The following is a 48,993-nucleotide window of genomic DNA, read 5'->3' on the forward strand; positions in this document are numbered from 1 at the left end:
TGATCGCGGGCGTGGTCGCGCCGTTGAGTTCCCATTGCGCGCCGCCTTCGTAAATCGCGGTGTTGGGGCATTCCGGCTCGCACGCACCGCAGTTAATGCATTCTTCTGTTATTACCGTGGCCATTTTCGAGCTCCAATTCCGGTCATTGTTGAACCAGGTTGCCGCGTCCGGGCGGCGACGAAACGATTACACCGAAGCGCCACAATATCGACGCGCGGCAAACCGAGCAAGCATTTAAGGTTGTTGGTTGTCAACCGCCCGCGGTGTTTGCAATCCGCCGTGCGAGCTCCATGAACGCCCGGCTGGCGGGATGCTCGGGTTTGGCGATCGTTATCGGCACGCCTTCGTCGCCGGCCTGCCGCACGTCGGGATAGATCGGGATTCTTGCGAGCAGTTGGGTGCCTTCCTCCGCCGCCATCCGCTCGCCGCCGCCATGGCCAAAGAGTTCGTCGCGCTCGCCGCAATCGGGACAGACGAAATAGCTCATGTTCTCGACCACGCCGAGAATCGGACAATGCACCTGGCGAAACATCTTGACCGCGCGCGTCGCGTCGAGCAGCGCAACGTCCTGGGGCGTCGTCACGATCACGGCGCCGTCGAGCGAGACTTGCTGCGCGAGCGTCAACTGCGCGTCGCCGGTGCCGGGCGGAAGATCGACCACCAGAAAATCCTGGCTGCCCCACAGCGTGTCCATCAGGAATTGGCGCACCGCTCCCATCACCATTGGTCCGCGCCAGATAACCGGCGCCTTCTCGCCCAGGAAAAACCCGATCGAGATCATCTTCACGCCGTACTTTTCGATCGGGAAGAAATTCTGTCCGCCCGCCGGCTTGGGTCGCTCGTCGCCGGCGTTGAACATCATCGGTATCGACGGCCCGTACATGTCGGCGTCCAGCAGGCCGACGCTCAGCCCCAGTCGCGCCAGCGCCACCGCCAGGTTCGCCGCGACGGTGGATTTGCCGACTCCGCCCTTGCCGCTGCCCACCGCGATTATGTGCTTGGTGCCTTCCAGCCGCACCCGGCCGGTTTTTTCGCCCAGTTCGGCTTCGATTCGATGCACCCTGAGCTCGACGCTGGGCAGCCCAAGCTCGTGCGTGAGCGCATGCTGGATTCTCCCGGCCAGCTCGCGGATCACCTCGTCGCGCTCGGTGACCTGCCGAATCGTGATCGCGTAGCCGCCGCTATCCGCAGGCCGCGCATCCTCGACGATCCCAAGCGCAACGATATCGGCGCCGTAGCCGGGATACTTTACGTGTCCCAGCGCCTCGATAACCGCGTCGTTTTCTATCTGTCGTGCCACTAATGCGATTATCGCAGATGCATTAGCCCGTCGAAAGCATCGCGCGATGCCGCCGCCGTAGCTTGTGCGCTACGGGCGCTCCTGCGCGTAGTCCCACGAGATCGTGCGCGCCGGCTTGAAGCTCACCACCACGACCTTGTTGCCCTTGAGCGACTTCGCATACGCCTTGCCGAGTTTCTTGCCCAGGTACTCGACCGCCATCCGCTCCGTGCGTTTGTCGTCGATCTTTTCCTCGAGCGTCGCGCGCCCCTTCAGCACCACCGTCTTGTACGGCGCCTTCTTGGTATCGACCACCAGCGTCACGCGCGGATCGCGCACCAGGCATTTGTATTTGAACGCCTCTGGGCCGGTGTGAAAGACGATTTGCCCGTCGGCGTACTCGAACCAGGTCGGCACGGCGTGCGGCGCACCGTCAGGCGCCGTGACCGCGACCACCGCGACGATCGGCTTCTTGAGCAGCTTCTCGATATCTTTTTTCTTCATCGGCATGGGGACGGCATCTCCTGTGGCGGCGTCGCCTGGCAGCGGGTGAAAAGTCAAACATTGAAAAAGTAAAAACTCACTTGCCCTTGAAATTCGGCTTGCGCTTTTCGCGAAAGGCGCGGATACCCTCGCGCACGTCCTCGGACGGATTGGTGATCATCACGTTGAGCGCGGCGTCCTCGAGCGCATTCTCCAGCGTCATCTCGCGTTGCTTGTACATCATGCGTTTGGCCAGCCTTATTGCCAAGGGCGGTCCTTCCGCCAGCCGCCGCGCGAAATCGTTCACCCGCGCCTCGAGTTCCGCGTGCGGCACCACTTCGGTAACCAGCCCGAGGTCCAGCGCCGTCCGGGCGTCGTAGACTTCGGACAGCAGCGTCATCTTGAGTGCGCGATCCAATCCCATGAAGCGGGGAAAAAGGTACGCGCCGCCTTCGTCGCACAGCAGCGCGAACTTGAGCGCGGTGTCCCCCAGCCGCGCCTGGTCCGACGCGATTCTGAAATCGCACGAAAGCGCCAGCGTCAGGCCGCCTGCCACCGCCGCGCCGTTGATCGCCGCGATCACCGGTTTGTCGAAGCGATGCAACGACAGCACGAGCTGATGGAACCCCTCGCGCATCTCGAGCATGTGGCCCATCGGATGCCGGTGAAATCGCGAATGGCTCTCGGGCGCGCCGCTGATATCGCCGCCGGCGCAGAACGCGCGTCCGCTGCCCGTGATGATCAACACGCGGACCTCGTCGTCCTGGCGCGCGAGATCGATCGCCGCGCACATTTCCTCGACCATCGTCATGTTGTAGCCGTTCATCCGCTCGGCGCGATTGATCGTGATTTTCGCGACGTGCTCGCGCGCATCGTAGATGATCGTCTTGAAGTCCATCGTTGAGTTTACCTCCGTAATTAGCCTCTCCCTGGCATGGGAGCGGTGCGTAACTCAAGGCGTTGTCGCGGGCACGCTGGCCGCGCGAGATCCTTGGCTTCGCTCAGGATGACACGAGAAAAGCGAGCGGTAGCCCGTGTCATTCTAGAGCGAAAGTTGCTGAAGCGAAGAATCCCGGATCCGGCCCCTTTCGATCCCTATCTGCCCTTGAACGTCGGCGGGCGCTTCTCGAGGAACGCTTTGACGGCCTCGCGATGGTCCTCGGTCAGGCCGGTCATAATTTGCCCCCACGCCTCGCGGTCGAGCAGCTCGTTGAATTCGTGATTGATCGCCGCGTTGAGATTCGCCTTCATATATGAATAGGCAACCGACGGACCGTTGGCGATTCGCGACGCGATCGCATGCACCTCGTCGCGGAACGAGGCCGCCGGCACCACGCGATTTGCCAGTCCGATTCGCAATGCCTCGTCGGCGCCGATCATGTCGGCCAGGAAATATAATTCGCGCGCCTTGGCCGAACCGACCAGACGCGTCAGCGACCAGGTGCCGCCGTAATCACCCGAGAATCCGACCTTGGCGAACGCCGTGCCGAAACGCGCCGCGTCGGACGCGATCCTGATGTCGCACGCCATCGCCAGGCTCAGTCCCGCGCCGGCCGCCGGTCCGTTGACCGCCGCGATCGTCACTTTCGCCATCTCGTGCAGCATCAGCGACGCGTCTTCGCCGCGCCGCAGTCCCGCGACGAGATCCTCGACCGTCTGCGGCGCGCTCGACGCGCCCGCGCCCGCGCCCTCGTTGCGTTCGCGCATCCCGCGGATATCTCCGCCGGAGCAGAATCCGCGCCCCGCACCCGTCAGCACGACGGCGCCTATCTCGCGATTGGTCGCGGCGCGCCTGAGGTGGTCCACCAACCCGCCCATCATCTCGGCGCTCATCGCGTTGAGCTTGTCGGGCCGATTCATCGTGAGATAAAGGACGCGGTCTTTCAGTTCCGTGAGCAGATGGTCTGCCATTTATGGCCTCCAAAAATTCGGGTTCGATTCTGGTACTACTTCACGTCCGCCAATCTGTCGAGTGCCGCCGCTACCGCCTGGGTGCCGTCGAGGTCGTGACCGAGCGCCGCGGCCGCGTTGAACATCGAGGCCATCAGCGAAAGTCCGGGCAGCGCCAGCCCCGATTCACGCGCCGCCTCGGCCACCAGGCGCAGGTCCTTGCGAATCAGCTTGATAAAAAACCCGGGCCGATAATCGCCCGCGATTATTTTGGGACCGAGATTCGACAACTGCCACGACCCGGCCGCGCCCGCGCCTATCGCCTCGACCACCCGCGACGCATCCAGACCGCCGGCCCGCGCGAACTTGATCGCCTCGGCCGCCGCCTCCAGCGCAAGCGCCACCGCGATCTGATTGGCAAGCTTGGTCATCTGGCCCGCGCCCGACGCGCCCATATGCGTTATTCGCCGCCCAAGCCGCTCGAACAGCGGACGCGCTCGCTCGAACGCCGGCGCGCCTCCGCCAACCATTATCGCAAGCGTGCCGTCGCGTGCGCCGACGTCGCCGCCCGATACCGGCGCATCCAGGTAATCGACGCCGGCCGGCTTCAGCCGCGACGCGATCGCGCGCTCCGCCATCGGCGAAATAGTGCTCATATCGACGACCAGCTGCCCTGCGACGAGCGCGGGTTCGATCTTCGCGACCGTCGCCTCTACGTCAGGCGTGTCGGGCACCATGATAAACACCACATCCGCGCCCGCGGCGCAGGCGGCCGCGTCGGCGGCGACCGTCGCGCCGTCAGCGGCGATTGCTCGCGCCTTGTCGGCTGAGCGATTGAAGACGCGGACCCGAATGCCTGCGCCGATCAATCGTCGCGCCATCGGCGCGCCCATTATTCCGGTTCCGATCCATCCGATTTCCATGCGAAATGCCCCGCAAACGAAGAAGTGAGACGTCACCAACTGTGACTGTTCCCCTTCCCAGATGAAAAGGGAATGCGGAACCCGCAGCGGTGACCCCTGCACTCACCGTTAAGGCCGCGCTACGTTGTCACGCGCGCCGCCTGCCGACGGCTTAATACTGCGCTGCCGTCGCCACGGCCAGGAGTCACCCGTGCCCATCGCGTAGTCACGAAAAGATGCGCTGCGCAGATTTTCGCGTCTTCTTAACACTGCGGTGCAGGGCTCAGCCCTGCCCAAGGAGGTGTGAAACCCACGGTGGGTTCCGCATTCAATTAGTCATGGCTGCTCGCTCTACTACGCCGACTGCGCGTGCGAGCGCGGGCGGATCGAGTCGGCCAGCTCGGCGGCGAACCGGCGCGCATCCTCGGGTGTCAGCGTCGATATCGTCACGCGGATTCCAGGCGCGCTTTTGATTCGATAACACTCGCCCGCGCGAATCGCCCATCCTTTCGCCGCCATCGCGTTCACCACCGCCGCTTCTTCCGCGACCGGCACCCACACGTTCAGGCCCGAGCGTCCATGCGCCTCGATTCCGTGATATGCCAGCGCTTCGATCAGCGCGCGCCGTCGATAGGCGTAAGTGTCGGCCGCCGTCTGCAGCCGCGCGGGCGTCTTCGCATCCGCCCACATCATCGCGACGAGATCCTGCAGGATATGACTGACCCAGCGCGGCCCGAGACTCTGGCGGCCCTGGACTCGCGCCACCGTCAGCGCGTCACCCGCCATCACGCTGACCCGCAAATCGGGGCCGAGCGACTTCGACACCGACCGCACCGTCGCCCAGTGCTCGCGGCCTGCCGACAATGTGATCGCGGGCGCGCCGGCCACGGGACCGGCGTGATCGTCCTCGATCAACACGACTTCCGGAAAGCCGGCGAGGACGTGTCTCAACTCGATGGCGCGCTTTCGATCGAGTGCGGCGCCGCTGGGATTTTGCGCGCGCGGTGTCAGCACGAATGCCTTCGCGCCAAGCTTGAGCGCGCGGTTCAAATCCGCGGCGAGCGGCCCCGAGTCATCTATCGCGACCGGCTCCGCCACCAGCGCCAACGCGGCAACCAGGTCCAGCACGCCGGTGTAGCTCGGATCTTCGACCGCGACGACGTCGCCCGGCCGCAGATGGGCCTGCAACACGCGTTCGACGGCGTCCAGCGCGCCGCTGACGACCGCGATCGACTCCGCAGCGATCGCGTCGCGCTTGAATTGCCGCGCGGCAAGTTTTACCAGCGCGGCGCGATTCTCCGCGTCTCCGTATTTGCCCGGGGTTCCGTCCAGCCGCGCGAGATACGGTTTCAACGACGGGAGCATCGCCGGGTCCGGACCGCCGTCGGCCAGATTGCGCATCCCTGGCGCCGGCGGCGGGAAGACCGCGCGCGTCAACAGCGGCGGGCGGCGGTTGACGACGGTTCCGCGGCGCCCCGAACCGTGCACCAGCCCGCGCCCGCGCAGCGCGTTGTAGGCGGCCGCAACCGTGGTCGGACTGACCCGCAGCCGAGCCGCCAGCGCCCGCACGGTCGGCAGCCGCTCTCCGGCATGAAGCCGGCCGCTTCGAACTGCGTTTTCGATACTCGCGGCGATCTGGTTGCCTGAATGTCCGCGGATTTGATATTGTACCGATACGTTCATAGTTACGTACTGTAACAAAGAGGCGACGGACATGGAAGAGATAGTAGGGCGTTTTTCGCACGCGCAGCCCGCCCACCAAACCGGCGCGATCGCGCCCACCGCCCGCACCCGCGTCAAGCGTATCCCCAAGCGCGCCTGCTACGACCGCGACGCCATCTACTCCATCCTGGATACCGCGCTGGTATGCCACGTTGGTTTTGCGATAGGCCCGCAACCCTACGTGATTCCCACGCTTCACGTCCGTATCGCCGACCGGCTCTATGTTCACGGCTCGGCGGCGAGCCGGATGCTGGGCGCCGCCGCCGAAGGAACACCGCTCGCGGTCACGGTGACGCATATCGACGGCCTGGTGCTCGCGCGTTCCGCGTTCCATCATTCGGTCAACTACCGATCGGTCGTGATTCTGGGTGCTGCAACTTTGATCGGCGACCCGGCTGACAAGCTTGTCGTGATGAAGGGACTGATCGATCACGTGGCGCCGGGCCGTTGGGAGCATATCCGCCATCCCAATGAGAAAGAACTCGCGGCCACGTCGGTTCTGTCGATTCCGATCGTCGAGGCGTCGGCGAAACTCAGGAGCGGCGACCCGCTCGACGACGAAGCCGACTACGCGCTGCCGATTTGGGCGGGCCAGATTCCGATTGCGACGAATACGTTGACGCCGATCTTCGATGCGCGGGTCGATCCTTCGACTCCGGTTCCGGCGCACGTGAGGGAGTACCGGTTGCCTGCGAATCGAGGAGCAAGAATCACATGACGGCGATGGTGGTGATGGAGATGGGCAGATTTCTGATCAGCACGGATCGGTCCAAGCTCGACGTGGATGTAATTCACAAGTTTCTCGCGCGTTCGTACTGGGCGGCGGGAATCCCGCGCGAGACGGTGGCGCGTTCGATCGAAAATTCGCTGTGCTTCGGCGTTTACGACAACGCCAATCAAATTGGTTTCGCGCGCGTAATCTCCGACTTCGCGACGTACGCGTATATCGCCGACGTTTTCATCCTGGAGCCGTTCCGCGAACGCGGGCTTGCCAAGGAGTTGATGGCGTCGATCATGGCGCATCCGGATTTGCAGGGCCTGCGGCGATGGGGTCTCGGCACGCGCGACGCGCATGGGCTGTACGCGCAGTTCGGCTTCAGGACGGTCGACAATCCGTCGCCGATCATGATGGAAATCGTGAACTCGGAGATCTATTCGCGTGCTTGAATGGCCGGTACCGGCTGTTCTATAGAACAACTGTTAGGGATCGCAGCCGCCGGCTGACGCTCGTCGAGGGCGCGGCCAGGTGCGCATCACGCGGTCCCCGCCGGAGGCACTAGTGGATTTCAATTTCAGCGCCGAAGACGAGGCGTTTCGCGAGGAGTTCCGCAGCTGGCTCCATGCCAACCTGCCAAAGGGGAAGGCCGAAGACGCCGGCGACTCGATGCGCGAAGACGTCAGCGAAGCCAGCCCGGACGAATGGAAGCGACGAGTCGAGTGGCACAAGAAGATGCACGCGGGCGGATGGGTCGGAATCAGCTGGCCCAAGGAATACGGCGGACGCGGCGCGACGCTCACGCAGCAAATCATCTACAACCAGGAGCTCGCGAAAGTTGACTCGCCGGTGCTGGTCAACGGACTGGGCATCATGCTGGCCGGTCCGACGATCATTCATTGGGGCACCGAAGAGCAGAAAAAACGCCACGTTCCGAAAATTCTTTCGGCGGAAGAACTCTGGTGCCAGGGATATTCCGAGCCGGACGCAGGCTCCGACGTGGCCAGCCTCAAGACGCGCGCCATCGAGGAAGGCGACTACTTTATCGTCAACGGCCAGAAGGTCTGGACCTCCGACGCGCATCACGCGGACATGTGTCTGCTGCTGGTCCGCACCGATCCCGAGGCGCCCAAGCATAAGGGGATCAGCTACATCCTGGTCGATATGCACAGTCCCGGTGTGACCGTGCGCCCGCTGGTGCAGATCACGGGCGACGCGAATTTCAACGAGGTCTTCTTCGAGGACGTGAAGGTGCCGAAGAAGAACCTGATCGGCGAAAAAAATCAGGGATGGCAGGTCGCGATCACCACGCTGATGTTCGAGCGGTCGGGAATCGGCGGCGGGCGCGACCTGATGGCCCAGGTCAAGGAACTGGTCGAGCTGGCCAAGACGATCCGCGGCAACGGACACACGGCGTGGGAAGATACCAGCGTGCGCCAGAAGCTGGGCGGCTTCGCGTGCGAGGCGGCTGCGCTGCGCTACACGGGCTTTCGGCAACTGACGCGCCGGCTCAAGGGCCTGCCGCCGGGGCCCGAGGGCTCGGTGCTCAAGCTGTGCAACAGCGAACTCAACGTGCGCATGAACAAGTTCGCGATGGAGATGCTGGGGCCGTACAGCCAGATGGAATTCAAGGCGCCGTATGCGCTGGACAAAGGCAAGTGGTCGTATCGGATGCTCGCATCGCGGGCGCTGACGATCGCCGGCGGCACCAGCGAAATCCAGCACAACATCATCGGCGAGCGCGTGCTCGGATTGCCCAAGGGCTAGTCGCTTTCCAACTGAGCGTTAATCGGCGAAGGGTGGCCCGGCTGCGGGTCGCCCTTCTTTTTTCGGCAATGGAAAGCGGGGAGTTTTTCGAACAAGGAGTCCAAGCATGGAAGGCCGCCTGGGGATTGTCGAAAGCGACTCCCGCGCCATCCCCCGGCGCGGCTAATCCCCGGTTCCTGACAGGCTCACAGTTCGCGGCCCGCTCGAACCGTTGTTGTTGACCGTGAGGAGGCCGGTGCGCAGTCCCGTTGCGGTCGGAGTGAAGACCACGCCATAGGCGCATTTCTTTTTTGGTTTCAGCGCCCCGCCGCAGAGCTTCGAGAGCGCGAAGTCGCCAGTCACTTGCGCACCGATCAGCGTTATCGACACTGTGCCCTTGTTGGCCGCGGTTACTTTCTTTGCTTTGCTCTGCTTGCCTAACTTCGCGGCAAAAGTCGCGGAGCTTGGTGAGACATCCAGCGCCGCTGCGACGGTCGGCATCGGCGTCGGCGTGAAGGTCGCTGTTACAGTTGGCGTCGCGGTCGCAGTCGGAGTGGAAGTGGATGTCGGCGTGGCCGTCGCGGTCGGCGATGCGGTCGCGGTGGGCGTCGCGGTGCGCGTCGAAGTTGCCGTCGCGGTGGGCGACGCGGTCGCGGTGGGCGACGGGGTGCCGGTGGCAGTCGCGGTGATTGACGGAGTTGGTGTGGGAGCCGGGGTTGCGGAACCGGTGGCGGCAGGCGTTGAGGTGGGCGTCGTGCCGGGCGATCCCTCGCCGCTCAGCTCAAATATTCCGCGCCCGTGGGTTGCGGCGAAGACTACACCGCTCAGATTCTGCTCGATATCGAAAACTGCGACGGCAGGAATCACCCCGAGATTGAAGGCCGCCCAGGTCGATCCGCCGTCGGTCGTCCTGAAAATGCCAATGTCGGTTGCGGCCAGCACAGTGTTCGCCGTGGAGTCGTTGCGATCGACCAGCAATCGCAACACTGGAACGTCGGGCAGCGCGTCTGCGGGCGGCGGAATCTGGAGGGTGGGATTGCCGTCGGCCTGCGTCCATGTGCCGCCGAAGTCCGTGGTCACGAAAATGTGACCCATACCGGTAGCAGCCGTGAAACCGGAAAGGCTCAGGTAGGCAGTGCTGTAATCGAAGGGGTCAACGGCAATTCCGGTCGCCTGCGTGGCATTGGGAAACACGATTGGCGGCAGTTGCGAGGTCTTGTTGGTCCACTCGGCGCCATTGGGCTGGCTGGGGCTGACCTGGAGGTCGGCCTGGTCGGTGGTGAAGATTTGGAAAGGCGTGGGACTAAAGGTCGTGCTGGTCTCCATCGAGAGCGCGTACGCCTTGGTATCGTCGGAAGGCGCGATCTCGAGATCCTCGAGCGCGCAAGCGCCGCTGTTGCATCCGCCGGTCAAATTTTGAGTCGTTTGCGGCGCCCAGGTCGCCATCCCGTCATTCGACACGTAAACCGAATGCGCGCCAAACAAGACGCGCTCGGCGACGGCCGGATCGCTCGCGAGCGGCGGATAGTAGGCCGCGCCGTCGTCGCCCACCGTCGCCATCGCAGTCTGCAGTGCCGCACTCGAAGCGGCGGAGTTGAAAGTGACTCCGCCGTCGGTCGAGCGCGAAACCCATGCTCCGACTGAGGTGGTCGCGAACGTATGATAGGCGAACAGCGGATTCACCGTGTCGAAGAGCGCGGATCCGCCGTCGAGGTTATCCACTTCTGTCCAGCTCGACGCCGGCGGCTGCGTAGCGTCGAAGAGGGCGGTGCCGTTGTCCTGAAATCCCGCCAAAGCCACGGCGCTGTTAGTTGGATGAGGACCGACCGAATCCGCCTGGGCAACGCCGATGCTCGCGTTGAGGGCGGCCCAGGTGAGAGTGTGGGCGTCGAAGCGATAAAGCCCGCCGTCGTTGCCGAGGAAGAAGCTGTGCGCGCTTGCGGGATCGAACGCGATCGCGTGTTGATCCGAATGGGTTCCACCGCTCGGCGCGAGCGAGGTCCAACTGGTCCCGGAGTTGATCGAGCGGTAGATTCCGATGCCGCCGAACACGATGGTTGCGCCGGTTGTGTCGGCGGGATCGATCGCCAGCGTCTGGTCGAAGAATGACTCGGAAAAGTTGCTCGAGTTGGCTCCGTCGATAGTCGTGTCGCCGACCGTCGCGCTCGGCACCGACGCCTGAGTCCAGGTGACTCCGTCGTTGGCGGACTTGTAGAATCCCGCGAATTCGATACCGTCAGCCGCGCCGATCATCGCATACGCAACGCCGTCGGCGGCAGCTACGCTCGCGCGGCCGACGCCGCCGCTCAAGTTGGGCAGGCTGGCGGGCGTCCAGCTGAATCCGGAATTCGACGAGCGGAACACGCCGGCTCCGAGAATCGAGACCAGAACCGTGGTCGGTGACGCGGGGTCGATCACCACTGACTCCGCCGGACATGGATCGCTGGTGAAGTACGGGCATGCGCCGAAGGTTCCCGCGGGATATGGAATCCAGGACTCGCCGCCGTCGGCTGAACGCCATAGCCCGTCTTGACTGAAATCGCCCTCGACCCACGACGCGTCCGCCCGGTTCGCGCTCGAGCCGTAAGTTACTGCCGCGTAAATTGTTCGCGGCGTCTGCGTGGTATCGACCGCGATTGAGGCGATCGACGCGTGCGCGAAATTGCTTGCGCCCAGTTGCGTCCAGGTAGTGCCGAGATCGCTCGAGACGAACACTCCTTCGCCATAGTATGAATCGGCCGAGCCGTTGCCTTCTCCACTGCCGACGTAGAGCGTTGGATTTGGACTGGTGGTGGTGTCAAGCGCGAGCGCGCCGATCGACAGCGTGGGCTCGAGATCGAATATCGGCACGAATGCCGCGGTTGCATTGGCGCGCATCCACACTCCCCCGTCGCCGGTGCCGGCGAACATCCGTCCGCTCACGGTCGGGTCTGCGATTAGGGCGGTAACCCGTCCCGTCGCGCCGGCGAGTGCGATCCCCAGTGAAACTCCGCCGAAGGCGGGAATCTCATCAATCAATGGCAGGGGACCAAGCGCGCTCCACGCCAGAGAAGCAGCCGCTTGCGGCGAGTCCGTCGCATCCAGCCTGGCGCTTCCGACTGCTTTGAGTTCCTGCAGGCGCATCTGGGCGATCGCCGCGCCATACGCACCGGGCGGCACTCCAAAGTTCAGTCCGCGCCGGCTGAGCAGGAATGCCTCGCGCGCCACCCGGTCGCGCGCGTGCAGAGATCCGGGCGCGTTGCGGTTAGCGCGCGCCGATCGCGACGTTGCGCTCTGCGGTAGAGACAGCACTACCCCGAGACCCGCTGCGAGCAGCAAGCCGCCCGCGGCGGCGAGAGGCCATGGCGAAAAACGTCTGGACAAAGCGAAGACCCCCCTTAGACCTGCGTCCAGTGGTCACTTTACTCCCACAACATATACGACCCAAATATATAATGAGTATATCGTCGATTACCTATTTAGTATTGCCCCCGTCTATCTGAGTATTCCTTCGCCCATGATAGGCAGCGCTTGGCCCTGCACGTCACACCTCGATCACGCAGGGAACGAAATTGCGCTGAATCTGAGCGACGGGCTTGACCCGAAACTCCATGATGCGCCCGTTGGCCGGGTGCTTGACCGGTGCTCGAAGGAATGCGCCTTGTATTTGCGGCGCTTCTGGTTGTAGAGAGACTAAGTCAACGTTCGTCAGGCTCATGGGGACAGACGGCATGAACAGTTTTGTGGCGAGTCGAACGCTCGCTGAATATCCGCGCGGCGCCCATCGATGGTCTCTGCTGCTGCTGACGGTGCTCGCTTCGATTCTGGGCGCGTACGACTTCCAGCTGGCTCCCCTGTTGCCAATCCTGCTTCCGTACCTGCACCTGAGCCACGTCGCGTACGGCGCATTCATAACTTTTGCCGTGCTGATTTCTGGAATCTCCGCGTTTTTCGGCGGTCCGCTGGCAGACCGCTACGGCCGCGTCCTGATAATCGATATATGTCTCGGCTGTGTCACGGGCCTGTTGTTCCTGAACGTGTTGATCAACGGCATCGTCTCGTTCGTGATTTTGCGCACCTTGATGGGAATCGTGGCGGGTCTGACGGCGGGCGCGCTGGCGGCGCTGGTGCGCGATATGTCGCCGCGGCTCAGCCGGGCGCTGGCCTTCGGACTGCTGACGATCGGTCCGGTCGGCGCGGCCTTCCTCGCCAACTACGTAGCGGGAGCGACGCTGCCGATTTATCACACGTGGCAATCGCAGATTTGGATAATGGGATTCTTCGCGGTCGTGATGTACATCCCGATTGTGCTCTGGCTGTGCGATCTAAGTCCGGAACTGCGCATGAAGATTATGAAGACTGAGATCCAGGCGCTCGCCGCCGAGGGACGCCTGCCGTCGGCCTCCGAACTTCCTTCCAGCACCAGCGACGCTTTCAGGCGCCTGCTCGGTCATTTCGAGGTCTGGCTGCTCGTCATCGGGATAAGCGCGAACCTGACGCTGTATTTTGCGATCCAGGGTTTCGGGCCGTTGATGTTCACCGAGGCGTTTCATTACACGCCTGCCGAAGCGGCGAAGATGAATGGATACTTCTGGCTGGCGAACCTCGGCGCCCTGGTGCTGACGGGGCTGGTCTCCGATCGCCTGCAAACGCGCAAACCGATCGCAATCTTCGGCGCAACGCTCGCCTCGATCCTGATGGCGTGGTGGATTCCAACCTTCGGTCACGGGCTTCCACACGCCACGATGGCGATGGTCGCGTCGCTGATGGGATGCTTCCTGGCAATCGGCTACGTGCCGTGGGCTGCGCAGTTCTCCGAGACGCTCGAGGACGTCTCCCCCGCTCTGCAAGCGACCGGGTGGGCTTTCTTCGGGCTGGTCGCGCGCGGATGGGTCGCAATCTCAGCGCCACTGTCGCTCTACGTCGCGGTTCATTACGGATGGGGTCAGTGGGTGAAGGTCGCCCTGGGCGGAATGATACTCTACATCGTCGCGATGGCGTTCACTCGCGGCCATGCGGCGGCTGAAGAGCACGCTCGAACCGCCCCAGCAACCGATCACGCGGCCTCCGGCGGCTGAGGCCCGCAAAAGGGGGTTCGGTCGGGATGACACGAAAAATGAACGCGCGGGCGGGCAGCGGGAGCTCGTGCACCTAGACGCCGAGGCGCGCGGGGCGCGGCTGTTTCTCGGGCGCCCTTGTTCCTGTTAGTTTCAATGCATACTTGCAGTCCGTCTGCGAAGGCGGCCGCGCACGACAATGACCGAACGAAGCGAATCCAGCGCGACGGCGAATCCGCGCCATGCATTACTCACCGGATGGGGCCGCTATCCGCTCTCAGAGAGCGACATCTACCGCCCCGAGAAAATCGCCGAACTGCAAGCGGTCGTGACCGCCGACGCAACCTCGCTAATCGCGCGCGGCGCCGGCCGTGCCTACGGTGACGCGGCGCTGAACGATCAAAATCGCGTCGTCGATCTGACGCGGCTCAATCGGATGCTCTCCTTCGATCCCGCCACCGGAATCCTGCGATGCGAGGCCGGCGTCACGATCGACGAGTTGATCGACGTCTTTCTCCCGCGCGGTTTCTTTCCGCCGGTGACGCCGGGCACCCGCTTCGTCACGCTTGGCGGATCGATCGCGGCCGACGTGCACGGCAAGAATCACCATCGCGACTCCTCATTGGCCTCGCACGTGATCAGCTTCGACCTGATGATCGCGTCGGGCGAGGTGCTTCGATGCTCGCGCGAGGAAAACGCCGAGCTGTTCCGGGCGACGGTGGGCGGGATGGGTCTGACCGGCGTCATCCTCGAACTGGAACTGAGGATGCGGCGCGTCGAGAGCGCTTATCTCGATGGCGAGTTGATCCGCGCGGGCAATATCGACGCCGCGATCGAGGCTTTCGAGCGCGCCGACGCCGAGTGGGGCTATTCGGTCGCGTGGATCGATTGCGCCAGCCAGATGGGCGCGCTGGGGCGCTCGGTGCTCAACGTCGGCAACTTTGCGACGCTCGACCGGCTGCCGCGAAATCTGGCGCAAAATCCGCTGGGCACGATACCGCGGCTCAGCCCAATGGTTCCGTTCGACCTGCCGGGATTTGCGCTGAATCGGTTTACCGTCAAGGCGTTCAACGCGGTCTATTACGCCCTTCATCGCGAAACCGCGGCCCACACCATCTTCGACTACGAGAGTTTTTTCTACCCGCTCGACTCGATCCGGAACTGGAATCGAATCTATGGAAAACGGGGCTTCATCCAGTATCAATGCGTGTGGCCGCCCGACGAGAGCCGCGCGGGACTGGTCGAAGTGCTCGAGGCCATCAGCCGCAGCCGGCGCGGATCGTTTCTCGCCGTACTCAAGAAGTTCGGCGCGCAAGACGGCCTGCTTTCCTTCCCGATGCCCGGCTACACGCTCGCACTCGACTTCCCGATGACGGAAGGACTGCTGGAATTTCTTGACTCGATCGACGCGATGGTGCTGAAGCGCGGCGGGCGCGTGTACCTGGCCAAGGATGCGCGCCTTTCTGCGGAGACGTTTCGCGCGATGTATCCGAATCTCGCCAATTGGCAGGCGGCGAAGGCCGTCGCCGATCCCGACAACCGCTTCTCGTCGAGCCTGTCGCGCAGGCTTGGGATGTGTCCCGCCTGAAAAACGGCGCAAGCTCTATCGCACGATGACAAAAGTTCTGATTCTTGGCGCCACCAGCCCGATCGCGCGCGCACTCGCGCTGCGCTTCGCATCCGACGGAGCGCGATTATACCTCGCCGCCCGCGACGGCGATGAGGTTCGGCGCGTTGCGGAAGATGTAAGCGTTCGCGCGGGAGCGACCGCTCTTTCCGGGACCTTCGACGCGTCGGATTTCGCCTCGCACGATGAGTTCATCCGTCACGCCGCAGGCCAGCTGGGCGGACTCGACGGCGTCGTCGTATGCTTCGGCACGCTCGGCGACGAAGACGCCGCCCAAACCGACCCCGGCGCGGCGCTTGCCACGATTAATCAGAACTTCACCGGCGCCGTGTCTTTGATTACGCTGGCGGCCCGTCATCTCGAACAGCAACTCTCCGGCTTCATCATCGTGATCGGATCGGTCGCCGGCGAGCGCGGCCGCGCACGCAATTATGTGTACGGCTCGGCCAAGGGCGCGCTCGCCCTCTTTACGCAAGGACTGCGCGGGCGGCTGGCCGCCAGCGGAGTGCACGTGATGACGGTGAAGCTCGGCACCGTGGATACTCGAATGACCTGGGGACGCGAGGGCGCGCTGCTCACGATTGCACCCGCCAAAGCCGCCGATCTGATATACGCGGCGTATCGCAGGCGCGCCGAAGTCGTGTACACCCCATGGTTCTGGCGCTTCATCATGGGCGCGATCCGGCTCATCCCCGAAAGCCGGTTCAAACGCCTCAGCTTCTGAAAATCTTCGATTAGCGGCTGCGCAAGCCCGGGACTTGAAAAAAAGGCCCGCGAGATGCGCTCGCGGGCCTTCGTGCATTCGCTAGAAATGCTCGCGGATCAGTTCACCGTCCAGGTATCGCCCTTGCCCAGCAGCGCCCTCAAGTCGCCCGCGCCCTGCTTGGCCTTGGCGTCCGCGAGCTGCTGGTTCACAGCTCCGTCGTAAGTCGGCTGCGACACCGCGTAGAACACCCCCACCGGCGTCGGCAGAGGAGGCTCGAAATGTCCAAGCATGAACGCCAGCGACAGATTGGTCTCGTCGTGCACGATGAGGTCCTTCTCTGTGACGGTTGCGCTGAGCTGCACTGCCTCGGGGCGCATCCCGTTCATCCTGATTCCCTTGTCGCGATTCTTGCCGAAGATGAGCGGTTTGCCGTGCTCGAGAACCAGCTGATGGTCCGCCTTGAGCGCCTTGTCGGTGACATCGTTAAAAGCGCCGTCGTTGAAGATACTGCAGTTCTGCAGAATCTCTATGAACGACGTGCCGCGATGCTCATGTGCGCGCTTGAGCATCTCGCCGAGATGCTTCTGCTCGATGTCGATCGAGCGCGCAACGAAGGTCCCGTGCGTGCCGAGCGCCACCGTGATCGGATTGAACGGAAAATCAAGCGAACCGGCCGGCGTGGACTTGGTAATTTTGCCCACTTCCGAGGTCGGCGAGTATTGGCCCTTGGTGAGTCCGTAGATTCGATTGTTGAAGAGCAAAATCTTTATATCGACATTGCGCCTGAGCACGTGGATCAGATGATTGCCCCCGATCGACAGCCCGTCGCCGTCGCCGGTCACCACCCACACGTCGAGATCGGGCCGTGAAAGCTTAAGCCCCGTGGCGATCGCCGGCGCGCGGCCGTGAATGGTGTGGAAGCCGTAGGTGTTCATGTAGTACGGAAACCGGCTCGAGCATCCGATCCCCGAGATGAAGACCGTGTTCTCGGGAGCGATGCCGAACTCGGGCATCGTCTTTTGCACCGCGGCCAGAATCGCGTAATCGCCGCATCCGGGGCACCAGCGCACTTCCTGGTTGGAGACGAAATCCTTGCGGTTAAGAACGGTTGCCATTTTCGATCAGCCCTCCAGTACCCGGTTGATGCGGTTTTCGATCTCGCTGACTTTGAACGGACGGCCCTGGATTTTGTTGAACCCGAAGGCGTCGATCAAGTACTCGGCGCGCACCAGCTTGAGCAGTTGTCCCATGTTCATTTCCGCGACCATCACCTGCTTGAAACGCTTGAGCGTCTCGCCCAAGTCGCCGGGCATGGGATTGAGGTAGCGCAGATGCACGTGCGAGACTTTCTTGCCCTTGGCGCGCACCCGCTTGACGGCTTCGCGAATCGGACCGAAGGTCGAGCCCCATCCGAGCACGACCAGGTCGCCGCCGCTGGCATCGCCGAACACTTCGATCGGCGGAATCTCGCGTGCGATACCCGCAACCTTGCGCGCCCGCGTCCGCACCATCAGCTCGTTGTTGGCTGGCGAATGGCTCACGTTGCCGGTCAGGTTTTCGCCCGACAGTCCTCCGATGCGATGCTCGAGACCCTTGGTCCCCGGCACCGCCCACGGACGCGACAGCGTTTCCGCGTCGCGGGCGTAGGGCAGGAAGCCCTCCGGGTTGGTCGCGAATTCAACTTTGATCGGCGCCAGCTTGTCCGGGTCGGGCAGCAGCCACGGCTCGGCGCCGTTGGCCAACTGGCCGTCGGTGAGCAGGATCACCGGGGTCATATACTTGACCGCGATTCGCACCGCCTCGTACGCACAATCGAAGCAGTCAGCCGGCGTCGACGCCGCGATAATCGGAACTGGCGACTCGCCATGGCGTCCATACATCGCCTGCATCAAATCGGCCTGCTCGGGCTTGGTCGGCATTCCGGTGGACGGTCCCGCGCGCTGGACGTCGGTAATCACGATCGGCAGCTCAACCTTCATTGCCAACCCGATCGCCTCGCCCTTCAAGTTCATGCCCGGGCCCGAAGTCGTGGTGATTGCGATCGCGCCGCCGAATGCCGCGCCAATCGCCGAGCACACGCCGGCGATCTCGTCCTCGGCCTGGAAAGTATAGACGGGGAAATTCTTGTAGCCTGAGAGGTCGTGCAGGATATCGCTGGCGGGCGTGATCGGATACGAGCCCAAAAACAGCGGACGACCTGCCTTTACCGCAGCCGCCACGAAACCCAGCGCGGTCGCGCTATTGCCCGTGATATTGCGATAGAGGCCGGGGGCGATATGCGCGGCCGGCACCTCGTAGGAGCTCGCGAACATCTCGGTCGTCTCGCCGTAGTTGTACCCGGCCGTCAGCACGCGAATATTGGCCTCGAGCAGTTCGGGCACCTTCTTGAACCGGCTCTTGAGGGACTCGATCGTGGCGTTGATCGGCCGCTGAAACAGCCACGACAGCATCCCGAGCACGAACATGTTGCGGCATCGGAACGCCGCGCGATTATTGAGCCCCAGCCCGTGCACCGCCAGCGCCGTGAGCTTGGTCACATCGACTTGGATCAGTTGAAATTTGTCGAGTGAATGATCCGTCAGGGGATTGCTGGTGTAGCCGGCGCGCTTGATGTTGGATTCGTTGAACGCCTCGGAGTCCACGATGATCACGGCGTTGGGCTGAAGATCCTCGAGGTTGGTCCTCAGTGCCGCGGGATTCATCGCGACCAGCACGTTGGGTTCGTCGCCGGGGGTGAAGACCTCGTTGCTTGAAAAATTCAACTGAAAGCCGCTGACCCCGGCCAGCGTTCCCTGCGGCGCGCGGATTTCAGCGGGATAGTCGGGCAGCGTGGCGATATCGTTACCGGCCAGCGCCGATTCGGACGTGAATTGCATCCCAGTCAACTGCATTCCATCGCCCGAGTCGCCCGCAAACCGGATAACGATCTGGTCGCGCTTCAGATGCGGCTTGGGTGCGGCGGATTCATGCGACTCGGCAGCTTGCTCAGCCGCCTCAGGTGGTACAGCCATCTCAGTCCAATCTCCTTGTGGTTAGAGCTTGATTGAAAATCACTCCGATGTCTCGAAGCATTGCAAATATTCGAACACGCGGATTTAAAGCATAGCTAATCTAACCGATCGATAAAAGCCCTCATTTTTTGCTCGCCCGCTCAGCGGATCCGAAACTCGGTGAACTCACCGGTAAAATCCAGCCAGTCTTCGCGTACCTCAGTTACGTGCGCTGACGACGTGCCCAGGTGTGCCCACGCCACCAGCATCTGCAAACTCTCCCTGCTGCCTTCCGCGACGATTTCGACCTCGCCGCTTGGGATATTGCGCACCCATCCGGCAAGCGCGAGATCCTTCGCCTCGTCGCAAGCCGAGAATCGAAAGCCGACACCCTGTACCCGCCCGCTGACTATCAGATGCAGCCTCGCGCGCCCCGCCTGGTTTTGCGTCGTCATGAAAGCCGAGGCTCCAAGTCGTCATCTATCGCCCGCAAGAATCGACACGAGCCCCTTCTCGTCGAGCACCCTGACTCCCAAATCATTTGCCTTCTTCAGCTTCGAGCCCGGCTCCGCGCCCGCGACCACGAAGTCCGTCTTGCGGCTGACCGACGACGTGACTCGCCCCCCTGCCGCCATGATTTTACGCTCGGCCTCATCCCGCGTCATCGATTCAAGCGCCCCGGTCAGCACGAAGGTCTTGTCGCGGACTGCGCCGCGCCCCTCAATCTGGGTTGGCGGTTCGACCTCCAGGATTTTGATCAAGCGCTTGACGGTCTTCAGATTTCGCGGCTCGTCGAAGTACTCGCCGATGCTGTGCGCTACTTCTTTCCCGATATCGCGCACGCCGAGCAAATCGTCCTCCGAGGCGGCCGCCAGCGCGTCCATCGTCTTGAACTTCAACGCCAGTTGACGCGCAGTATGCTCGCCGACGTGTCGTATCCCAAGCCCGTTGATAAACCTGTCGAGCGAAGTTTTGCGCGCCGCGGCGATCGCCTCCAGGACGTTGTGCGCGCTCTTGTCGGCCATTCGATCGAGCCCCGCGAGCTGCTCTCTGGACAGCCCGAATAGATCGTCGAGCTCCTTCACCAAGCCCTTCTCGACGAGTTGCGCGACCAGCTTGTCGCCCAGCCCTTCGATATCCAGGCAGCCCTTCGACGCGAAATGGCGAATCGATTCGCGCATCCGCGCCGGGCAATTCGCGTTGACGCAGAAGTAACCGACCTCGCCCTCCTCGTGGACAATCGCGGCGCCGCACTCCGGGCAATGGGTGGGCATCTCAAACCGCTTCGCGCGCGGATGCGCTTCCCTGGTGACCCGAATCACGTACGGAATGACGTCGCCGGCGCGCTCGATCAGCACGGTGTCGCGCTCGCGGATGTCCTTGCGCCTGATCTCGTCGAGGTTGTGCAGCGAAGTATTCGAAATCGTCACGCCGGCCAGCTGCACGGGACGAAGCTTGCCGACCGGGGTGAGCGAACCGATTCTGCCGACCTGCACGTCGATCTTTTCGAGCACCGTCTCCGCCTGCTGCGCCTTGAACTTGTAGGCAATCGCCCAGCGCGGCGAACGCGATACCTCGCCGAGCTGCTCCTGGAGCGCGTACGAGTTCACCTTGGCCACCACGCCATCGGCCTCGTAGTCCAGCGCGCGGCGTTTTTCGGTGATTTCGTTCCAGTATTCGAGGATCGCGTCGATACCCTTGCATACGCGCGACAGCGGATTCACGCGCAACCCCAGCGCTTTGATCCCTTGCAGAAATTCCCACTGCGATTTGAACGTGACGCCCTCGATCACGCCCGGCGCGTACAGGAAAACGTCGAGCGGCCGCGACGCCGTGATCTTCGGATCGAGCTGGCGAAGCGATCCCGCCGCTGCGTTGCGCGGATTGGCGAACACCGGCTCGCCGGCCTCGTCGCGCTCCTGGTTCAACCTTGCAAACCCCGTCCGCGGAATGATCACTTCGCCGCGCACTTCGAGCAGCCGCGGGATCTTGCCCTGCTCGGGATGGTGCAATCTGAGCGGCACGCTCTTGATCGTGCGGATATTCCGGGTGACGTCCTCGCCGTTGATTCCGTCGCCGCGGGTCGAGCCGACGCTCAACCGCCCGTCTTCGTAAACCAGCTCGATACCCAGTCCGTCGAGCTTGATCTCGGCGACGTACTCGACGTCGGCGTCGGATTTCAGCAGCCGCTTGACGCGCTTGTCGAACTCACGCATCTCCTCGGCGTCCATCGCGTTGCCGAGCGACATCATCGGCCGCCGATGCACCACGACGCCGAATTTTTCGCTCGGCGCCGCACCCACCCGCTGGGTGGGAGAATCGGCCGTGGCAAGCTCGGGATGCTCCCGCTCGAGCGCCTCGAGCCGGCGCATCAGCCGGTCGTATTCGGCGTCGGAAATTTCCGGTTCGTCGAGGACGTGGTAGCAATAGTTGGCGCGATCGATCTCGTCGCGCAGTTTTTCGGCTTGCGCGGCGAGCTTGTGCGAATCCTCACGCATGGCTGGAGCTCACCACCGTCGCGCGAATTCCCCGGCTAGCGGCGCGGGTAGCCCATCGCGTCGAGAAAATCGTCGAGCGTCGGAAATCGCATGTACATGTTGTGGCGCTTCTGATCGCCGATCGTCGTGCTCGATTCCGGCGAGTACGCGTGCCCCGGATAGACCACCGTCGAGTCGTCGAGATTGCGCAGCGTATCGTTCAGGCTGTGATACATCGCCTCCGGATCCGAGCCCGGCAAGTCCACCCGTCCACACGAATTCACGAACAGCGTGTCGCCGGAGATCAGGTTGCCCTCGACCAGGAAACACTGCGAGCCCGGCGTATGCCCGGGAGTATGCAGGAACTTCACCTCGAGCTCGCCCACTTTGACCGTGTCGCCCGCATCGACCTTCACCAGGTCGGAGTCCGACAATCCGGCGACCTGCTTCACCCCGTCGGCCTCGTGCTTGTTCACATAGACCTTGACCTTCACGTGTTCGAGCAGCTTGGCGGCGCCTTCGATATTCTGGCCCATCATGTGCCCGCCCAGATGATCGGGGTGATAGTGCGTCAGCAGGAGTTTGTCGATCTCGTAACCTTCCCGCTCCACGTATGTGCGTATCGCCTCGACGTCCCACGCGGGATCGACGACCGCGAGCTTGCGCGTGGCCGGATCGCCGATCAGGTACACGAAATTCGCCATCGGGCCGATCTGCGCCTGTCGAAGATAGATTTTCGTTTCGCTGGATTCAGCCATCGCCAGATTTCCCCTCACTCAGGAGTTCGCGCTGCCGCGGCTGCGGCCCGGCTTGCTCTTCGCCGCGCGCGCCGTCCTCTTATTCTCTTCGATCCGCAGCGCCCGGTCCCACAGAAATTCGCGCTCCCCGAGCCGCTTCGCAACCCATCGCGACTGCACGAACAGATGATCGCTCAGCCGGTTCACATAGATGATGAGGTTGTCGTTGATGTCCTCTTCGCGCTTCAGCCGCCAGCATTGGCGCTCCGCACGCCTGCACACCGTGCGCGCCTGATGGATGAACGCGTTGAGCACGCCGCCGCCGGGAAGCGTGAAAGATTTAAGCGGCTCGAGCTCCTTCTCCATCGCGTCCATCTCTGCTTCGAGCAGCTTGATCTCGCCGGCGCCCATCTTGTGCATCTGCGGATATTCGCCGTCGGGCGGCGTAGCGAGTTCGCTGCCCACGTCGAACAATTCGTTTTGTATCCGCCGCAGGCTCTCCGAATACCGCTCGAAGTCGGCGCCCAACCCGTCGCTATATTGCGGAAGGTAGCTGCGGACGATTCCGATGATCGAATTCAGCTCGTCGGTCGTTCCGTAGGCCTCCAGCCGCGCGCTCTCCTTGGGCACGCGCTTGCCTCCCACCAGCGCCGTAGTCCCCTTGTCGCCCGTGCGCGTGTAAATCCGGCCCAGACGTATCGCCATTACACGCCCGCCTTGGCCCGCTGCGCCGCGTAGGCGGCGTCGCCCAGCTCGGTCGTCACTGGCAGTCCCGCGTCCTTCCATCCCGCGACGACGACCTTGCCCGACGCGTCGCGCTGGCCGCCAAAGCCGCCGACCACGTTGGTCAGATCGGTGAATCCCGCCTCTTCGAGCATCTCGCACGCGCGCTGCGAACGTCCGCCCGCCATGCATCCGACGACGAGTTTCTTGGCCCTGGGAATTACCTTCTCGGCGACCTCGACAAAGTCGAGATTCATCTGCATCTGCCCCGGACCCTTGGCAACCATGACCGGGATATTGATCGCGCCGGCCGCGTGTCCGGCCGCAAATTCTCCTTCGGTGCGAACGTCGAGATACAGCGCGTCGGGATTAGCCTGGAGCGTTGCGTACGCTTCGGGTGGAACTTGCTGTTTTATCGCCATCGCGAACCTTCCTCTTTTCAGTGTTAAGAATTTCCCACGCGCTCATAATGCACTATCTCACAGCGCGGTTTGAGCGGCTTGGCCTGCGGCGGATTCTTCGGGTCGGCGTAGCCGAACGGCAGAATCGTGAAAATTGCCCATCCGTCCTTGACCCCGAGGATCGCGCCAATCTTCGCCCCGTCGAAGTTGCCGACCCAGCACGTGCCCAGGCCGAGCGCCCATCCCGCATTCGCCATGTTCTGCACCGCCTGCGCGCAATCCACGTCGGCCCATCGCGCGTTGGCGACGTCCTTGAGCACCACGATCGCCGATGGCGACAGCGCAACGAAGCGGCCGGTCGAGCATAGCGCACCAATCTCTTTAAGCCGATCGGGATTTTGAATCACGACAAAATTCCACGGCTGCAGGTTCCGCGCACTCATCGCATGGCGGCCGGCCTCGACGATCTTCGAGAGTTTTTCGCGCTCCACCGGCTTGTCCGAGAACGCGCGCTGCACGCGGCGGGAGAGAATCGCTTCAAGAGCGTCCATGGATGGCGCCTCCATCTGAAATTTCGAATCGGGGCGGATACCAGTCGAAGCGGCGGCCGCCGACGCCGCCGAACTGACGGCGCTAAAAGCCCAACTGCACCAATCGCCTTGAGGACGCGGCCTCAGCCGCGCTTGTACACCGAAAATTCCTGCTCGAGTTTCGCCACCCGCTCCTGGATCGACGGCAGGCCCTGAAGCCCAAGAAAAAATCGCACCAATTCATCGTGACCGGCCTGCCCGCCCGGGCTCATCACTTCGACCAGCTCTTCGATGAGGCTCGGGAACTTCTCGCTCGGGACGTAGTAGTTCGCCCATCCGAAATTGCAATGGCGATGCAGAATCTTCGCGATTGTCTTCTCGAGAAGTTCGCGCCGGTCGCCTGCGTGCCCTTGTTCTTCGCTCAATGAATCCTCTCCTGCTTGCGATGGCCCCGATGTATCCGCCGTCTCAGGCGCCCTTTTTCACCGGCGCGGGTGGCGCGGCGTCGGCCCACAAAATCTTGTGATAGTCGAAACGCATGTTCTCGATGATATTGAATTTGATGATCTCGAAATAGGGCGACAGATCGAAATCGCGCGGTGTGATCAGCGTCGGCGAGACCATCCTGAGCGTGCCGTATTGCAACGCGCCGGTCGTCTTCGAGCCTATCGGCCACAGCTTGCGCTTGGGCGACGCTGGCGGCGGCGGCGGCAACTGCTGATAGTTCGGCACAATCGGGAACTTCACGCGATTAAACGACGACGCGATCACGCTCGAGCAGATGGCGCGCGTCGGCTCGCCGCTTCCGAACTGCAGCGCCCGGCGGCGAAAGCGCGGGGGCACCAGGGTAAACGGCAGAAAGTAGCGCGCCAGATCGATTACGTTGCGCAGATCGTAGGTATCGCCCACGCTGCGAATCGCCTCGTCCATCACGTCGGCCAGATCCGCCGCCGACAGGTTGAACGGCCGGCACACGCGGATGTTGAAGTCGCGATACTTGGCCAGCGGCGCGAGCACCACACCTGCGTCCACGATTGCCTCGACCACCAGGAAGTTCGCTTCCTCGCCGAATTGCGCGACCAGCGGCGCCTTCATCTCGGGATTGCGTCGAATCGGCTCGTCACCGACATACAACGCCGAGTGCGACCACGAGCTTTGCGTCAGGTACTTGATGCATTCGCTGATGCGCTCGTTGCCTTCCACCAATACGACGTCGCCCTTGCGAATGTGACGCTTGAGCGCGGCAATGTCGTTGGGGATGTGGAGGGCGTAACTCTTGATGGGCTTGGTGAGCAGACCGACGGCCCAATCGCTCATCCGGTCCAGCAACCAGGCAATGATCCCCGATTTCTCGCGCCGAGCCATTTCAGCCCAGTTCCCCTGTTCGCGAAACCTCGATCAGGTCTTGAACTGCCCCACGATCGCGTAAAATGGTACTTTCAGCGTCGCCTGATCCGGGTCGTCCGTCTTTATCGTCAAATCCCCACGCAGTTGCCCGTCGGGTGTGCCGCGCTTGAGCATGACCGTGACCTTGTATTCCTTGCCCGGCGTGACCGGCTCCGCAGTCGCGGCAACGGCAGGGCTGCTGCTGGTCACCTCGAGCACCTTTACCGGATGGGGACCCTGATTGCTCAGCTTGAAAATTCTCACGATGTCCTGGCCGCGCGGAACCAGTCCGAACGAAACCTGCGCCGGATCGACGTTCAAGTCTCCCGTCACGGCTCCGAACACGTCAACCTGCAACGGCACCCGATTGGTCATGATCTTGATCGAGTCGTCGAACGGCCCCATCGGCATCGTCTTGAGCAGCGAGACTTTGAGCAGCGCGCCCGGCTTGCCGTCGGGACGCTTTTCCTGCACGACCTTGATCGAAGAATTCGAGTTGCTCACCGGACCAACCTGGAACGGCCCGCGCCCCGGATTGAGATCGTTGACCACCAGCTCCCTGGTGTCTTCGGTCCCCTTCTTCACGTTGCCAAATGAGATTTCGCCCGGTTGCGCCTCGACCTGCCTCTTGACGATCCCCTGCATCGTCATCGTGACCTGCGGATTGTCGGGATCGTTGGTGGACGCGGTGATGGTGCGCACCTGGTGACCCTTCTGAAAGTGGGTGTCGAACGAGACTGCGATTTCGCTGTCGTCGCCGGGCGCGACATGCATCTTCGAGGGATTTCCCGTCGTGCATCCGCATGAAGTCTTCACGCCGCGAATGTCCAGATAACCCTGGCCGATGTTTTTGATCGTGAAGGTGTGGCTGACCATCGTGCCTTCGAGCGCGGTGCCGAAATCGTACAGCGAATTGCCGACCACCGCCTTCGGCGCGCGGCCCGGAGGTGCGCTGTTGCCGCCGGGAATCAGCGGATTCATGCCCTCCTGCGCCGCAGCCGGCACGCTCGCAATCAACCCGATTATCAGTGCAAGGAATACTGGTTTTATTTTTTTCAAGTTCGTCATTTGACTCATGGGCCGAGGCACGGCGCCTCTCCGTTGGACTCTATCAAGCATGGCGCGGAGCGTTGCGGTCAAGAGGCCTTGCTTACCGGCGCGTGGTGCGCGGCTTGCGGCTCGGCCGGTTCATAGCGGCTTAGAAAATCGGTCGAGAATTCGCCGCGATTGAAATCCGGATCGTGCAGAATCTTAAGATGCAGCGGGATGTTGGTCTTGATGCCGTCGATTACATACTCACGCAGCGCCGCCTTGGCCCGCGCGATCACTTCGGGGCGCGTCTCGGCATGCACGATCAGCTTTGCGATCAGCGGATCGTACTGCACCGGCACGCGATAGCCGTCGTACAGCGCCGTCTCGACGCGCACCCCCAGTCCGCCCGGCGGATGGTGATTGGTGACGACGCCCGGCGAGGGAATATGACGCTCCGGATCTTCGGCATAGATGCGAAACTCCATCGACGCGCCATCGAACTTCACCTGCCGCTGCTTGAGCCCAAGCCTCTCGCCCATCGCCATCAGGATGCTCTCCTTCACCAGGTCAACGCCCGTGACCATCTCGGTCACGCCGTGCTCGACCTGGATCCGGGTGTTCATCTCTATAAAATAAAACACGCCGCTGCCCGCCAGCAGAAATTCCACCGTGCCGACGTTCGAATAGCCGACCACCGCGGCCGCGCGCAGCGCCGCCTTGCCCATCTTTTCGCGCAGCCGCGCGGTCAGAATCGGGCACGGCGATTCCTCGATCAGCTTCTGATGACGGCGCTGAATCGAGCAGTCGCGCTCGCCAAGGTGAATCGCGTTGTGGTGCAAGTCGGCAAGAATCTGAAACTCGACGTGACGCACGTCCTTGAGGTATTTCTCCAGGTACATCTTGCGCGAATTGAACGACGCCTCGGATTCCCCCTGCGCCAGCGGAAACAGGCGCGTCAGCTCCGCTCCATCGCGAGCGACTCGCATCCCCTTGCCGCCGCCGCCCGCTGCCGCCTTGATCAGCACCGGGTAGCCCAGCCGCTTCGCGTCCGCTTGAGCCTCGCGCAACTCGGTAACTCCCGCGCCCTCGCTGCCCGGCAGGACCGGCACGCCCGCGCGCTTCATGATTCGCCGTGCACGCGGCTTGTCGCCCATCAACCTGATATGACGCGCCCGCGGACCCACGAAGTTCAGCCCCGAGCGCTGGCACGCCTCCGCGAAGTCGCCGTTCTCGGAAAGAAAGCCGTACCCTGGATGCACCGCGTCGGCGCCGAAGGTCGTGGCCGCGCTGAGAATCGCCGGGATGTTCAAATAGCTGTCTTCAGCCGCCGGCGGCCCGATGCATACCGACTCGTCCGCCATCCGCACGTGCAGCGCGTTCTTGTCCGCCGTCGAGTAAACCGCCACCGTCGAAATTCCCAGCTCGCGGCATGCGCGGATTATCCGGATGGCGATTGTCCCGCGATTTGCGACCAGCAGTTTTTTGAACATCGGCGCGCGCTCCGCCTTCTCAGATCACTTCGATGATCATCAGCGGTTGACCGTACTCGATAGGATTCCCATTCTCGGCGATGATTCTTACCACCCGCCCCGCGGCCGGCGATTCGATCTCGTTCATCATCTTCATCGCCTCGATTATGCACAGCGGCTGCCCCTTGCGCACCGACGACCCTTCCTCGACGAATGGCGCCGCGTCGGGCGAGCCGGACCGGTAAAACGTACCCACCATCGGGCTTTCGATCAGCTTCTGATTCGGCGCCAGTTCGATTCGGCCCGCCGCCTTCGAGCCTTCCTCTTCGGTCGCCTCCACGTGCCTCGTCGCCATCTTGAGCGGCGAGGCCGTGCGCACCGCCAGATGCGGCGGCGAACCCGCCTCGGCCGCGTCCAGCGACGCGCGCTCGCCGCCGCGGACCAGCCGCACCTTGCCCTTCTTGTCCTCTATCTCGAGTTCAACCAGCCCGTAATCCCGCATCAGGACCAGCAAGGTTTTCAGTTCGCGTACTTCCATCTGCTCTCCGTGTCTTCCCGCAACGGCGACTCGCCTGCGCGCCTGATCGTTGCCCGGCATCGCGTTCATCCGCTCCGGCGGCGCGACTCCTCGGCCATCGTGCGCGCGGCTCTGAGAGCCAGGCTATAGCTCTCGGCGCCAAATCCCATGATTCGACCGTGCGCGATATCCGCAATCGTGGAATGATGCCGAAACGGCTCGCGCCGATACACGTTGGACAGATGCACTTCGATTACCGGGATGTTCACGGCTTGTATCGCGTCGCGAATCGCAACGCTGGTGTGCGTGTATGCGCCGGGATTGAGGATCAGCACGTCGCACTTGCCGCGCGCTTTCTGAATTCGATCGACGATTCCACCTTCGCTGTTCGACTGAAACGTCTCAACCTTCATCTCGAGTTCGCGTCCCAGTTGCTTGAGTTCCTTGTCGATATCAGCCAGGCGGGTTCGGCCGTAAATTTCCGGCTCGCGTTCGCCGAGCAGATTCAGGTTGGGTCCATGGATCACCAGCACCGCAATTGGGCCGCTCGCGCCGCCCGCCGCGGCTTCGCCAGCCTTCTGCCGCCCTTTAACCCTCGTCGCCATCCCCGCACCGCTCCTGGCTTTCATTGAACCGCACCCTCGATGCGACTGCAAGCGCGGGGGCCGACAACGGTACGCGCATTATGCCTGAACCGAGAAATAGTTTCTCCTAGCGGTTCAACGTGATTCGCTTATTGCAATGTGTGGGTTTTGGAGCCAAAGACGCAACAACGCGTCGGCACGGGCAACGGTTGGGGGACCCACGAATCCGAACTCCACGTCTTCGGGTAACTCGATCGGCGCGTTGTTAATCGGGCTCGTCGCACTGACCATCCTGACCGGAGGCGCGACACCAACCCGATAGTTGTAGCGCTCAAGATCAGCATGGCTTAAGGAATCCACGTCGCAGGTGCAAAACCAGCCGTTCGGCGGAAAGTGAATCTCCCACCAGCCGTCATCCACAGGGAGCACGAGATTATCCCAAGCCGCGTGGCGATCACATCCATATGCCGCGTAGCGGAGCAGCGGCATCAGGCGCTGCACGCGGCGGCTCTGCTCAAGATTCTTAGCGCCCGTCCACACTGCTAGGTATGTACCGTAAATGACCTCCAGTAATTCAGCGCCGGAGTGAACCTTGTTTTTCCGGTGCGTCTCGACGTTCCAAACAGTCACCTCATCCGCCCACCAAGCAAGCTGCCGCAGCCCGGGCCGGAGTTTTTTCTCGACATCCTCGAAAGCGGTGCCGTTCTCGCAAGCGCGGCACAGTGCGTGCCGCGTCTCATCGAAGAGGTCAAAAGCCACCATAATCTCCTCGTCGAGCTAGCTAAGCCGCGGCTTACCCCCGCGTGCTAGTGTCGGAGGTCTAGCCGTATAAAGATCATAGGCGCGCTTTCTTACCGCGTTTCTTAGCTCCGGCTCAACAAATCTTGTGAAATCGAGGTCACGGCTGGCTGGTTTGAATGCGTTGCCTAGTTCCGTTCCAGCGATGAGCATAGCGCGTTTCTCGGGAAATCCAAATCGCGCAATGAGTTCATCTCGTAAACGCACTGCATCCCACTCCGATTCAATCGCCTCAACCACTGTCGCGCGAACGGCCTCTACAGCGCCGGTAGCTGGTGCGCGTATCTTTTCACCGGCGTGCTCACGGGCAAACTCTACTTCACACGCCTTGAAGTTGGCCCAGGTGCGCTCCGCATGCCGCTTCCGCTGTTCTTCGACGTAACAGTCCGAGCACCGGGTGATTTTAAGGAATAGCAAGTTGAAAAGCCGCGCCGAAATCGACAACCGGTTCCCGCATTGCGCGCAAAAGAGCCGTGCCTGATGGTTTCTATCGCTCAATGGTGAACACGCAGAAAGCCAGAGCAATCCTATGGCTTCGCGCGGCGCAAAATGAGCGGGATTCCTCCTTCTGGCCCTTGCTTCGTCAGCATAATGTCACCGTCCTCATCACTGTGGCAGTAGCTGTGGAAACGGCCAACGATGCTCGCAAATATACGCGAGCACTGCGGGTCCGAGTTCGTCGGCTGATGAGCCGCTCAAAAATCCAAGCGGAAACTTCAGGTCGGCGAAACTCGTAAAAAATATGATGTACTGTGAGAGAATTTCTTGGACGATGCGCCGCTGCTCCGGCGGCATCGCAAAGACCTCCGCTGCGCTAAGTGGCGTGCCTCGCTCCAGCCGGGTGAAGACGGGTTCCGCCGCCGATACGATTAGTCGATCCTTGGTGGCCTGTCGCGCCTCGCGAAAAATCCGTTGCGCGAACAGGAACAAGCATCGGCAGACGGCATCGGCTTTGAGGTGGGGCGGTTCATCCATTTCCAACGACCTCTCCAACGGCGGTGTAGCAACCCGTGAGGTTACGACATCGCAGACCGACTGTCACGCGCGGGCATCGAATGCTGTCCACCGGTCAGTCATCACTGGAGTCATCAGAGCGCGATTTGACGGCATTCTGGTACACTTCGCGACGCCCTATCCCCGTCAGCCGCGCGATCACCGCGCTCGCCTGCTTGAGCCCGAGTCCCGCCTCACGCAGAACTTCGAGCGCTTCACCCACGTTAACTGTGACCGACCCCGCTTCCGCGCCGGCGATGCTCGACGTATCCGGCGCACCTGCGACGATGATCGTGATCTCGCCGAGCGCGGGCGTCGCACGAAAACGTCGCTCCAGCTCGACCAGCGTCCCGCGCGCAGTCTTCTCGTAGGTCTTGGTGATTTCGCTCACCACCGCCGCATCCCGCGACTGTCCGAATGCGGTCGCCATCTCGGCCAGCGTATCGGCCAGCCGGCGCGCCGCCTCGTAGAAAACCATCGTGCGCGGCTCGCGGCGGAGTCCTTCCAGCCGGCTGCGCCGCGCCGCGGCGCGCGCCGGGATAAATCCCTCGAAGGTGAACCTGTCGGTCGGGATTCCGGCAATCGACAGCGCTGCGATTGCCGCCGACGCTCCGGGCACCGCCATCACCCGCACGTTTGCCTCCCACGCCGCCCGCACCAGTCGAAAGCCCGGATCGGAAATCGCCGGCGTGCCCGCGTCGGTGACCAGCGCGATTTTTTCTCCCGCCTTCAGCCTCTCGATCAGCTCCGGCACGCGCCGCTCCTCGTTATGCTCGAAGTGGCTGACGGTGGGCGTGTGAATCTGATGACGCGCGAGCATCTGCCCGGTTCGCCGCGTGTCCTCGCATGCGATCAGACTGACCTCCTCGAGGGTGCGGATTGCGCGCGCGGAAATGTCGCCGGGATTGCCGATCGGCGTCGCGACGACGTACAAAATTCCGCCAGCGTCGGTTTGTTTATTTGCGCGCCCAGACATTAGAATTCAAAATTACTATTCGCCCCCGGAGTAATCAGCGTGGCCGAAGGCAAAGCTACTCTCCTGATCTCATGCATCGACCGCCCCGGCATCATAGCCCGCGTCTCGACCCACCTGTTTACTCTCGGATGCAATATTATCACCTCCGACCAGTACTCCGATGACGAGGATGGCCACTTCTTCTGGCGCATCCACTTCGAAAGCCTGCGACGGCCCGTCATTGAGTTGCTGAAGGACCTCGACGCGTCGATGCCATCGCTGCTGCCGTGGGAGCGCCTCAAGTGGCAGCTCTTCGACGCCGCCAAGCGGGACCGGATCGTCATCATGGTTTCGCGCCTGCCGCACTGCATGATGGATCTCCTGAGCCGCCATCGTTTCGGCGAACTCGACGGCGACGTCGTCGGCGTGGTCAGCAATCATCCCGACCTCGAACCGCTCGCGCGCCCGTTCGAAGTGCCCTTTACGGTGATTGCGGTCGCGAAGGATCGCAAATCGGAGTCCGAAGCCGCACTCCTGAAGCATCTTGGCGAGCTCCGCGCGGACACCGTCGTCCTCGCGCGCTACATGCAGGTGCTGTCGGGTGAATTTCTTCGCGCCTGGAACAAGCCGATCGTCAACATTCACCACAGCTTCCTGCCCGCATTCGCCGGCCAGCGGCCGCACAAGCAGGCGCACGACCGCGGCGTCAAGCTGATCGGCGCGACCGCGCACTACGTGACCGAAGAGCTGGACGCCGGCCCGATAATCGCCCAGGCCACCGCGCCGATGACGCATCGCGACACCGTCGCCGACCTCGCGCGCAAGGGCAAAGACCTCGAAGTGATGGTGTTGGCGAAGGCCGTGCGCGCTCACCTAAAAAAGCAGGTGCTGCTCCACCACAACCGCACGATCGTTTTCGAATGACGGGTGATTCCCGGCCCCTGCTCAGGTGGGGCCGGTGAAGAAACTCAGCGAGCGGTTCGCAAACGAGATGATCGGCGACCAGTACAGCCCAAACACGATCGTCGCGCAGGCCAGCACTCCCATCAGCCCGTAATCCCACGGCTGGAAGCGCACCGTACCTTCGTCGCCTCGCGGCTGTTCGAAGAACATCTTCCGAATGGGCTTCAGGTAGTAATACAGAGACACTACTGAATTGAGTATTCCAACAATAGCCAGTATGTAGAATTGGCCGCGAATCACCGCCGCGAACAGGTAGAACTTTCCGATGAATCCAACCGTCAGCGGAATGCCTGTCAATGAGAACAGGAAGATAGTCAGTGCGAGCGCCGGGACGATTCCGCCGCGCCACGCCAGCCCGCGGTACGCCTCCACATCCTCCCGCCCCGTCGAGTTCGCCACGATCATCACCACCACGAATGCGCCCGCATCCATTACATAGTAGGCAAACAGGTAGAACAGCATCGCCCGAATCCCGTCGTTCGACAGCACGACGAATCCCATCAGCGCGTATCCCGCCTGCGCGATGCTCGAGTACGCCAGCAGCCGCTTCATGTTGGTCTGTTGAAGCGCCGCAAGGTTGCCCAGCGTCATCGTGATGATGCAAACGAAGAGCAGCAGTTGCGGCCAATCGACGCCCGCCAGCGCCGTCCAGCTTCCGCCCGCCGCCAGATGCGAAATCGCCGGGAAGAAAAAGCGCGTCAGCAGCGCAAAGCCCGCCGCCTTCGAGCCGATCGCCAGAAAAGTTGTGATCGGAATCGGCGCACCCGTATAAACATCCGGCGCCCACATATGAAACGGCACCGACGCCACCTTGTAGCCCATCCCGGTCAGGATCAGCACCAGCGCGATGAATACGGCGAGCACCGGCAGATGCCCGGGCGTCGAGAGCGCCTTGTTGATCACGTTGAAGTCGAGCGAGCCGGTGATGCCGAAAATCCAGCTCATGCCGTAAATCATCGTGCCCGACGCGACGCCCCCGTAGATCAAGTACTTAAGCGCGGCTTCGAGCGAGCGCCGGTTATGCCGCAAAAAACCCGTCAGGATGTACGACGTCAGGCTGACGAACTCCAGCGCCAGGTACGCCATCAGCAGGTTCGCCGACTCCGCCATCAGAAACATCGCGAACGTGCTCGCGAGCAATATTGCGTAGTACTCGCCCTGGTCGCAGCTCTTCACTTCCTGCGAGCCAATCGACATCCAGATAGCCACCACCGCGGCCAGCGCGATCAGCGTGCGAAAGTAAATCGCGAACGAATCGAATACCAGCATCCGATGAAACAGCCACGCGCCCGACAGCACCGGCTCCAGGCCAATCGCCAGCAATGACGCCGCGGCCACTATCAGAGCCAATGCGCCGAGACGCGACTTGTCGCGTACCGCAAGGTCGATGATCACGATCGCCAGGATGCCGGCCACCAGGATCATTTCCGGGATGAAATGTTTCAGGCTCGCGAGATTTCCGAGATCCATCTGCTTGCGTCCGACCTGCCTTGAGTCTCAGCGAACCATCGCGACGGCTGCGCCCGAAGTCGACAGCACAACCTGGTTGAGATGAACCAGCGAGGTGTTGAGCAGGCTGAGAATCGCGTGCGGATAGACACCGAGTATGAGCACGATAACCCCGAGCGGCACCAGCGTGAACGCCTCGCGAAACGACAAATCGGGAAAGCCCTTGTATTTTTCGTTCAGCGGCCCGAGGTAGATTCGCTGGAAGGTCCACAGCAGATAGCCCGCCGTCAGCACCGCCGTCGCCGAGCCGAATACCACCATGAACGGATGCGTCTGCCACGCGCCGAGCAGCACCAGCACTTCCGAAATAAATGCCGACATCCCCGGCAGTCCCATGCCGGCGAAAAACGCGAACCCGGTAAACGCCGTATATATCGGCATCTGCTGCGCCAGGCCGCCGAAGCCGTTTATCTCGCGATGATGCGCGCGATCGTAGATCACGCCGACCAGGATAAAGAGCATCGCGGTGATCGTTCCGTGATTGAACATCTGCAGCACGGCGCCGTTGATTCCCGCCGTCGTGAACGCCGCCATCCCCAGCATCACGTAACCCATGTGGCTAATCGACGAATAGGCAATCAGTTTCTTGTAGTCAGTCTGCGCCATCGCGCACATCGCGCCGTACACGATGTTGATAGTGCCAATCACGCCAAGGAACACCCACGCAAGCTGGTAAGTGGCCGCAGGCAGCACCGCGAAATTGACCCGCAGAATGCCGTAGGTGCCCATTTTCAGCAGCACGCCCGCAAGAATCACCGAAATCGCCGTGGGCGCTTCCACGTGCGCGTCGGGCAACCAGGTATGGAACGGGAACGCCGGAATCTTGATTGCGAAACCGATAAACAGCGCGATCCATACTATTCGCTGGAACCCGATTGAGTAATGACTCGAATTCGCCGCCAGCTCGGTCAGGTCAAAGGTCGGCGTCGCGCTGTAGTAATATAGTCCGAGCATCGCCAGCAGAATTAGTACCGAACCCAGCAGAGTGTAGAGAAAGAACTTGATCGCCGCGTACTCGCGCCGCGGACCGCCCCAGATGCCGATTAGGAAATACATCGGCAGCAGCATCACTTCCCAAAAAATATAAAACAGGAAGAAATCGAGCGACACGAACACGCCCATCATCCCCGTGTCGAGCATCAGCAGCATCGCGTAGTAACCCTTCTCCGCGCGATTTATCCCGAAGCTAGCGAACGTCGCGATGAACATGATGAGCGCCGTCAGCAGCACCATCGAGATGCTGATTCCGTCCACGCCCATGAAGTAGCTAATGTGGTACGAGGGCATCCACGCCGCTTTCTCGGCGAACTGAACCGCACTGGTCGTCGTGTCGAAGTTCTCGTACAGGTGAATCGCGATCAGGAGTTGCGGTATCGTCGCCGCGACTGCGATCCACTTGCTTGCGTTCTTCATCGAGTCGGGCAGCGCGAGAATCAGCACCATCCCGGCGATCGGAACAAAGGTTATCAGCGTAAGCGCGTGACTCATTTCAGTTTCGCTCTTCCCGTTTGACTTGAAATCGGCGCCGCCGCCGAATTTGTCATGCCCTTACCACCGCGCGCACCAGCAATATCAGCATCACCGCGGCCAGAATTCCGTATAAGTATCCATTGATCGAGCCGGTTTGCAGCCGTCGCAGCCTGCCGCCCACGTCGAGCGTCAGGTTCGAGGTGAAATTCACCAGCCCGTCGACTACGTAGTGGTCGAATAGCCCGGACAGCCACGACAGGAACACCACGATGCGGGCTGCCAGGTTCACGACTCCATCGATAATGTTGGTATCGAACCAGGCCAGCGCCCGCGTCGCGAACATATACGGCTGTATAATCGCTCGATTGTAGAATTCATCGACGTAGTATTTGTTGTATACCCATTCGTATGGCACTCCGCCGAACATCTGACTAAAGCGCGCGGGATCCAGCTTCTGCTGCCGATACATCAGATCCGCAATTAGCCATCCGATTACTACTATCGTGAATGTGATAACTCCGAACAAACCTTCCGTCGCACGACTATGTATTCCCGCTTCGGTTATCCGGCGCGTCACCTCGGAGCTGAATACGGGATCGAGAAAGTCCTCGAACGGTTTGAATGTCGCGATGAATTCCGGAATCTTTACGAGTCCGCCGACTACCGACAGCGCGCCCAGCACGATCAGCACGTACGCCATCGACGCTGGCGATTCATGCACATGATGCTCCTGCTCGTGCGTGCCGCGAAATTCGCCGAAGAACGTCATGTACACCTGGCGAAACATGTAGAACACCGTGATTCCCGCGCCAGTCAGCAGCATCGCCCACACCACCGGATGCCCGTGCGAGATTGCCTGCCAGATGATCTCGTCCTTCGACATGAATCCCGCGAATGGCGGCACGCCCGAAATAGCCAGCGTCGCCGCCATGAACGTCACGAACGTGATTGGCATCTTGTGCCGCAGCCCGCCCATCTTGCGCATGTCCTGCTCTCCGCCCATCGCGTGGATCACCGACCCCGATCCCAGGAACAGGCACGCCTTGAAGAACGCATGCGTCATCAGATGGAACACGCCCGCCGCGTATGCGCCGACGCCCAGCGCCGCGAACATGTATCCGAGCTGGCTCACCGTCGAGTACGCGAGCACTTTCTTGATGTCGTTTTGCGCCACGCCGATCGTCGCCGCGAACAGCGCCGTCAGTCCGCCCACCACCGCGATCACGCCCATCGTGAACGGCGACATCGAAAACAAAAAGTTCAGCCGCGCCACCATGTACACGCCCGCCGTCACCATCGTCGCCGCGTGGATCAGCGCGCTGACCGGTGTCGGTCCCGCCATCGCGTCCGGCAGCCACACGTACAGTGGAATCTGCGCCGACTTTCCCGTCGCCCCGATGAACATCAACAGCGTCACGAAGCCGACCAGCGGAAACGCCGACTGATAGCCGGCGAAATTCATCGCCATGCCCGCAAGCCCCGGCGCGTACCTCGCGATCTCGCGCGTCACCAGCGTCGCGTGCCCGATCGACTGCAAGCCCGCGAACAAACTGTACAGCGCGATCACGAACGCCAGGTCTCCCACCCGGTTGACGATGAACGCCTTGTTGCCCGCCGTCGTGTTCGCCGTCACCTTGTACCAGAACCCGATCAGCGCGAACGAGCACAGACCCACGCCCTCCCAGCCCACGAACATCAGCCACAGATTGTCGCCCAACACCAGCACCAGCATCGCGAACGTGAACAGGTTGAGCCATCCGAAAAAACGCCAGTAGCCGTCGTCGTCGTGCATGTAGCCGATCGAGTAGATGTGGATCAGGCCGCCCACGCCGGTGACTATCAGCGTCATCACCATCGACAACGGATCGAGCCAGAACGCGATGTCCAGGTTCAGTCCGCCGACGTCGAACCACGTCCACAGGTCGTCGAGCATGAAGCGGTTTTCCGGCGGGATCGCGATCATCACGAAAAACGCGCGCAGCGCAAGGATGAACGCCGCGATGACGACGCCGCATCCGATGAAACTGATCGCGCGCTTGCCGAAGGTCTTCTGCAGCCACGCGCCCGCAATGAAATTGATCGCCGCGCCGGCCAGCGGCAGCGCCACGATCAATCGGATGAAGGTAACCGCAATCGGATGATCCATCGCTCAGCTATCCACGCAGCGTCTCGGCCGCATCGACGTCGATCGTCTTGAAGTTCTGATAGATCGCCAGCACCACCGCCAGTCCGATCACCGCCTCTGCCGCCGCCAGCATGATTACGAAAATCGCAAAAATCTGGCCGTCGTATTTGCCGCCGCCGTAAAACGCGAATGCAAGGTAATTGATGTTGGCGGAGTTGAGTATCAGCTCGACGCCCATCAGGATTCCAATCGCGTTTCGGCGCGTCAGAACCGTGAACAGCCCGAGCGAAAATATTATCAGGCTCAGTACCAGGAAGTGGTTCAGCGTTATTCCCCCGCCCATCCCGACTCTCCCGCTCTCCTATTCCCTGACTTCATGGCGCGAAATGACAATCGCGCCGATTAACGCCGCCAACAGCACCAGCGACGCGACCTCGAACGGCAGCACGTAATCGCCCAGGAACGCGTTTCCGATCGCGTAGGTCGTCGGCGCGGGCGTGTATGCCGTCGCCTGATGCCACTGCGTTCGCATCACCGCATACAGCATCACGATCGCCGCGACTCCTGCCACTACAATCGCCGGTCCGCTTCCCACCGCGCGATTCGATACCTTCACGTCGCCGATTCCCGCCGTCAGCATCACCGCGAAGATAGTCAGTACCAATATTCCGCCGACGTAAACCAGTAGCTGCACCATCGCGACAAAGTCCGCCGCGAGCAGAATGTAGATACCCACTATGCCCATGAATGCGCCCAGCAGCGCGAAGGTCGAATAAACTATGTTGCGCGAGAACGCCACCAGCGCGGCCGAGCCCACCGTCAACGCGGCTAGCGCATAGAATATTACCTGTGCGAGCATCGATTCGCCCTTCCCCGCGTTGCAGACCCGCGCGCGCGCTACGCCGGCTCGTCTCCGGCCGGCTTCTCGCCGCCAGGTTGCGCCCATTGATCGAGGTAGGCCATGCCGCGACTCAGGATTGGCGCGATTTTCGGATCCGTCTCCGGCCCTTTCTTGGCCTTGTACGCCATCACCGGATCCCGGACGAAGCGGCGAATCAGGCTCTCCAGCGAATAGTCGGCACCCTCGAACTCCGTCGTATGATGTATCGATCCGGTTGGACACGCCTCGCTGCACAGCCCGCAGTACATGCACTTGGCGATGTCTATATCGAACTGCGACAGCAGCAATTGGCGCGTTTGCTGATCCTTTTCGGCCACGATGACTATGCAATCGATCGGACAGGCGCGCTCGCACGCCAGGCAGCCCGTGCAGATTTCGAGATCGACATCCAGTATCCCGCGATAACGGAACGGCAGCGTGTCCTGCACCCGCACCGGCATCCGATCCGGATATTGCACCGTGTACGGCTTGCGCATGAAATGCGACGCCGTCACGGCCATGCCCTCGAAGATCGTCGAGACCGTGTCCTTTATATTATGTACGTATTCCAAAACCACGATTATCAATAGCCTCTATATAGTCGGATTGAAGTAAACTTCCATCCGTGAACGCCTGAGATAGTAGATAACCCGCTGAATGAATAGTGCCCCGAGCACGATCGCCCCGGCGAACATGATATAGCCCATCGCCACGTTGCCGTCGGGCCATATAGCTACCCACACCGCGGTGCCGATCATATTCACAAACGCGATCGGCACGAAGTATTTCCAGCATGCTGTCATCAGCTGATCGATTCGGACCCGTGGCAGCGTCGCGCGTATCCACATCGAGACGAACACCAGGAATAGTACTTTGACGTTGAACGTGATCACTTCCAGCACGTTCATCGCGACTACATTGCTCGTCACGTGCGGAAATTGCCATCCGCCGAGGAACAACGTCGTGATTATCGCGCCGACGATATACAGGTTTCCCCATTCCGCCATCGAGAAACACGCGTAGCGCCAGCCGCTATACTCAGTCGCAAAGCCTGCCACCAGCTCGGATTCGGCTTCGGGCAAATCGAACGGCGTCCGGTTAGCCTCTGCCAGCGACGACATATAGAGGATGTTGGCCGCCACGAACGTGAATGGATTGGCGAACAGGAACCAATGCTGCGGCGCCCAGCCCTGCCCGCGGATGATTCCCTGCATCGAAAGCGTGCCCGTCATCAGCACCACCGGGAAGATCGAAAGCCCCGCCGGTATTTCGTAACTGACTATTTGCGCCGCCGAACGGACTCCGCCGATCAGCGACCACTTGTTGTTCGACGCCCATCCCGCCATCAGCACGCCCACCACCGTGAGCGCCGTCACCGCCGTCATGTACAGGATGCCCACGTTCATGTTGGCCAGTATCAGCGACGACGAGAACGGCATCACCGCCCACGGCAGGACGAACGCCAGCATCACCAGGTACGGCGCCATCTTGAACAGGCGCGAGTCGGCTTCGTCGGGGATGATGTCTTCCTTGCAGACGATTTTTATTCCGTCCGCCAGCCACTGCAAAAAGCCCTGCGGGCCGACGCGGTTTGGACCCACCCGCGACTGGATTCGCGCCCACACCCGCCGCTCGACCCAGGTCACGATTCCCCCGAACGGAAGCGCGACGCCCAGGAACACGACCAGGCTCATCACGAACACCACGATCGCGGCGACCAGATCCCGCGGCGGGTTCTTGCCGAACACGCCCGACGCAATCAGATTTTCAATCAGCGTATGCATCGATGCCTATCGATCGATCTCCGGCGCAATCACGTCCAGGCTCGCGATCAGCGTGACCAGGTCCGCGATCATCAATCCCGCGCTCAGCTTCTGGATGATTCCCATCGCCGCGAACGATCCCGTGCGCACGTGAACCCGCCACGGATACCCGCTGCCGTCGCTGACCAGGTACCAGCCCATGTCGCCGCGTGCGCTCTCGACGCGAATCTGGCATTCGCCGGCGGGCGGCTTGAAATTGCGCACCACTTTCGCCAGCACCGCGCCCGGCGGAATCTTCTCCAGCGCCTGGCGCAGGATTTTCGACGACTCCGCCATCTCGCGAATCCGCACCACGTATCGATCCATCGAGTCGCCGAGCTTGCCCCACTGGCCGTTGCCGACCGGCACCTCGAACTCGAACTCGGGATACACTGAATACGGGATGTCCTTGCGGATGTCCCACTTGATTCCCGACGCGCGCAGATTCGGCCCGACCAGGTTGTAGTTGATCGCGTCGGCCGCCGTGATCACTCCGACGTTCGCCAGCCGCTCGACGTAGATTTTGTTCCACGAGATGAGCGCGTTGTATTCCTCGAGGATCGGGTTGAAATGATCCAGATACGCCAGCGCCTTCTCGCGCCATCCGGGCGGCAGGTCCCACGCCACGCCGCCGATTCGCATGTAGTTGAACGTCAGCCGCGCGCCGCACAGTTCCTCGATCAGATCGTTGATCATCTCGCGCTCGCGAATCACGTGCGCGAACGGCGTCATCGCGCCGATATCCATCGCCATCGCGCCCACCGACAGCAGATGCGACGCGATTCGGTTGAACTCGGTCGCGATCACCCGGCAGTACTCGCCGCGCCTGGGCACTTCGATTCCCGCCAGCTTCTCGCACGCCATGCCCCAGCCCTGGTTGGTGAACATCGCGCACACGTAATCGACGCGATCGGTGTATGGCATGAAGCCGCGGTAGCCGACTTTTTCCGCAATCTTTTCGATCGACCGGTGCAGGTAGCCGACGTCCGGAATCGCCTCGCGCATCACCTCGCCGTCGGCCCGCACCACGAAGCGCAGCACCCCGTGCGTCGACGGATGCTGCGGGCCCATGTTGAGCGTCATTTCTTCGGTGCGCAGCGTGCTCATTTCTTTTTCGTGTCGAGCCGCACTATCGGGCTCTCCCTCACCGTTGAGATTCCGTGGTATTCCGCCGGCTCGACGAAATCCTTGCGCAGCGGATGGCCGATCCAGTCCTCCGGCATCAGGATTCGCCGCAGGTCGCTATGCCCTTCGAAGTTGACCCCGAGCAGGTCGAATATTTCGCGCTCCATCCAGTTGGCCGACTTCCACACGCCCTCCAGCGTCGCCACGCTCGGGTTGTCGCGCGGCAGTTTCACCTTCAGCACCGCGCCGTGGCGATGCTGGTACGAGAACAGGTGATAGACCACCTCGATCCGGTCCTTGTAATCGACGCCGCTCTCGTTGGACAGGCAGTCCATCGCCAGCTCGGGATCCTCATTCATGAAACGCCCGACTTCGACGATCGCTTTAGGGTCAATCACCGCGAAAGGATCGGGCTTCTTGTCGGATATTTCCAGCACAGAATCGCCGAACCGGCTCTTGACCCGCTCGATTATTTGGAGCGCCTCCATCTGCTCAGGCTGCTGCGACCTGCTTTGCGTTGGGCGAACGCACCAGCCAGCGCTCCGTCATAATCTTCTCTTGCAGCTTGAGCAGGCCTTCGGTCAGCGCCTCCGGGCGCGGCGGGCAGCCGGGAACGTACACATCGACCGGCAGGATTTTGTCCACCCCGTCGCAAACCGAGTAGGCCAGTTGGAACAGTCCTCCGCAGCTCGCGCACGAACCCATCGCGATGGCGTATTTCGGGTCGGGCATCTGATCGTAAAGCAGCCGCGTCCTGAGCGCCATTTTCAGCGTCAGCGTTCCCGCCACGATCATCAGATCCGACTGGCGCGCCGAAGCACGCGGCACCGCGCCGAAACGATCGAGATCCGCGCGCGGGCCGCCCGTATGCATCAGCTCGATCGCGCAGCAGGCCAGGCCGAACAGCATGTACCAGATGCTCGATTTGCGCATCCAGTTCAGCAGTTCATCCGTCTTGGTGGTCAGAACGTAATCCGGGAGCGTATTCAGCAAAGGCATAAAATAAACCTCAGTCTTCGACCGGTACCTTCTTGATCCATTCCAGGTCGTGCTTGACCCACACGTAAACCAGGCCGACGAACAGGATCAGCAGGAAAATTAAAATTTCGCTGAGCGCATAAAGGCGCCGCCCCGAGCGCACCCAGTCCAGGTAAACCGCGGCAATCGGATATACAAACGCGATTTCGACCTCGAACACCACGAAAATCAGCGCGATCAGGTAGAAGCGAACGTTGAAATTGATCCACGCGTGCCCGGTCGGCGGCTCGCCGCATTCGTAGGGCGTCAGCTTTCGATCGTACGGATTTTGCGGCGCCAGCAGACGCTGTACGCCGAACATCACCGCCACGAAGCCGATCGCGATGATCGTTAGCGCCAGTGGCACGCCGAAATTGATATACATTTTAAGTTACCGAGTCCTCATTAATCGGCCCGGACTAACCTGTCAAGAAGGATCGCTTCACCAGTGCCCAATTTCGCTTAAGAAATTCTTAATTGATTCGAATCGTTGCGTCCCTCTTCCTCGGCAGTTGCCTGTTTGTCCGGGTTTTCCAATATCTTCCCATCGTTGCCGTGCTGAGTCTGACTATTTCGCCGACGCAACCGCATCGATTGCGCGTTACTTCCGAGTCTCGCCGTCGCCATGCGTTCCTGTGGCCGCATCCAGGCGTTTACGGATTTCGCGAAGCATGTCCTGATCGATCCATGAGCCGTGGCGGTTCGGACAGGCCATCGCAGCCAGCCCCAATTCGCCCTCCTTGATCGCCGCTCTGGCGCCAAGCCTCGCGCCGCAATCGGGACAATCGATCTCTGTGAGATGCCTGTGACGCATGTCTTCGACGATCTCTCCGATCCCGACGAAAACCTTTTCGCCCAGGGAATCGTGGTGAATCGCCCCCGCGTTCTCCAGACGCGCGCCAAGCTGATCTAGCGCCTCCCGATCAGCCCACGCGCCGTGATGCTTTGGACAAACCATTTCGCCCACGCCGATTGCCATCCGGGCCTCGAGTCTGTCGCCGCATTGCGGGCATTTGATCGCCTTGGCGTACTTCAGGCGCAGCCTTTCGATTATTTCCGCGTCGTGCTGGCGGGCCCATTGATTCTCGCGAGCCATCTCGGATTGATGGAGTGTGTCGCCGAGACGATCTTTTTCGTCGCTCATGTTTCTGCCTCCCGCGGGAGTTCTACCGGCGTTGATTGATCATCTGACAGCAGTCCGGTCGATCGCGCTGCCAGGCGGCCGCTATTTATGCTCCTTGTGCAACGCCTTCAATGCCGCCGCGTCGAGCCACGCGCCGTGCCCTGCCGGGCACACGTGCATTGATACTCCGGCCTCGGTCTTCGCCACCAAAAACTGCTTGCAATGCGGACAAGCCGTGTGGCTCATGCGCTCGCGCATCTTCTCGAGCAGGTCGGTATCACGCTGCCGCGCCCACTGATCTTCGCGCGCCGCCTCGACATCGTGCAGCTTGCTGCCCAGCCGGTCCTTGCTATCACCCGCCATAGTCCCGCCTCTTCCTCGGGCGCCCTCAGATCATCTCTTTGATCAGCTTGCCACTGCGCGCTTTCTCGACCGTGGCCTCGAATTTCGATCCGAGATCGACGCCCATCTCCTTGGCCCGCTTCTTCGCCCACAGCCCAACGTTGCGTGAGTCGCGATAGAACGAATCGTCGCGCGGCTTCGACGCGTCGAAACTCGCAATCCGTGACGACTCGCTCTCGACCACCGCGAATGACGACATCACCCGCCGCAGCCGCGCCGACCCGCACTCGGGACAGGTGCGACGCTCGCGGCGGCGCGATGAACCCATTATCACGTGCGAGCTGACGAGCCCGCATCGCGAGCATTCGTACTCGAAAATAGGCATCGGAACTAAAGAATATCCTGCCCGCCGACGGCCCGCAAATCAGCCGGTGGCGCGGCTTTCGCCGTCTGTCAGGTGGAACTTTTGTCTTCGCCGGCGCCGGGCTTGGGCGGCGACAAGGGCCGCCAACTTTCGCGCACATCCAGCGCCCGTCCCGCCAACGGATTGCCGACCAGCAGGACAAGTCCAATCGCGCCGACCACCAGCCCGCATCCGAGCCACCAAAGCGAGCGGTACTCGACGCCGAGCACGAGCATCGCGAGCGCCCACAGCGGGATGATAAGCGAGACGACGAAGCGCATCAGCGCACTCATCACATGTTCAGCATGTTCGACGGGGTCAGCCATCGATTCTCTATTTAGCCGCTCCGTCGGCGCCTTTCAAACCCCCGCTCGCGCCGCTAGTCACGCGCGTTCAGATCATTTCTTCGCTGCCTTGCCGCTGCCTTCGAGCTTGACGGCCTGACCGAAGCTCGGCTCGAGGTTATCTTGTATCTGCATCGTGCCGAGGTACTTGATGGCGGCGGTCGGCGTGAAGGTCACCGAGACCTTGCAAGTTCCCGCCTTCACACCCTTGGATTTCGGGCCGAGGGAGTCGTCGTTGCAGGCCTGACTGATGCTGAACGGACTCGTCACGCCGGATTCCATCTCGATAAAAATATTGGGTGGAGTCGTCGTGGTCGTCTTTCCCTTCTTCTTCTTCGTGGTGACCTTGCCCTCGTTGGTGATCGTCACCGTCTTGACCTTGCTGTCATTAACTTCGACGTCGCCGAAGTTGAGGGCCTTGGGCGATACCTTAAGCTTGCCGGCGACCGGAGCCACGACCACCGTGAACACCTTCGAGTCGCTCGAGGGGTTATATTGCGAGGTTCCCGGGAAGCTGGCAGCAAGCGTCATGGGTCCGATCCCCGACGGCGTGATCTCACAGGTGGCGTTGCCGCTGCTATCGGTTGTGGCGCCGCATCCTCCCGTGCCGAGCGTGAAGTTGACCGTTTTGCCTGCAAGTGCGGCTAGAGGATTCGCCGATACATCCGTCAGGTTCGCGCTCACGGTGACGGCCTGGGCCGGCGGCCCGCTGGTTGGGCTCGCGTTGAGAGTCAGGAAGGTCACGTCCGAGCCCGCGCCCCACGTGATTACCGACTGATTCGAGGTGACTGGCGAGCTTGATACTGTCGTGGATGCAATCACCGCGTCTGTGCCTTGATGCGCTCCGGTGTAAGTGAGGATGGCGTTGCCGTTTGAATTGGTATTCGCCAACTGACTCTGTGGGTTCGCTCCGGTGATTTGGAAATTGACCGGCGTTCCCGTCGGCACGGTTGCGAAATGGACCGAGGCCGTGAGCGTGACCGGACTGCCCTGCGCGGGATTCGGCGAGACCGTAGCCGGGGTCAGGCTGACCGTCGGCGGCTGCGTGGTTGGTCCGAAGCCGCAGCTGCCGTCGGAGCGGGTGACTCTCGACACCGTCGGACCGCCCGCCACGTAGAGACAGCCGTCGGGTCCGATCGCGAAGTTGGACAAGCCTGAAAAATCGTTCGTGGTGAGCTGCAGACCGGGCGTGGGCGCCGATCCGGTCAGGTCAAGACTCCACACGGCTTCATCAGGGCTGGACAGCGCATTGGCCTGCGGGTTGAAGGGCGCGATCAGGAATTGCGAGTCGCCGTCGGCCTGCATCCCCCCGGCTGTCATTCCCAGCCCGCCGGTAAGGCTGATGAGCGAGCCGTCGCCTGCAGTCAGGGTGGTCACCGTAGGCGGCGAGCCGGCAGTAATCCGCGCAATCGGCGCGCCGGTGGCCGCGGCGTAAGCATCGTACACCGTCCCATCCGGAGCAACCGCAAGGTTAAAGTTCTCGAAGTTATCCGGGGTCTGGGCATAGACTGTGGTGCTAGGACTTGTGCCGTCAATGCCCGTGACCTGCCAGATGTTCGGATTGACCGGGCCGCTCGAGCAGAAATCGTCCACGTACAAGGCGGGTATCGCGGGGTCAATCGCCATGTTCCCCAAGCAGGGAATGCCGGAGGCGATCGCGCTGCCGACCGTGCCGGTGGAAAGCGCGACCGGGACGATATCGCCGTTGGCGCCGCTTACCGAGCCTTCGCTGGCGAACATATTGCCGGCGGGGTCAATTGCGAGGCCGGTGGCGGGCGCCTGCACGGTCGTGAACAGATGGCTCGCGTCGGCGACGCCGCCTGAAGTGCCAAACTTGTAGATATTGCCGGTGGGCCAGTCGGTGACGTACATGTTGCCGGCCGCGTCCCACGCCATCCCGTACGCCCCAAAGCAGTTGTAGGAGAAGCCCTGATTGCCGGCCGAAACGAAAAACCCGGTCGCGAACCCGCTGACCTGGTATCCGGGCGCCGGATTCGCGGTTCCAGTCACATACGATGCGGAGGCGCATCCGCCAGCCCCGTCGGTGAAATCCACCGGTGCCGAGCCGGGCACCGGCAGGTTGCCGTCGGTGACGTCGGTTGCGGTGTAAGCGACGGTCTCGGTGTGTATATCCGTGACCGCGAATTGAATCTCGCCGTTGCTACCGGTAACCGCGGGTGAGGGCACGGTGATCACGGAACTTGCGCTGCCTTGGTCAAGGGCGACCACCTTGCCGGGTGTGGGCCGGCCGAGAGAATCCGTGAGCGTGACGGTAATCGTATCGGCTGTGCTGCCATCGGCAGGCTCAGTGCTGAGACTTGCAACGATACCGGCCGAGGTGGCGGGCGGCGGTACGAACGACAGTGAAGCTTTCTGCGCCAAGGTTACGCTATCGGTCGTGTCCGTAGCAGTAAGAGTGAGATTTTCAGTGTTGAGATCGGTGATCGAAAAGACCGCGGCTCCGTCATGATCCGTCACGGCGCTCGGCGGAGTAATCGTGGCGCTGCCCGCGCTCGCGCTAAGCGATACGCTCTTGCCACCGAGTGGAAAACCGTTGGCGTCCGTCAGGACCGTTTGCGCCACCGCGATGGTGGCGCCGTCGGCGGGGGCGGAGGCGTCCGCGTTGGCTCCTGCCGCCGCTGCAGTCGAGAGGCTCGGGCTGGCCGCCCCCGGCGATAAGCCGGTAAGCCCCAGCCGCAACTGTGGTAAATCGGGCGATCCCAAGCCGACGTGCGCGAAGTCGGATCCCATCGATGCTGCGGAGTGGAACGCGTTCGTCCCGGCCAGCGGATATAACGCCACGTTGGCGTTCCCAAGGTTCGAGCCCAGCATCGCGTTCAGCGCGGCTGCGTAAGCCGCCCATTCTGGCGCCGCCATACTGGTGCCGCCAAAGCGCCGCCCACTCAGACAACCGCCGGTATCCGCTTGGCAAATCTGCAGACCTATGGCCGGGTCGGCATCAACCACCACATCCGGGATCGAACGCATTGTGGAGCCGCTCAATCCGCTCTGATAAGACGGCGCGGCAAAGAATGTACTTACGCCGAAACCACCCTGTCCCGTGGGCGGCGTAGAATCAACACCATTCCACCACGTCTCGCTTTCGTACGTGAGCCCTGGGCCAGCGACGGGACTGCTGCCACCCACCGCGGTCGCATGGGGCGAATCGGCAGGCACTCCGACGGTGTTCGCGCTGCCGTCAAGGCAGGTGGTCCCGGAATCGCCGCTGCCGTTAAAGACGCTGATCCCGCCCGCCGCGGCCGATTGCAGAACCGTATCGATGCTTTGCGCGTCGGCCAGTGACATCTGGTCTTCGCACTCGGACCACGAGTTGCTGATTACCGTATCGCCATCGTCGATCATGGCGCTGAACATCGTCCCAAACGAGGTTCCATTGGGTGCGTCGTAAACGACGTAACTGGTATCGGGCGTTGGCGCCAGCAGCATCACCGTATCGACGTCGAGCAGGACCTCCGGCTCGCCTGCTCCCGGCGTCGCCACCCCGCCTTCCACCGGCACTACGCTTAGCTGTCCGAAGTTGGCGCCGCTTCCGATCACCTCGAGCCAGTCTTGCACGTCGCTGGGATTCAAGGTGTCGAACTCCAGCAGGCCGATTTTCTGCGGGTTCTTGCCCAGAGTCGTGTCGGGCCCCGTGGATGAGTTATTCGCCGCACCTACGCGGCTCGAACCAGAAGTGGCGTTGAAGAACTCGTTGCACTGCGGCACGTTCTGCCAAATAGAAGGGTTATTCTGGGCCATCGCGGCACAGGTCGCATAAGAGGCGCCCGAGGCGGCCAGAAACCCGACACATGCGGCCGTGAAAAGCGGAGCCGCATCCACGCGTACCGTAAGGTATAGCGCTTCCAGAATTCCAACATAGGCCGGGGTGGTGGTCGGAGTGAACGGGAAACAGATCTCCTGGGTGACCTGCCAGTCCGGTGCGGACCCTGCAGGCAAGGCGGCCAGCCCGGAGTCCGGCGCCGATCGGGACGGGATCGCGAGATTTGACAAACCAGTAATCGATTGCACTCGCGACGCCAATTGCAGCGGCAACGCAGGATCGCCGTCATTAGCGCGAAAAGTCCGGCCACCGATGCGATAGTCCGCGATCCGCACGTCGAACGCGCGCTCTGCATCCGCGCGTGTGCCGCGCATCGTGAGCGTCAAGCGATTCTTCGAGCCGCGCTCAAG

General features: G+C 61.9%; 48 protein-coding genes. 7 read left to right on the top strand and 41 right to left on the bottom strand.

The genetic code is table 11. The features are described 5' to 3' along the window. The 7 genes from ABSB13_RS05265 to ABSB13_RS05295 all read right to left on the bottom strand — a co-directional run. Positions 1 to 124 (bottom strand): 4Fe-4S binding protein (locus ABSB13_RS05265; protein WP_428106217.1); only part of this gene is annotated, 124 nt, incomplete at its 3' end. 127 nt (positions 125 to 251) lie between these two features. After that, positions 252 to 1,301: an Mrp/NBP35 family ATP-binding protein gene (locus ABSB13_RS05270; protein ID WP_428106131.1), complete on the bottom strand. Its 1,050-nt coding sequence runs from the start codon at positions 1,299 to 1,301 to the stop codon at positions 252 to 254. 69 nt (positions 1,302 to 1,370) lie between these two features. Then, positions 1,371 to 1,790 carry a pyridoxamine 5'-phosphate oxidase family protein gene (locus tag ABSB13_RS05275; RefSeq protein ID WP_428106132.1) on the bottom strand — a complete coding sequence of 140 codons (420 nt, stop codon included), beginning with the start codon at positions 1,788 to 1,790 and terminating at the stop codon, positions 1,371 to 1,373. Between the two features lie 70 nt (positions 1,791 to 1,860). After that, a complete protein-coding gene (locus ABSB13_RS05280; RefSeq protein WP_428106134.1) occupies positions 1,861 to 2,661 on the bottom strand; it encodes an enoyl-CoA hydratase/isomerase family protein in 801 nt (266 codons plus the stop codon). A gap of 197 nt (positions 2,662 to 2,858) precedes the next feature. After that, a complete protein-coding gene (locus tag ABSB13_RS05285; RefSeq protein ID WP_428106136.1) occupies positions 2,859 to 3,674 on the bottom strand; it encodes an enoyl-CoA hydratase in 816 nt (271 codons plus the stop codon). Between the two features lie 35 nt (positions 3,675 to 3,709). Continuing rightward, positions 3,710 to 4,576, bottom strand: a complete 867-nt coding sequence (locus tag ABSB13_RS05290; RefSeq protein WP_428106138.1) for an NAD(P)-dependent oxidoreductase — start codon at positions 4,574 to 4,576, stop codon at positions 3,710 to 3,712. A 333-nt stretch (positions 4,577 to 4,909) separates the two neighbouring features. Continuing rightward, positions 4,910 to 6,238, bottom strand: coding sequence for an aminotransferase class I/II-fold pyridoxal phosphate-dependent enzyme (locus ABSB13_RS05295; protein WP_428106140.1), 1,329 nt, complete (start codon positions 6,236 to 6,238; stop codon positions 4,910 to 4,912). Positions 6,239 to 6,269: 31 nt separating this feature from the next. Here ABSB13_RS05295 and ABSB13_RS05300 point away from each other — a divergent pair, with 31 nt between their 5' ends. The 3 genes from ABSB13_RS05300 (at position 6,270) to ABSB13_RS05310 (ending at position 8,759) form a co-directional block, all read left to right on the top strand. Continuing rightward, positions 6,270 to 6,995, top strand: coding sequence for a pyridoxamine 5'-phosphate oxidase family protein (locus tag ABSB13_RS05300; protein WP_428106143.1), 726 nt, complete (start codon positions 6,270 to 6,272; stop codon positions 6,993 to 6,995). After that, entirely contained in the window at positions 6,992 to 7,444 is a 453-nt protein-coding gene (locus ABSB13_RS05305) for a GNAT family N-acetyltransferase (protein WP_428106145.1), read from the top strand. The genes ABSB13_RS05300 and ABSB13_RS05305 overlap by 4 nt, the downstream gene beginning before the upstream one ends. Positions 7,445 to 7,556: 112 nt before the next feature. Then, on the top strand, positions 7,557 to 8,759 hold the full coding sequence (locus ABSB13_RS05310) for an acyl-CoA dehydrogenase (protein ID WP_428106146.1): 1,203 nt from the start codon (positions 7,557 to 7,559) through the stop codon (positions 8,757 to 8,759). Positions 8,760 to 8,921: 162 nt separating this feature from the next. On the opposite strand, the gene ABSB13_RS05315 is transcribed toward ABSB13_RS05310, so the two are convergent. After that, the gene (locus tag ABSB13_RS05315) at positions 8,922 to 11,945 is read right to left on the bottom strand and encodes a hypothetical protein (RefSeq protein WP_428106149.1); all 3,024 of its coding nucleotides are present in this window, start codon (positions 11,943 to 11,945) and stop codon (positions 8,922 to 8,924) included. Between the two features lie 515 nt (positions 11,946 to 12,460). Between ABSB13_RS05315 and ABSB13_RS05320 the strand changes: the two genes are divergently transcribed. From ABSB13_RS05320 to ABSB13_RS05330, 3 genes are all read left to right on the top strand, one after another. Beyond that, the gene (locus ABSB13_RS05320) at positions 12,461 to 13,795 is read left to right on the top strand and encodes an MFS transporter (protein WP_428106150.1); all 1,335 of its coding nucleotides are present in this window, start codon (positions 12,461 to 12,463) and stop codon (positions 13,793 to 13,795) included. A gap of 178 nt (positions 13,796 to 13,973) precedes the next feature. Then, on the top strand, positions 13,974 to 15,362 hold the full coding sequence (locus ABSB13_RS05325; protein WP_428106152.1) for an FAD-binding protein: 1,389 nt from the start codon (positions 13,974 to 13,976) through the stop codon (positions 15,360 to 15,362). A gap of 25 nt (positions 15,363 to 15,387) precedes the next feature. Then, on the top strand, positions 15,388 to 16,125 hold the full coding sequence (locus tag ABSB13_RS05330) for an SDR family oxidoreductase (RefSeq protein WP_428106154.1): 738 nt from the start codon (positions 15,388 to 15,390) through the stop codon (positions 16,123 to 16,125). 98 nt (positions 16,126 to 16,223) lie between these two features. Here ABSB13_RS05330 and ABSB13_RS05335 read toward each other — a convergent pair whose 3' ends face one another. From ABSB13_RS05335 to rsmI, 17 genes are all read right to left on the bottom strand, one after another. Next, positions 16,224 to 17,222, bottom strand: coding sequence for a 2-oxoacid:ferredoxin oxidoreductase subunit beta (locus tag ABSB13_RS05335; RefSeq protein ID WP_428106155.1), 999 nt, complete (start codon positions 17,220 to 17,222; stop codon positions 16,224 to 16,226). Between the two features lie 6 nt (positions 17,223 to 17,228). After that, on the bottom strand, positions 17,229 to 19,118 hold the full coding sequence (locus tag ABSB13_RS05340) for a 2-oxoacid:acceptor oxidoreductase subunit alpha (RefSeq protein ID WP_428106156.1): 1,890 nt from the start codon (positions 19,116 to 19,118) through the stop codon (positions 17,229 to 17,231). Positions 19,119 to 19,258: 140 nt separating this feature from the next. Continuing rightward, positions 19,259 to 19,552: an acylphosphatase gene (locus tag ABSB13_RS05345; RefSeq protein ID WP_428106159.1), complete on the bottom strand. Its 294-nt coding sequence runs from the start codon at positions 19,550 to 19,552 to the stop codon at positions 19,259 to 19,261. Between the two features lie 21 nt (positions 19,553 to 19,573). Next, on the bottom strand, positions 19,574 to 21,595 hold the full coding sequence (gene ligA / locus ABSB13_RS05350; RefSeq protein WP_428106161.1) for an NAD-dependent DNA ligase LigA: 2,022 nt from the start codon (positions 21,593 to 21,595) through the stop codon (positions 19,574 to 19,576). Between the two features lie 35 nt (positions 21,596 to 21,630). Further along, a complete protein-coding gene (locus ABSB13_RS05355) occupies positions 21,631 to 22,332 on the bottom strand; it encodes an MBL fold metallo-hydrolase (protein WP_428106163.1) in 702 nt (233 codons plus the stop codon). 18 nt (positions 22,333 to 22,350) lie between these two features. Continuing rightward, positions 22,351 to 23,016 carry a cob(I)yrinic acid a,c-diamide adenosyltransferase gene (locus ABSB13_RS05360; protein WP_428106165.1) on the bottom strand — a complete coding sequence of 222 codons (666 nt, stop codon included), beginning with the start codon at positions 23,014 to 23,016 and terminating at the stop codon, positions 22,351 to 22,353. Beyond that, positions 23,016 to 23,456: a rhodanese-like domain-containing protein gene (locus ABSB13_RS05365; RefSeq protein WP_428106167.1), complete on the bottom strand. Its 441-nt coding sequence runs from the start codon at positions 23,454 to 23,456 to the stop codon at positions 23,016 to 23,018. The genes ABSB13_RS05360 and ABSB13_RS05365 overlap by 1 nt, the downstream gene beginning before the upstream one ends. A gap of 23 nt (positions 23,457 to 23,479) precedes the next feature. Further along, positions 23,480 to 23,986 carry a nitroreductase family protein gene (locus ABSB13_RS05370; RefSeq protein ID WP_428106169.1) on the bottom strand — a complete coding sequence of 169 codons (507 nt, stop codon included), beginning with the start codon at positions 23,984 to 23,986 and terminating at the stop codon, positions 23,480 to 23,482. A 122-nt stretch (positions 23,987 to 24,108) separates the two neighbouring features. Then, positions 24,109 to 24,390: a hypothetical protein gene (locus ABSB13_RS05375; protein ID WP_428106171.1), complete on the bottom strand. Its 282-nt coding sequence runs from the start codon at positions 24,388 to 24,390 to the stop codon at positions 24,109 to 24,111. A 43-nt stretch (positions 24,391 to 24,433) separates the two neighbouring features. Beyond that, the gene (locus ABSB13_RS05380) at positions 24,434 to 25,330 is read right to left on the bottom strand and encodes a YiiX/YebB-like N1pC/P60 family cysteine hydrolase (protein WP_428106173.1); all 897 of its coding nucleotides are present in this window, start codon (positions 25,328 to 25,330) and stop codon (positions 24,434 to 24,436) included. 33 nt (positions 25,331 to 25,363) lie between these two features. Beyond that, positions 25,364 to 26,410, bottom strand: a complete 1,047-nt coding sequence (locus ABSB13_RS05385; protein ID WP_428106176.1) for a DUF1573 domain-containing protein — start codon at positions 26,408 to 26,410, stop codon at positions 25,364 to 25,366. Positions 26,411 to 26,487: 77 nt separating this feature from the next. Continuing rightward, positions 26,488 to 27,873: an acetyl-CoA carboxylase biotin carboxylase subunit gene (accC, locus tag ABSB13_RS05390; RefSeq protein WP_428106177.1), complete on the bottom strand. Its 1,386-nt coding sequence runs from the start codon at positions 27,871 to 27,873 to the stop codon at positions 26,488 to 26,490. 19 nt (positions 27,874 to 27,892) lie between these two features. Continuing rightward, complete coding sequence (gene accB, locus ABSB13_RS05395) at positions 27,893 to 28,390, bottom strand: acetyl-CoA carboxylase biotin carboxyl carrier protein (RefSeq protein WP_428106179.1); 498 nt, start codon at positions 28,388 to 28,390, stop codon at positions 27,893 to 27,895. A 65-nt stretch (positions 28,391 to 28,455) separates the two neighbouring features. Further along, entirely contained in the window at positions 28,456 to 28,908 is a 453-nt protein-coding gene (aroQ, locus tag ABSB13_RS05400) for a type II 3-dehydroquinate dehydratase (RefSeq protein ID WP_428106219.1), read from the bottom strand. A gap of 180 nt (positions 28,909 to 29,088) precedes the next feature. Further along, positions 29,089 to 29,715, bottom strand: a complete 627-nt coding sequence (locus ABSB13_RS05405) for a phage head morphogenesis protein (RefSeq protein WP_428106182.1) — start codon at positions 29,713 to 29,715, stop codon at positions 29,089 to 29,091. A gap of 642 nt (positions 29,716 to 30,357) precedes the next feature. Next, positions 30,358 to 30,726 (bottom strand): hypothetical protein, encoded by a 369-nt coding sequence (locus ABSB13_RS05410; RefSeq protein WP_428106184.1) that lies wholly within the window; start codon positions 30,724 to 30,726, stop codon positions 30,358 to 30,360. 94 nt (positions 30,727 to 30,820) lie between these two features. Continuing rightward, the gene (gene rsmI, locus ABSB13_RS05415) at positions 30,821 to 31,720 is read right to left on the bottom strand and encodes a 16S rRNA (cytidine(1402)-2'-O)-methyltransferase (protein ID WP_428106185.1); all 900 of its coding nucleotides are present in this window, start codon (positions 31,718 to 31,720) and stop codon (positions 30,821 to 30,823) included. 39 nt (positions 31,721 to 31,759) lie between these two features. On the opposite strand from rsmI, the gene purU reads away from it, so the two are divergent. Continuing rightward, on the top strand, positions 31,760 to 32,623 hold the full coding sequence (gene purU, locus ABSB13_RS05420) for a formyltetrahydrofolate deformylase (protein WP_428106187.1): 864 nt from the start codon (positions 31,760 to 31,762) through the stop codon (positions 32,621 to 32,623). 21 nt (positions 32,624 to 32,644) lie between these two features. Here the strand turns inward: purU and ABSB13_RS05425 are convergent, their stop codons facing one another. From ABSB13_RS05425 to ABSB13_RS05500, 16 genes are all read right to left on the bottom strand, one after another. Next, positions 32,645 to 34,132 carry an NADH-quinone oxidoreductase subunit N gene (locus tag ABSB13_RS05425; protein WP_428106189.1) on the bottom strand — a complete coding sequence of 496 codons (1,488 nt, stop codon included), beginning with the start codon at positions 34,130 to 34,132 and terminating at the stop codon, positions 32,645 to 32,647. A 27-nt stretch (positions 34,133 to 34,159) separates the two neighbouring features. Then, positions 34,160 to 35,659 carry a complex I subunit 4 family protein gene (locus tag ABSB13_RS05430; RefSeq protein WP_428106190.1) on the bottom strand — a complete coding sequence of 500 codons (1,500 nt, stop codon included), beginning with the start codon at positions 35,657 to 35,659 and terminating at the stop codon, positions 34,160 to 34,162. Between the two features lie 52 nt (positions 35,660 to 35,711). Further along, positions 35,712 to 37,787, bottom strand: coding sequence for an NADH-quinone oxidoreductase subunit L (gene nuoL, locus ABSB13_RS05435; protein ID WP_428106192.1), 2,076 nt, complete (start codon positions 37,785 to 37,787; stop codon positions 35,712 to 35,714). Positions 37,788 to 37,794: 7 nt separating this feature from the next. Then, complete coding sequence (gene nuoK / locus ABSB13_RS05440) at positions 37,795 to 38,109, bottom strand: NADH-quinone oxidoreductase subunit NuoK (protein WP_331958316.1); 315 nt, start codon at positions 38,107 to 38,109, stop codon at positions 37,795 to 37,797. A gap of 18 nt (positions 38,110 to 38,127) precedes the next feature. Continuing rightward, on the bottom strand, positions 38,128 to 38,625 hold the full coding sequence (locus ABSB13_RS05445) for an NADH-quinone oxidoreductase subunit J family protein (protein WP_428106194.1): 498 nt from the start codon (positions 38,623 to 38,625) through the stop codon (positions 38,128 to 38,130). A 38-nt stretch (positions 38,626 to 38,663) separates the two neighbouring features. After that, entirely contained in the window at positions 38,664 to 39,218 is a 555-nt protein-coding gene (locus tag ABSB13_RS05450; RefSeq protein ID WP_428106197.1) for a 4Fe-4S binding protein, read from the bottom strand. Positions 39,219 to 39,239: 21 nt separating this feature from the next. Further along, on the bottom strand, positions 39,240 to 40,430 hold the full coding sequence (nuoH, locus tag ABSB13_RS05455) for an NADH-quinone oxidoreductase subunit NuoH (protein WP_428106199.1): 1,191 nt from the start codon (positions 40,428 to 40,430) through the stop codon (positions 39,240 to 39,242). A gap of 6 nt (positions 40,431 to 40,436) precedes the next feature. Further along, on the bottom strand, positions 40,437 to 41,555 hold the full coding sequence (locus tag ABSB13_RS05460; RefSeq protein ID WP_428106201.1) for an NADH-quinone oxidoreductase subunit D: 1,119 nt from the start codon (positions 41,553 to 41,555) through the stop codon (positions 40,437 to 40,439). Further along, positions 41,552 to 42,061, bottom strand: coding sequence for an NADH-quinone oxidoreductase subunit C (locus ABSB13_RS05465; protein WP_428106204.1), 510 nt, complete (start codon positions 42,059 to 42,061; stop codon positions 41,552 to 41,554). Before ABSB13_RS05465 ends, ABSB13_RS05460 begins: the two co-directional genes overlap by 4 nt. Positions 42,062 to 42,065: 4 nt before the next feature. Next, positions 42,066 to 42,572, bottom strand: a complete 507-nt coding sequence (gene nuoB / locus ABSB13_RS05470) for an NADH-quinone oxidoreductase subunit NuoB (RefSeq protein ID WP_424672477.1) — start codon at positions 42,570 to 42,572, stop codon at positions 42,066 to 42,068. Positions 42,573 to 42,582: 10 nt separating this feature from the next. Next, entirely contained in the window at positions 42,583 to 42,975 is a 393-nt protein-coding gene (locus ABSB13_RS05475; protein WP_428106206.1) for an NADH-quinone oxidoreductase subunit A, read from the bottom strand. A 216-nt stretch (positions 42,976 to 43,191) separates the two neighbouring features. After that, the gene (locus tag ABSB13_RS05480) at positions 43,192 to 43,734 is read right to left on the bottom strand and encodes a hypothetical protein (RefSeq protein ID WP_428106207.1); all 543 of its coding nucleotides are present in this window, start codon (positions 43,732 to 43,734) and stop codon (positions 43,192 to 43,194) included. A gap of 81 nt (positions 43,735 to 43,815) precedes the next feature. Beyond that, a complete protein-coding gene (locus tag ABSB13_RS05485; RefSeq protein WP_428106209.1) occupies positions 43,816 to 44,076 on the bottom strand; it encodes a zf-TFIIB domain-containing protein in 261 nt (86 codons plus the stop codon). 25 nt (positions 44,077 to 44,101) lie between these two features. Beyond that, positions 44,102 to 44,440, bottom strand: coding sequence for an FmdB family zinc ribbon protein (locus tag ABSB13_RS05490; RefSeq protein WP_428106211.1), 339 nt, complete (start codon positions 44,438 to 44,440; stop codon positions 44,102 to 44,104). Between the two features lie 68 nt (positions 44,441 to 44,508). Continuing rightward, positions 44,509 to 44,784: a hypothetical protein gene (locus ABSB13_RS05495; protein ID WP_428106214.1), complete on the bottom strand. Its 276-nt coding sequence runs from the start codon at positions 44,782 to 44,784 to the stop codon at positions 44,509 to 44,511. 72 nt (positions 44,785 to 44,856) lie between these two features. Continuing rightward, a complete protein-coding gene (locus tag ABSB13_RS05500; RefSeq protein ID WP_428106216.1) occupies positions 44,857 to 48,969 on the bottom strand; it encodes an Ig-like domain-containing protein in 4,113 nt (1,370 codons plus the stop codon). Positions 48,970 to 48,993 lie beyond the last annotated feature (24 nt).

The organism is Binatus sp. (SeqCode), assembly GCF_050013435.1.
Classification (GTDB): Bacteria; Desulfobacterota; Binatia; order Binatales; family Binataceae; genus Binatus.

Excerpts from the sequence above, each read along its gene's own strand:
- ABSB13_RS05275 (WP_428106132.1), bottom strand. The coding sequence starts at position 1,790 with ATGCCGATGAAGAAAAAAGATATCGAGAAGCTGCTCAAGAAGCCGATC.
- ABSB13_RS05280 (WP_428106134.1), bottom strand. The coding sequence starts at position 2,661 with ATGGACTTCAAGACGATCATCTACGATGCGCGCGAGCACGTCGCGAAA.
- ABSB13_RS05285 (WP_428106136.1), bottom strand. The coding sequence starts at position 3,674 with ATGGCAGACCATCTGCTCACGGAACTGAAAGACCGCGTCCTTTATCTC.
- ABSB13_RS05290 (WP_428106138.1), bottom strand. The coding sequence starts at position 4,576 with ATGGAAATCGGATGGATCGGAACCGGAATAATGGGCGCGCCGATGGCG.
- ABSB13_RS05295 (WP_428106140.1), bottom strand. The coding sequence starts at position 6,238 with ATGAACGTATCGGTACAATATCAAATCCGCGGACATTCAGGCAACCAG.
- ABSB13_RS05300 (WP_428106143.1), top strand. The coding sequence starts at position 6,270 with ATGGAAGAGATAGTAGGGCGTTTTTCGCACGCGCAGCCCGCCCACCAA.
- ABSB13_RS05305 (WP_428106145.1), top strand. The coding sequence starts at position 6,992 with ATGACGGCGATGGTGGTGATGGAGATGGGCAGATTTCTGATCAGCACG.
- ABSB13_RS05325 (WP_428106152.1), top strand. The coding sequence starts at position 13,974 with ATGACCGAACGAAGCGAATCCAGCGCGACGGCGAATCCGCGCCATGCA.
- ABSB13_RS05330 (WP_428106154.1), top strand. The coding sequence starts at position 15,388 with ATGACAAAAGTTCTGATTCTTGGCGCCACCAGCCCGATCGCGCGCGCA.
- ABSB13_RS05335 (WP_428106155.1), bottom strand. The coding sequence starts at position 17,222 with ATGGCAACCGTTCTTAACCGCAAGGATTTCGTCTCCAACCAGGAAGTG.
- ABSB13_RS05340 (WP_428106156.1), bottom strand. The coding sequence starts at position 19,118 with ATGGCTGTACCACCTGAGGCGGCTGAGCAAGCTGCCGAGTCGCATGAA.
- ABSB13_RS05345 (WP_428106159.1), bottom strand. The coding sequence starts at position 19,552 with ATGACGACGCAAAACCAGGCGGGGCGCGCGAGGCTGCATCTGATAGTC.
- ligA (WP_428106161.1), bottom strand. The coding sequence starts at position 21,595 with ATGCGTGAGGATTCGCACAAGCTCGCCGCGCAAGCCGAAAAACTGCGC.
- ABSB13_RS05355 (WP_428106163.1), bottom strand. The coding sequence starts at position 22,332 with ATGGCTGAATCCAGCGAAACGAAAATCTATCTTCGACAGGCGCAGATC.
- ABSB13_RS05360 (WP_428106165.1), bottom strand. The coding sequence starts at position 23,016 with ATGGCGATACGTCTGGGCCGGATTTACACGCGCACGGGCGACAAGGGG.
- ABSB13_RS05365 (WP_428106167.1), bottom strand. The coding sequence starts at position 23,456 with ATGGCGATAAAACAGCAAGTTCCACCCGAAGCGTACGCAACGCTCCAG.
- ABSB13_RS05370 (WP_428106169.1), bottom strand. The coding sequence starts at position 23,986 with ATGGACGCTCTTGAAGCGATTCTCTCCCGCCGCGTGCAGCGCGCGTTC.
- ABSB13_RS05380 (WP_428106173.1), bottom strand. The coding sequence starts at position 25,330 with ATGGCTCGGCGCGAGAAATCGGGGATCATTGCCTGGTTGCTGGACCGG.
- accC (WP_428106177.1), bottom strand. The coding sequence starts at position 27,873 with ATGTTCAAAAAACTGCTGGTCGCAAATCGCGGGACAATCGCCATCCGG.
- accB (WP_428106179.1), bottom strand. The coding sequence starts at position 28,390 with ATGGAAGTACGCGAACTGAAAACCTTGCTGGTCCTGATGCGGGATTAC.
- ABSB13_RS05405 (WP_428106182.1), bottom strand. The coding sequence starts at position 29,715 with ATGGTGGCTTTTGACCTCTTCGATGAGACGCGGCACGCACTGTGCCGC.
- ABSB13_RS05410 (WP_428106184.1), bottom strand. The coding sequence starts at position 30,726 with ATGGATGAACCGCCCCACCTCAAAGCCGATGCCGTCTGCCGATGCTTG.
- rsmI (WP_428106185.1), bottom strand. The coding sequence starts at position 31,720 with ATGTCTGGGCGCGCAAATAAACAAACCGACGCTGGCGGAATTTTGTAC.
- ABSB13_RS05425 (WP_428106189.1), bottom strand. The coding sequence starts at position 34,132 with ATGGATCTCGGAAATCTCGCGAGCCTGAAACATTTCATCCCGGAAATG.
- ABSB13_RS05430 (WP_428106190.1), bottom strand. The coding sequence starts at position 35,659 with ATGAGTCACGCGCTTACGCTGATAACCTTTGTTCCGATCGCCGGGATG.
- nuoL (WP_428106192.1), bottom strand. The coding sequence starts at position 37,787 with ATGGATCATCCGATTGCGGTTACCTTCATCCGATTGATCGTGGCGCTG.
- nuoK (WP_331958316.1), bottom strand. The coding sequence starts at position 38,109 with ATGGGCGGGGGAATAACGCTGAACCACTTCCTGGTACTGAGCCTGATA.
- ABSB13_RS05445 (WP_428106194.1), bottom strand. The coding sequence starts at position 38,625 with ATGCTCGCACAGGTAATATTCTATGCGCTAGCCGCGTTGACGGTGGGC.
- nuoH (WP_428106199.1), bottom strand. The coding sequence starts at position 40,430 with ATGCATACGCTGATTGAAAATCTGATTGCGTCGGGCGTGTTCGGCAAG.
- ABSB13_RS05460 (WP_428106201.1), bottom strand. The coding sequence starts at position 41,555 with ATGAGCACGCTGCGCACCGAAGAAATGACGCTCAACATGGGCCCGCAG.
- ABSB13_RS05465 (WP_428106204.1), bottom strand. The coding sequence starts at position 42,061 with ATGGAGGCGCTCCAAATAATCGAGCGGGTCAAGAGCCGGTTCGGCGAT.
- nuoB (WP_424672477.1), bottom strand. The coding sequence starts at position 42,572 with ATGCCTTTGCTGAATACGCTCCCGGATTACGTTCTGACCACCAAGACG.
- ABSB13_RS05475 (WP_428106206.1), bottom strand. The coding sequence starts at position 42,975 with ATGTATATCAATTTCGGCGTGCCACTGGCGCTAACGATCATCGCGATC.
- ABSB13_RS05480 (WP_428106207.1), bottom strand. The coding sequence starts at position 43,734 with ATGAGCGACGAAAAAGATCGTCTCGGCGACACACTCCATCAATCCGAG.
- ABSB13_RS05485 (WP_428106209.1), bottom strand. The coding sequence starts at position 44,076 with ATGGCGGGTGATAGCAAGGACCGGCTGGGCAGCAAGCTGCACGATGTC.
- ABSB13_RS05490 (WP_428106211.1), bottom strand. The coding sequence starts at position 44,440 with ATGCCTATTTTCGAGTACGAATGCTCGCGATGCGGGCTCGTCAGCTCG.
- ABSB13_RS05495 (WP_428106214.1), bottom strand. The coding sequence starts at position 44,784 with ATGGCTGACCCCGTCGAACATGCTGAACATGTGATGAGTGCGCTGATG.